The 53,761-nt window shown below is 67.0% G+C and carries 64 protein-coding genes (1 of these 64 cut by a window edge); 32 read left to right on the top strand and 32 right to left on the bottom strand.

The features are described from left to right. Positions 1-123 precede the first annotated feature (123 nt). From ACP7A3_RS03530 to ACP7A3_RS03545, 4 genes are read right to left on the bottom strand one after another with little or no spacing between them, the layout of a single operon-like run. Positions 124-1,155 carry a nucleotidyltransferase domain-containing protein gene (locus ACP7A3_RS03530; protein ID WP_426255312.1) on the bottom strand — a complete coding sequence of 344 codons (1,032 nt, stop codon included), beginning with the start codon at positions 1,153-1,155 and terminating at the stop codon, positions 124-126. Further along, a complete protein-coding gene (locus ACP7A3_RS03535) occupies positions 1,140-1,994 on the bottom strand; it encodes an HprK-related kinase A (protein ID WP_426255311.1) in 855 nt (284 codons plus the stop codon). The genes ACP7A3_RS03530 and ACP7A3_RS03535 overlap by 16 nt, the downstream gene beginning before the upstream one ends. After that, positions 1,991-2,272, bottom strand: a complete 282-nt coding sequence (locus tag ACP7A3_RS03540) for an HPr-rel-A system PqqD family peptide chaperone (RefSeq protein WP_426255310.1) — start codon at positions 2,270-2,272, stop codon at positions 1,991-1,993. Before ACP7A3_RS03540 ends, ACP7A3_RS03535 begins: the two co-directional genes overlap by 4 nt. A 4-nt stretch (positions 2,273-2,276) precedes the next feature. Next, a complete protein-coding gene (locus ACP7A3_RS03545; RefSeq protein ID WP_017979513.1) occupies positions 2,277-2,714 on the bottom strand; it encodes a hypothetical protein in 438 nt (145 codons plus the stop codon). Between the two features lie 166 nt (positions 2,715-2,880). Here ACP7A3_RS03545 and ACP7A3_RS03550 point away from each other — a divergent pair, with 166 nt between their 5' ends. From ACP7A3_RS03550 to ACP7A3_RS03590, 9 genes are all read left to right on the top strand, one after another. Further along, the gene (locus tag ACP7A3_RS03550) at positions 2,881-4,116 is read left to right on the top strand and encodes a sensor histidine kinase (protein WP_426255309.1); all 1,236 of its coding nucleotides are present in this window, start codon (positions 2,881-2,883) and stop codon (positions 4,114-4,116) included. A 296-nt stretch (positions 4,117-4,412) separates the two neighbouring features. Then, positions 4,413-5,483, top strand: coding sequence for a substrate-binding domain-containing protein (locus tag ACP7A3_RS03555; RefSeq protein WP_426255308.1), 1,071 nt, complete (start codon positions 4,413-4,415; stop codon positions 5,481-5,483). A gap of 169 nt (positions 5,484-5,652) precedes the next feature. Beyond that, positions 5,653-7,029 carry a phosphate ABC transporter permease subunit PstC gene (gene pstC / locus ACP7A3_RS03560; RefSeq protein WP_426255307.1) on the top strand — a complete coding sequence of 459 codons (1,377 nt, stop codon included), beginning with the start codon at positions 5,653-5,655 and terminating at the stop codon, positions 7,027-7,029. Further along, the gene (gene pstA, locus ACP7A3_RS03565; RefSeq protein WP_426255306.1) at positions 7,022-8,272 is read left to right on the top strand and encodes a phosphate ABC transporter permease PstA; all 1,251 of its coding nucleotides are present in this window, start codon (positions 7,022-7,024) and stop codon (positions 8,270-8,272) included. Before pstC ends, pstA begins: the two co-directional genes overlap by 8 nt. After that, positions 8,266-9,027, top strand: coding sequence for a phosphate ABC transporter ATP-binding protein PstB (gene pstB / locus ACP7A3_RS03570; RefSeq protein WP_221204744.1), 762 nt, complete (start codon positions 8,266-8,268; stop codon positions 9,025-9,027). The genes pstA and pstB overlap by 7 nt, the downstream gene beginning before the upstream one ends. Then, entirely contained in the window at positions 9,027-9,731 is a 705-nt protein-coding gene (phoU, locus tag ACP7A3_RS03575) for a phosphate signaling complex protein PhoU (protein WP_017979519.1), read from the top strand. Before pstB ends, phoU begins: the two co-directional genes overlap by 1 nt. Beyond that, a complete protein-coding gene (gene phoB / locus ACP7A3_RS03580; RefSeq protein WP_020486556.1) occupies positions 9,731-10,423 on the top strand; it encodes a phosphate regulon transcriptional regulator PhoB in 693 nt (230 codons plus the stop codon). The genes phoU and phoB overlap by 1 nt, the downstream gene beginning before the upstream one ends. A 110-nt stretch (positions 10,424-10,533) precedes the next feature. Next, the gene (locus ACP7A3_RS03585) at positions 10,534-10,956 is read left to right on the top strand and encodes a hypothetical protein (protein WP_017979521.1); all 423 of its coding nucleotides are present in this window, start codon (positions 10,534-10,536) and stop codon (positions 10,954-10,956) included. 100 nt (positions 10,957-11,056) lie between these two features. Beyond that, positions 11,057-11,962, top strand: a complete 906-nt coding sequence (locus ACP7A3_RS03590) for an SDR family NAD(P)-dependent oxidoreductase (protein WP_295564330.1) — start codon at positions 11,057-11,059, stop codon at positions 11,960-11,962. A 49-nt stretch (positions 11,963-12,011) separates the two neighbouring features. Here ACP7A3_RS03590 and ACP7A3_RS03595 read toward each other — a convergent pair whose 3' ends face one another. Continuing rightward, the gene (locus tag ACP7A3_RS03595) at positions 12,012-12,833 is read right to left on the bottom strand and encodes a ferredoxin--NADP reductase (protein WP_043060734.1); all 822 of its coding nucleotides are present in this window, start codon (positions 12,831-12,833) and stop codon (positions 12,012-12,014) included. A 137-nt stretch (positions 12,834-12,970) separates the two neighbouring features. Between ACP7A3_RS03595 and uvrB the strand changes: the two genes are divergently transcribed. Continuing rightward, complete coding sequence (uvrB, locus tag ACP7A3_RS03600; protein ID WP_426255305.1) at positions 12,971-15,166, top strand: excinuclease ABC subunit UvrB; 2,196 nt, start codon at positions 12,971-12,973, stop codon at positions 15,164-15,166. A gap of 98 nt (positions 15,167-15,264) precedes the next feature. Continuing rightward, complete coding sequence (locus tag ACP7A3_RS03605) at positions 15,265-16,749, top strand: PQQ-dependent sugar dehydrogenase (protein ID WP_426255304.1); 1,485 nt, start codon at positions 15,265-15,267, stop codon at positions 16,747-16,749. 15 nt (positions 16,750-16,764) lie between these two features. Here ACP7A3_RS03605 and ACP7A3_RS03610 read toward each other — a convergent pair whose 3' ends face one another. Beyond that, positions 16,765-17,142: a PRC-barrel domain-containing protein gene (locus tag ACP7A3_RS03610; protein WP_426255303.1), complete on the bottom strand. Its 378-nt coding sequence runs from the start codon at positions 17,140-17,142 to the stop codon at positions 16,765-16,767. Positions 17,143-17,245: 103 nt separating this feature from the next. Here ACP7A3_RS03610 and ACP7A3_RS03615 point away from each other — a divergent pair, with 103 nt between their 5' ends. Then, a complete protein-coding gene (locus ACP7A3_RS03615; RefSeq protein ID WP_426255302.1) occupies positions 17,246-17,788 on the top strand; it encodes a hypothetical protein in 543 nt (180 codons plus the stop codon). 365 nt (positions 17,789-18,153) lie between these two features. On the opposite strand, the gene ACP7A3_RS03620 is transcribed toward ACP7A3_RS03615, so the two are convergent. Both ACP7A3_RS03620 and ACP7A3_RS03625 read right to left on the bottom strand, forming a co-directional pair. Beyond that, the gene (locus ACP7A3_RS03620; RefSeq protein WP_426255301.1) at positions 18,154-18,645 is read right to left on the bottom strand and encodes a GNAT family N-acetyltransferase; all 492 of its coding nucleotides are present in this window, start codon (positions 18,643-18,645) and stop codon (positions 18,154-18,156) included. Further along, positions 18,642-19,076: a hemerythrin domain-containing protein gene (locus ACP7A3_RS03625; protein WP_426255300.1), complete on the bottom strand. Its 435-nt coding sequence runs from the start codon at positions 19,074-19,076 to the stop codon at positions 18,642-18,644. Before ACP7A3_RS03625 ends, ACP7A3_RS03620 begins: the two co-directional genes overlap by 4 nt. A 136-nt stretch (positions 19,077-19,212) precedes the next feature. On the opposite strand from ACP7A3_RS03625, the gene ACP7A3_RS03630 reads away from it, so the two are divergent. Genes ACP7A3_RS03630 through ACP7A3_RS03645 form a run of 4 tightly spaced genes read left to right on the top strand, consistent with a single transcriptional unit; the run spans position 19,213 to position 20,979 of the window. Further along, on the top strand, positions 19,213-19,449 hold the full coding sequence (locus tag ACP7A3_RS03630; protein ID WP_426255299.1) for a helix-turn-helix transcriptional regulator: 237 nt from the start codon (positions 19,213-19,215) through the stop codon (positions 19,447-19,449). Further along, entirely contained in the window at positions 19,449-19,961 is a 513-nt protein-coding gene (locus ACP7A3_RS03635; protein ID WP_331361573.1) for a hypothetical protein, read from the top strand. Before ACP7A3_RS03630 ends, ACP7A3_RS03635 begins: the two co-directional genes overlap by 1 nt. Further along, entirely contained in the window at positions 19,958-20,464 is a 507-nt protein-coding gene (locus tag ACP7A3_RS03640) for a hypothetical protein (RefSeq protein WP_426255298.1), read from the top strand. Before ACP7A3_RS03635 ends, ACP7A3_RS03640 begins: the two co-directional genes overlap by 4 nt. Beyond that, positions 20,461-20,979 carry a hypothetical protein gene (locus tag ACP7A3_RS03645; protein WP_426255297.1) on the top strand — a complete coding sequence of 173 codons (519 nt, stop codon included), beginning with the start codon at positions 20,461-20,463 and terminating at the stop codon, positions 20,977-20,979. The genes ACP7A3_RS03640 and ACP7A3_RS03645 overlap by 4 nt, the downstream gene beginning before the upstream one ends. Positions 20,980-21,127: 148 nt before the next feature. Here the strand turns inward: ACP7A3_RS03645 and ACP7A3_RS03650 are convergent, their stop codons facing one another. After that, on the bottom strand, positions 21,128-22,660 hold the full coding sequence (locus ACP7A3_RS03650; protein WP_426255296.1) for a fumarate hydratase: 1,533 nt from the start codon (positions 22,658-22,660) through the stop codon (positions 21,128-21,130). Positions 22,661-22,844: 184 nt separating this feature from the next. On the opposite strand from ACP7A3_RS03650, the gene ACP7A3_RS03655 reads away from it, so the two are divergent. The 4 genes from ACP7A3_RS03655 to ACP7A3_RS03670 all read left to right on the top strand — a co-directional run bounded on the left by ACP7A3_RS03655 (position 22,845) and on the right by ACP7A3_RS03670 (position 27,196). Beyond that, entirely contained in the window at positions 22,845-25,415 is a 2,571-nt protein-coding gene (locus tag ACP7A3_RS03655) for a putative bifunctional diguanylate cyclase/phosphodiesterase (RefSeq protein WP_426255295.1), read from the top strand. A gap of 103 nt (positions 25,416-25,518) precedes the next feature. Then, complete coding sequence (locus ACP7A3_RS03660; protein ID WP_426255294.1) at positions 25,519-26,256, top strand: prolyl hydroxylase family protein; 738 nt, start codon at positions 25,519-25,521, stop codon at positions 26,254-26,256. Between the two features lie 13 nt (positions 26,257-26,269). Beyond that, the gene (locus tag ACP7A3_RS03665; RefSeq protein WP_426255293.1) at positions 26,270-26,590 is read left to right on the top strand and encodes a hypothetical protein; all 321 of its coding nucleotides are present in this window, start codon (positions 26,270-26,272) and stop codon (positions 26,588-26,590) included. A gap of 78 nt (positions 26,591-26,668) precedes the next feature. Continuing rightward, positions 26,669-27,196 (top strand): AAA family ATPase, encoded by a 528-nt coding sequence (locus ACP7A3_RS03670; RefSeq protein ID WP_426255292.1) that lies wholly within the window; start codon positions 26,669-26,671, stop codon positions 27,194-27,196. Positions 27,197-27,251: 55 nt separating this feature from the next. Here the strand turns inward: ACP7A3_RS03670 and ACP7A3_RS03675 are convergent, their stop codons facing one another. Next, on the bottom strand, positions 27,252-28,163 hold the full coding sequence (locus ACP7A3_RS03675; protein ID WP_426255291.1) for a protein-L-isoaspartate(D-aspartate) O-methyltransferase: 912 nt from the start codon (positions 28,161-28,163) through the stop codon (positions 27,252-27,254). A gap of 413 nt (positions 28,164-28,576) precedes the next feature. Between ACP7A3_RS03675 and ACP7A3_RS03680 the strand changes: the two genes are divergently transcribed. Together ACP7A3_RS03680 and ACP7A3_RS03685 are read left to right on the top strand one after the other, a co-directional pair. After that, on the top strand, positions 28,577-30,487 hold the full coding sequence (locus ACP7A3_RS03680) for a ribonucleoside-diphosphate reductase subunit alpha (protein ID WP_017979541.1): 1,911 nt from the start codon (positions 28,577-28,579) through the stop codon (positions 30,485-30,487). A gap of 245 nt (positions 30,488-30,732) precedes the next feature. Then, complete coding sequence (locus ACP7A3_RS03685) at positions 30,733-31,149, top strand: endonuclease domain-containing protein (protein WP_426255290.1); 417 nt, start codon at positions 30,733-30,735, stop codon at positions 31,147-31,149. A gap of 74 nt (positions 31,150-31,223) precedes the next feature. On the opposite strand, the gene ACP7A3_RS03690 is transcribed toward ACP7A3_RS03685, so the two are convergent. Continuing rightward, on the bottom strand, positions 31,224-31,472 hold the full coding sequence (locus tag ACP7A3_RS03690) for a DUF2171 domain-containing protein (RefSeq protein ID WP_043060737.1): 249 nt from the start codon (positions 31,470-31,472) through the stop codon (positions 31,224-31,226). Between the two features lie 74 nt (positions 31,473-31,546). On the opposite strand from ACP7A3_RS03690, the gene ACP7A3_RS03695 reads away from it, so the two are divergent. The 4 genes from ACP7A3_RS03695 (at position 31,547) to ACP7A3_RS03710 (ending at position 33,873) form a co-directional block, all read left to right on the top strand. Next, a complete protein-coding gene (locus ACP7A3_RS03695; RefSeq protein WP_063685777.1) occupies positions 31,547-31,747 on the top strand; it encodes a hypothetical protein in 201 nt (66 codons plus the stop codon). Continuing rightward, complete coding sequence (locus ACP7A3_RS03700; protein ID WP_017979545.1) at positions 31,744-31,956, top strand: hypothetical protein; 213 nt, start codon at positions 31,744-31,746, stop codon at positions 31,954-31,956. Before ACP7A3_RS03695 ends, ACP7A3_RS03700 begins: the two co-directional genes overlap by 4 nt. A 5-nt stretch (positions 31,957-31,961) precedes the next feature. Next, complete coding sequence (locus ACP7A3_RS03705; RefSeq protein WP_017979546.1) at positions 31,962-33,023, top strand: ribonucleotide-diphosphate reductase subunit beta; 1,062 nt, start codon at positions 31,962-31,964, stop codon at positions 33,021-33,023. 73 nt (positions 33,024-33,096) lie between these two features. Further along, on the top strand, positions 33,097-33,873 hold the full coding sequence (locus ACP7A3_RS03710; protein ID WP_426255289.1) for a hypothetical protein: 777 nt from the start codon (positions 33,097-33,099) through the stop codon (positions 33,871-33,873). Positions 33,874-34,040: 167 nt separating this feature from the next. Here ACP7A3_RS03710 and ACP7A3_RS03715 read toward each other — a convergent pair whose 3' ends face one another. The 3 genes from ACP7A3_RS03715 to ACP7A3_RS03725 are packed head-to-tail and all read right to left on the bottom strand — an operon-like array spanning position 34,041 to position 34,963. After that, positions 34,041-34,328, bottom strand: coding sequence for a type II toxin-antitoxin system RelE/ParE family toxin (locus ACP7A3_RS03715; protein WP_426255288.1), 288 nt, complete (start codon positions 34,326-34,328; stop codon positions 34,041-34,043). Further along, positions 34,318-34,491: a hypothetical protein gene (locus ACP7A3_RS03720; protein ID WP_426255287.1), complete on the bottom strand. Its 174-nt coding sequence runs from the start codon at positions 34,489-34,491 to the stop codon at positions 34,318-34,320. Before ACP7A3_RS03720 ends, ACP7A3_RS03715 begins: the two co-directional genes overlap by 11 nt. Before the next feature lie 46 nt (positions 34,492-34,537). Continuing rightward, entirely contained in the window at positions 34,538-34,963 is a 426-nt protein-coding gene (locus ACP7A3_RS03725; RefSeq protein ID WP_017979548.1) for an ExbD/TolR family protein, read from the bottom strand. 119 nt (positions 34,964-35,082) lie between these two features. Here ACP7A3_RS03725 and ACP7A3_RS03730 point away from each other — a divergent pair, with 119 nt between their 5' ends. Both ACP7A3_RS03730 and ACP7A3_RS03735 read left to right on the top strand, forming a co-directional pair. Beyond that, complete coding sequence (locus ACP7A3_RS03730) at positions 35,083-35,283, top strand: hypothetical protein (protein WP_426255286.1); 201 nt, start codon at positions 35,083-35,085, stop codon at positions 35,281-35,283. Positions 35,284-35,459: 176 nt separating this feature from the next. Next, positions 35,460-36,107, top strand: coding sequence for a hypothetical protein (locus ACP7A3_RS03735; protein WP_426255285.1), 648 nt, complete (start codon positions 35,460-35,462; stop codon positions 36,105-36,107). A 48-nt stretch (positions 36,108-36,155) separates the two neighbouring features. Here the strand turns inward: ACP7A3_RS03735 and ACP7A3_RS03740 are convergent, their stop codons facing one another. The 6 genes from ACP7A3_RS03740 to glnE all read right to left on the bottom strand — a co-directional run bounded on the left by ACP7A3_RS03740 (position 36,156) and on the right by glnE (position 42,500). After that, a complete protein-coding gene (locus ACP7A3_RS03740) occupies positions 36,156-36,491 on the bottom strand; it encodes an HNH endonuclease (RefSeq protein WP_426255284.1) in 336 nt (111 codons plus the stop codon). Between the two features lie 115 nt (positions 36,492-36,606). Then, positions 36,607-37,275 (bottom strand): opacity protein, encoded by a 669-nt coding sequence (locus ACP7A3_RS03745; protein WP_426255283.1) that lies wholly within the window; start codon positions 37,273-37,275, stop codon positions 36,607-36,609. A 348-nt stretch (positions 37,276-37,623) separates the two neighbouring features. After that, positions 37,624-37,965, bottom strand: coding sequence for a hypothetical protein (locus ACP7A3_RS03750; protein ID WP_017979553.1), 342 nt, complete (start codon positions 37,963-37,965; stop codon positions 37,624-37,626). Between the two features lie 54 nt (positions 37,966-38,019). Beyond that, positions 38,020-39,288, bottom strand: coding sequence for a multidrug effflux MFS transporter (locus ACP7A3_RS03755; RefSeq protein ID WP_043060723.1), 1,269 nt, complete (start codon positions 39,286-39,288; stop codon positions 38,020-38,022). A 73-nt stretch (positions 39,289-39,361) separates the two neighbouring features. Continuing rightward, the gene (locus ACP7A3_RS03760) at positions 39,362-39,817 is read right to left on the bottom strand and encodes a peroxiredoxin (RefSeq protein WP_426255282.1); all 456 of its coding nucleotides are present in this window, start codon (positions 39,815-39,817) and stop codon (positions 39,362-39,364) included. Further along, on the bottom strand, positions 39,810-42,500 hold the full coding sequence (gene glnE / locus ACP7A3_RS03765; protein WP_426255281.1) for a bifunctional [glutamate--ammonia ligase]-adenylyl-L-tyrosine phosphorylase/[glutamate--ammonia-ligase] adenylyltransferase: 2,691 nt from the start codon (positions 42,498-42,500) through the stop codon (positions 39,810-39,812). The genes ACP7A3_RS03760 and glnE overlap by 8 nt, the downstream gene beginning before the upstream one ends. 73 nt (positions 42,501-42,573) lie before the next feature. Here glnE and ACP7A3_RS03770 point away from each other — a divergent pair, with 73 nt between their 5' ends. Next, positions 42,574-42,744, top strand: coding sequence for a hypothetical protein (locus ACP7A3_RS03770; RefSeq protein WP_426255280.1), 171 nt, complete (start codon positions 42,574-42,576; stop codon positions 42,742-42,744). Between the two features lie 22 nt (positions 42,745-42,766). Here ACP7A3_RS03770 and ACP7A3_RS03775 read toward each other — a convergent pair whose 3' ends face one another. From ACP7A3_RS03775 to ACP7A3_RS03785, 3 genes are all read right to left on the bottom strand, one after another. Beyond that, positions 42,767-43,423, bottom strand: a complete 657-nt coding sequence (locus tag ACP7A3_RS03775) for a sigma-70 family RNA polymerase sigma factor (protein ID WP_017979558.1) — start codon at positions 43,421-43,423, stop codon at positions 42,767-42,769. Positions 43,424-43,522: 99 nt separating this feature from the next. Then, on the bottom strand, positions 43,523-43,660 hold the full coding sequence (locus ACP7A3_RS03780) for a hypothetical protein (protein WP_024310409.1): 138 nt from the start codon (positions 43,658-43,660) through the stop codon (positions 43,523-43,525). A 95-nt stretch (positions 43,661-43,755) separates the two neighbouring features. Next, a complete protein-coding gene (locus tag ACP7A3_RS03785) occupies positions 43,756-44,565 on the bottom strand; it encodes a response regulator (protein WP_043060725.1) in 810 nt (269 codons plus the stop codon). A gap of 243 nt (positions 44,566-44,808) precedes the next feature. On the opposite strand from ACP7A3_RS03785, the gene ACP7A3_RS03790 reads away from it, so the two are divergent. The 3 genes from ACP7A3_RS03790 to ACP7A3_RS03800 all read left to right on the top strand — a co-directional run bounded on the left by ACP7A3_RS03790 (position 44,809) and on the right by ACP7A3_RS03800 (position 46,995). Continuing rightward, positions 44,809-44,979: a NepR family anti-sigma factor gene (locus tag ACP7A3_RS03790; RefSeq protein WP_017979561.1), complete on the top strand. Its 171-nt coding sequence runs from the start codon at positions 44,809-44,811 to the stop codon at positions 44,977-44,979. A 62-nt stretch (positions 44,980-45,041) separates the two neighbouring features. After that, positions 45,042-46,580 (top strand): sensor histidine kinase, encoded by a 1,539-nt coding sequence (locus ACP7A3_RS03795; RefSeq protein WP_426255349.1) that lies wholly within the window; start codon positions 45,042-45,044, stop codon positions 46,578-46,580. A gap of 280 nt (positions 46,581-46,860) precedes the next feature. Continuing rightward, positions 46,861-46,995 carry an entericidin A/B family lipoprotein gene (locus tag ACP7A3_RS03800; RefSeq protein WP_017979563.1) on the top strand — a complete coding sequence of 45 codons (135 nt, stop codon included), beginning with the start codon at positions 46,861-46,863 and terminating at the stop codon, positions 46,993-46,995. A gap of 66 nt (positions 46,996-47,061) precedes the next feature. Here ACP7A3_RS03800 and tatC read toward each other — a convergent pair whose 3' ends face one another. The 9 genes from tatC to ACP7A3_RS03845 all read right to left on the bottom strand — a co-directional run. Further along, positions 47,062-47,841 carry a twin-arginine translocase subunit TatC gene (gene tatC, locus ACP7A3_RS03805; protein ID WP_426255279.1) on the bottom strand — a complete coding sequence of 260 codons (780 nt, stop codon included), beginning with the start codon at positions 47,839-47,841 and terminating at the stop codon, positions 47,062-47,064. Then, the gene (gene tatB / locus ACP7A3_RS03810) at positions 47,838-48,245 is read right to left on the bottom strand and encodes a Sec-independent protein translocase protein TatB (protein WP_426255278.1); all 408 of its coding nucleotides are present in this window, start codon (positions 48,243-48,245) and stop codon (positions 47,838-47,840) included. The genes tatC and tatB overlap by 4 nt, the downstream gene beginning before the upstream one ends. A 29-nt stretch (positions 48,246-48,274) precedes the next feature. After that, positions 48,275-48,514, bottom strand: coding sequence for a Sec-independent protein translocase subunit TatA (locus ACP7A3_RS03815; RefSeq protein WP_063685790.1), 240 nt, complete (start codon positions 48,512-48,514; stop codon positions 48,275-48,277). A gap of 27 nt (positions 48,515-48,541) precedes the next feature. Then, entirely contained in the window at positions 48,542-49,120 is a 579-nt protein-coding gene (gene scpB / locus ACP7A3_RS03820) for an SMC-Scp complex subunit ScpB (protein ID WP_426255277.1), read from the bottom strand. Beyond that, positions 49,117-49,842: a segregation and condensation protein A gene (locus ACP7A3_RS03825; RefSeq protein ID WP_426255276.1), complete on the bottom strand. Its 726-nt coding sequence runs from the start codon at positions 49,840-49,842 to the stop codon at positions 49,117-49,119. The genes scpB and ACP7A3_RS03825 overlap by 4 nt, the downstream gene beginning before the upstream one ends. A gap of 10 nt (positions 49,843-49,852) precedes the next feature. After that, positions 49,853-50,854 (bottom strand): glycoside hydrolase family 3 N-terminal domain-containing protein, encoded by a 1,002-nt coding sequence (locus ACP7A3_RS03830; RefSeq protein ID WP_426255275.1) that lies wholly within the window; start codon positions 50,852-50,854, stop codon positions 49,853-49,855. A 59-nt stretch (positions 50,855-50,913) separates the two neighbouring features. Further along, positions 50,914-51,633 carry an SPOR domain-containing protein gene (locus tag ACP7A3_RS03835; RefSeq protein ID WP_426255274.1) on the bottom strand — a complete coding sequence of 240 codons (720 nt, stop codon included), beginning with the start codon at positions 51,631-51,633 and terminating at the stop codon, positions 50,914-50,916. Further along, positions 51,633-53,360, bottom strand: coding sequence for an arginine--tRNA ligase (gene argS / locus ACP7A3_RS03840; RefSeq protein ID WP_426255273.1), 1,728 nt, complete (start codon positions 53,358-53,360; stop codon positions 51,633-51,635). Before argS ends, ACP7A3_RS03835 begins: the two co-directional genes overlap by 1 nt. A gap of 267 nt (positions 53,361-53,627) precedes the next feature. After that, positions 53,628-53,761: the 3' portion of a DUF1501 domain-containing protein gene (locus tag ACP7A3_RS03845; RefSeq protein WP_426255272.1), read on the bottom strand. It continues 1,015 nt past the right edge of the window; 134 of the gene's 1,149 nt are visible here — the last part of the coding sequence; the start codon falls outside the window, past its right edge; the stop codon is at positions 53,628-53,630.

Here is a 53,761-nt window from a genome sequence, read left to right on the forward strand (position 1 = left end):
CCCCGTCACCCCGGACTGGTTCCGGGGTCCACTCTGCGGCGAGGGGGACGGCTTGAGGCTCGTACGTTGCCCCCGCGGCCCGGTGGACCCCGGACCAAGTCCGGGGTGACGCAGTGTGCCGGGCTAGGCTTTACCCTTACGCCACTTGATCCACAGATGCCGCGCCAGCATCGCGGGCGGCATGCGCAGCCAATGCGAGCGCACGTAGAACGCCAGCCGCGTCACCGGACGGATCGGTCGCCCCCAATCATCCCGCGCCAGCAGGCGACGGCGGAAGAGTCGGTCATTCCACCGCGGCGTCAGGCGAATACGACCCGAACTTTCGTACGCCCGAACCTGCGTCCCGAACAGCTGCTGCGACAGCCTCAACGCGCGCACCACCGCCTCGTGCAGACCATGGCGTGCCGCCTCTTCGACCAGCGGCAGGCCGAAGTCGGGATCGTCCTCCGCCGCCTCGCCATACAGGCAGTGGATATCCCACAGGTTGCGCAGGCCCCCCGCCAGATCGCCGTCAGCGAGCAGATGCGCCGCCGCTTGGACGATCATTGCCGCCGGCGACAGCACGGACAGCCCGTTACCAAGCGGCACCGCATCCGCGATCAGCGCCGCCGCGTCGGGCCGCACCCGCGCGGTCAGCGGCAGGATCGTATGGTGTACGTCGATCATCCGGTCGCGCTCCGCGTGGATCAGAGGCGGCAATTCATGCATCCAGCGCCGATAATAGGCGTCGTCATACGGATCGGGCTTCACCCATTCCCAGCCCGCCGCGATCAGCGCCGCCTCGACGGCATCCAGCGCCGCGCGCGGCACGAGGATATCGAGGTCGCCGATCGACCGCCCCTGCCCCGCCGCCAAGCCCGCTGCGACGAAGGCGGTCCCCTTCAGCAGCACGACCGGCACGCCGAGCGGCGCCAGCGCCCGCCGCGCCATCTCCGCCTCCCACAAGGCCGTGCGGCGCCCATTCTCGGCCGCGGCGCGCGCATCGCTCAGCAGCAGCGCGACGTCCTCGGGCAGTGGCAGGCCGTGCAGCCGCCACGCGAGCGTGCCCAGCAACTGTTCGGCGCGCGCCATGGTGACGAGGCCCGCCCAGTCGGTGTCGAGCGCCAGACTGGTCGGATCGGCGAGCGCGCGGGCGAGGATCAGAGCATCCGCCACAGCGCCTCCACCTGCTCCACCGCCGCCGCGCCGTCGGGATAGTCGATCGCCATCGCCGGCGTGTCGCACACCAGGCGGGTCAGTGCGTCGAATCCGGCCTCGCCCAGCATGACGTAATTGGTCGACGCCTGCGTCAGCCGCACGAACGCCTCAGATACGGCGACCGCACGCGTTTCCGCCGCAAAGCCGTGCCGCGGGAACAGCAGCAGGGCGGGCTGCGCCGGCTCGTCCATCGCGCCGACGCTCAGCGCATCGGGCACCATGTGGCGGATGTCCCCCTTGGGCGTGGCCGCCAGAAGTGGCCCCATTCGCGCGCTCGGCCAGGCCGCCATGGCCGCGGCGATCCCGTCGTTCTTCAGGCTGATCAGACGCGGAAAGGCGTGGACCAGCCCCGTCTCGGGATCGATCAGCGCGAATTCATCGCCCATGAAGCGCCAGCCGCGCGCGGCGAGCAATGTCGCCAGCGTCGATTTGCCCGCCCCGGATTCTCCCGTCATCAGCAGCGCCCGCCCATCGCGTTCGACGCACGAGGCATGGATCAGCAGATAGCGCCGGCAGCCCAGCGCCAGTTGCAGGTTCATCGCCATCTCGGCAGCGAGCAGCCCCTGCGCCAGCGGCAGCGGCGCGGCTTCGGGCAGCATATAATCGCCGCCGATCCGCACCGATGGCCGCACCCAGCGCCGCCATGGCCGCGTCGCCTCCAGCCGCACGGTGAAGTCGGGCAGGTTCGGCGAGGGGTAATAACGATACAGCTCTTCCAGCGCCGCGATCGGCGCGCGCCAGTCGCTGCCGATCCGAAAGCCGATCGGTCCGATCCGAACGCAGAAGACGTGCCTCATGCCGCCCCGATCGGCTCCGCTTCAACCAGCCCGGCCGCGACCAGCTCGTCGAGCCGCGCCGCCAGTGCATCGGAACCGCCATCGCCCAGCTCGAACGCCTCGCCGAGCCGGGCGAGCAGGCCGTCCCGATCGAGCGGTCTCGCAGCCAATACCTCGAGGATCTCGGGCGCGGGGCTGGCAAGAAGATGCGTGATCCCCGACGATCGGTGGAAGACCGCGACCAGCATATCCAGCTCGCGCCTCAGCAGCGTGTCGGGCGCCGCGGCGCGATAGCGCATCGGGTCAGCGCGGCATCTGCAACGAGGCGAAACAGGTAAAGCCGCCCTGCCCGCGCTGCAGCCGCCGGATATAGGCCATATAGGCGCGGCTGCTGTCGTAGGTCGTACCCGGCAACTGCCCGCCGGCGAGCGCGCGCTTCACCTCGTCGCCCTTGAATGGGCGACCCGGCGGCGCGAACGCGCCCTTGGTGCCCGCCGGCACGACATTGCCATATTGGTCGATATACTGGCCCGCCCGGCCCAGGTCGGGCACCGGGATCTCGCAAGTCATCACCGACGCCGCGCTCTGTGCCAGTGCCGGGCGGATCGAGACGACCGCACCCGCGGTCACCGCACCGAGCATCAGCACCCGGCGGCGCGTCGACACGCCCTCCGTCACCGGCGCAGCATCAGGCTGTCCGGCGGTCTGGTCCGCACCGTCGATCGGCGTTTCGTCGCTCATGACACCCCTGTTATCGCAAGCGTGCCTTTCATATTCGTAAGCCACTGGCAAGTATGGCGCGCGTACCGTGGCGGGACGGTCTGCCGCGGCGTTGGCGCCGCGCGCCCCGCAAATTGCGTCATGCGCCCCCTCCCGCAAGCGGTCATCCTCGGCTAGCGAGGACGCCATGCTAACCCGATTCGCCCGGCGGCTCAGCGGCGCGCTCGTCATCGCGCTCGGCACGGGCGTGGGCGTCTATGCGGTCGGCGGCAGCGTCGACGGCGCGGCGGTGACGGTGGTCGGCGCCATGGCCGCCGCGCTCGCCGCCATGGGCCGCGGCGATCAGGGACAGGCGGCCGCCCGCGCACGGGGGCCCGACGCCGATACCCTGCTCGGCGAGGTGCTCGACGTCATCGCCGAACCCGTCTTGCTCGTCCGCCGCGGCATCGTCACCTGCGCCAACGCCTCGGCCCGCTCCGTACTGGGCAAGCATATCGTCGGCGAGGACGTGCGCGTTGCCATCCGCCATCCCGCCGCCGCCGACCGCCTGGGCCCGACCGGCACGCTGCCTGGCCGCCCGGTCGAACTGGTCGGCGTCGGCGCACCCGACCAGCGCTGGGAGATGCGCACCGGCGAAACCACCGACGGCATGCGCATCGTCCATCTCGTCGACCAGAGCGGCAATTACGCCGCCGAAAAGATGCGCGTCGATTTCGTCGCCAACGCCAGTCATGAATTGCGCACCCCGCTCGCCTCGATCCTCGGCTTCATCGAAACGCTGAATGAGGAGGCCGGCGAAGACCCTGCCCTCCGCGCCCGCTTCCTGAAGGTGATGTTCGACGAAGCTCGGCGCATGCAGCGGCTGGTCGAAGACCTCATCTCGCTGTCCCGCATCGAGGCGGAGAAATACCGTCTGCCCGGCGAACGGCTGGACCTTGGCGAATTGCTGGAGGACGTCGCCGCAGAGATCGCCGCCGCGCGCAGCCCGCGCGCCGGCGACGTGTCGGTCACGATCGATCCCGGCCTGCCCGCGGTAACCGGCGACGAGGCACAGCTGTCACAGCTGTTCCACAACGTCATCGGCAATGCGATGAAATACGGCCGGGCGAATACGCCGGTGCGCGTGTCCTTGAGTCTTAACCGCTCGAAACTGGTCCAGCTCGTCGTCCGCGACGAAGGCGAGGGCATCGCGCCGCAGCACATCCCCAGACTCACCGAACGCTTCTACCGCGTCGATGCCGGCCGCAGCCGCAGCGTCGGCGGCACGGGGTTGGGCCTCGCGATCGTCAAGCATATCGTCGAACGCCACCGCGGCCGGCTGGATATCGCGAGCCGCGTCGGCATCGGCACCACGGTGACGATCGCGCTGCCGGCAGCGGAGATGGAGACGGCGGTCGCCACGCCGGCGGCGGCGAAGGCCTGACGCCGACCGGCCGGCTGCGAGTCGCGCGACGCGTCCCCCCCCACCCCGTCACCCCGGACTGGTTCCGGGGTCCACCGGGCCGCGGGGGCAGCGTGTGAGCCTCCTACCGTCCCCCTCGCCGCGGAGTGGACCCCGGAACCAGTCCGGGGTGACGGGGGAGGTGCGGCAGCCGCCTGCACATTAAAAGTGCCCTGACGGCCGCACCCGCCGCCCCACCCGCCACCCATGTCATCAAAAGGCAACAAAACCGTCACAGAGGCGGGTTGGGCGACGCGCGAGTCGCCCGCGGGGATCCGATGCGCTGTCTTCCTTCCGGCCGCTTGCTGGCCGGCTCTCTGCTGACGCTGGCGCTCTGCCTTGCAGGGTGCAAGGATCAGGCGAATGGCGGCGGCAGCGGCGCGCGTGATCAGATTGCCGTCGTCGGCTCGTCCACCGTCTATCCCTTCACCACCGCGGTGGCCGAGGCGTTCGTCGCGGACAATCCCGACGCACGATCGCCGGTGATCGAATCGACCGGCACGGGCGCCGGCATGAAGCTGTTCTGTGCCGGCATCGGTGCGGGACACCCCGATATCGAGGATGCCTCGCGCCGGATGAAGCGCAGCGAATATGCCGCCTGCGAGGCGCACGGCGTCGGGCCGGTGCTCGAAATCCAGATCGGCATCGACGGCATCGCCTTTGCGGAGGCCAAGAACGGGCCCGGCATGCGCCTGACCCCCGCCGATTTGTATCGTGCGCTCGCCGCGACGCCCTTCGGCAAGCCCAATCGCGCGAAGACGTGGCGCGACGTGAACCCGGCGCTGCCCGCGACGCCGATCCAGGTCTATGGCCCGCCCGCGACCAGCGGCACGCGCGATGCGCTCGCCGAACTGATCCTGACGCGCGGCTGCGACGCGATCGATCCACGCGCGCGCCTGCTGGCACGGAGCAAGCCCGACGCGCATCGCGCACTGTGCACGCGGGTGCGCGAGGATGGCGCCTATGTCGATGCGGGCGAGAACGACAATCTGATCGTCCAAAAACTCAGCGCCAACCCCGATGCGATCGGCGTGTTCGGTTACAGCTATCTCGAACACAATGCGGATACGGTGAACGGCGTCGCAATCGACGGCGTGCTGCCGACCTATGACGCGATCGCCGACGGCCGCTATCCGGGGTCGCGCCCGCTGTACCTCTACGTCAAGAAGGGGCATTTGCGCGCCATCCCCGGCCTCGACACGTTCCTGCGCCTGTACGCCGCGGCCTGGGGACCGGGCGGGCCGCTGGTCCGCCGCGGCCTGATCGCCGCGCCCGCTGCGGTGCGTGCGGCGTCGGCGGCGGTGATCGCGAACGAGACGCCGCTGAACCCGGCGGATTTGCCGTCGTGACGGTTGCCCACCTCACCCCGTCACCCCGGACTTGGTCCGGGGTCCACTTTGCGGCGAGGGGGCGGGCTGGAGGCTCCGGCGCTGCCCCCGCGGCCCGGTGGACCCCGGACCAAGTCCGGGGTGACGGAGTGCGTGTGGCCGGCGTCCCAAGCTCCACGCGAGCCGCAGCATGAGCGGCCTCGCCCTCGTCATCGTCGTCTTCGGCCTCGCGCTGATCGGCTGGCTCGCCGCGCGGATGCGGGCGGCGACGTTCCGCAAGCCGGGGGTCGCGCGCTTCACCGCTCTGCCCGTCCATTACGGCTATTTCGTCGCGCTCGCCGCTCTGGTGCCGCCGCTCCTGTTCCTGGCGGCGTGGAGCCTCACCTCGCCCGCGCTCGTCACCGATGCGGTGATCGCGACGCCCGCCGCCGCGACGCTGCCCCCGCCGGGCTTCGAGCGCGCCTCGATCCTGTCGGAAGCACGCGCTCTGGCGAGCGGGCGCAGCCATGTGCCGTTCCACGTGCTGTCGGTCCGCCTCGCCCCCGCCTATGCCGCCGCGCAGGCGCGCTACGACTGGATCGCCACCGCGTTGGCCTTGTGCCTCGCGATCGGCGGCGGCGCCTTCGCCTTCACGCGTGTCCGCCCCGATTTCGCCGCCCGCACGCAGGTGGAGCGCGTCGTGATGCTGCTGCTACTCTGCGCGTCGCTCATCGCGATCCTCACCACGGTCGGCATCGTCGCGTCGCTGCTGTACGAATCGGGGCGCTTCTTCGGCATCGTGCCGATCGGCCAGTTCCTGTTCGGCACGCATTGGTCGCCGCAGGTCATCCTGCCGGACGATCCCGGCGCCAGCCTGGGCGCGGTGCCCCTGTTCTGGGGTACGTTCTTCATCGGCGCGGTGATCGCGATGGCGGTCGCCGTCCCCTTCGGCCTGATGAGCGCCATCTACCTCACCCAATATGCGCATGCCGCGACGCGCCGCTGGATGAAGCCGGTGCTGGAGATGCTCGCGGGCGTCCCCACCGTCGTCTACGGCTATTTCGCTGCGCTCACCGTCGCGCCTGCGGTCCGCCAGCTGGGCCTTGCGCTCGGCATCGCGAACGCCTCGTCGGAAAGCGCGCTGGCGGCGGGCGTGGTGATGGGGATCATGATCATCCCCTTCGTATCGTCGATGGCCGACGATTCGATCGCCGCCGTCCCCGCCGCAATGCGCGACGGCAGCTTGGCGATGGGCGCCACGCAGTCGGAAACGATCCGCAAGGTGATCCTGCCCGCGGCCCTGCCCGGCGTCGTCGGCGGCATCCTGCTCGCCGTCTCCCGCGCGATCGGCGAAACGATGATCGTCGTCATGGCGGCGAGCGGCGTCGCGACGCTCACCGCCAATCCCTTCGCCAGCACCACCACCGTTACGAAGCAGATCGTCGACCTGCTGACCGGCGAGGCGGAGTTCGACAGCGCCAAGACGCTCGCCGCCTTCGCGCTCGGCCTCACCCTGTTCGTCATCACGCTGGCGCTCAACGTCGTCGCGCTGACCGTCGTGAAGCGGTATCGGGAGGCCTATGACTGATCCCCGCCCCCTCCGCGATCCCGCCGCGGTGAAGCGGCGGACGCAGCGTCGCTATGCCGCGGAACGTCGCTTCCGTCGGCTGGGCCTTGCCGCGGTCTGGCTGTCGGCGGGGTTCCTCGCCTTCCTGCTCGCGACGATGATCTGGCAGGGGGCGAGCGGCTTCCGCCAAACCCGCATCGCGCTGCCGATCGACCTCGCCGCCGCGCGCCTGCCGATCGCGCCGGCACAGCTGAAGGGCCGCGGCGCCAATCTCGCGCTCGCCGATGCGGGGCTCGAACAGGTGGTCGATGCCGCGGCGATCCATGCCTATGGTCCGCGCGGGACCGAGCTGTTGTCCGATGCCGCCTGGCTCACCGTGCGCGACGCGATCAAGCGCGATCCCGCACTGCTCGCTACCCGGACGACCTTCGCCCTCCCCACCGCGACCGACATCGACGTCGCCGCCAAGCATGACGGCACGCGCAGGGCCGAGGCGATCGTCGCCCGGCTGCAGGCACGCAGCGTGCTGTCCGAAGGGTGGGACATGCGCTTTCTCGCCGGCGCCGATGCGACCGATCCGGTGCGCGTCGGCATCTGGGGCGCGCTCAAGGGATCGCTGCTCACCATGGCGGTGACGCTGGGCCTCGCCTTCCCGATCGGCGTGCTGTCTGCGCTCTACCTTGAGGAATATGCGCCGCGGAACCGCTGGACCGACCTGATCGAGGTATCGATCAACAACCTCGCCGCCGTGCCCTCGATCATCTTCGGGCTGCTCGGCCTCGCGGTCTTCCTCAACACCTTCCACCTGCCGCGATCCGCGCCGCTGGTCGGCGGGCTGACGCTGGCGCTGATGACCATGCCGGTCATCGTCATCGCCGGTCGCAACGCGATCAAGGCGGTGCCGCCATCGATCCGCGACGCCGCCCTCGCGATCGGCGCGTCGCCGGTGCAGGTGGTGTTCGACCATGTGCTTCCCCTCGCGCTGCCCGGTATCCTGACCGGCACGATCATCGGCATGGCCCGCGCGCTGGGAGAGACCGCACCGCTGCTGATGATCGGCATGCGCGCCTTCATCGCCGCGCCGCCCTCGCGCCTGACCGATCCCGCCACCGTCCTGCCCGTGCAGATCTTCCTCTGGTCGGACGAGGTCGACCGCGGCTTCGTCGAAAAGACCAGCGCGGCGATCATCGTGCTGCTCGTCTTCCTGCTCGCGATGAACGGCCTCGCCATCTACCTCCGCAACCGTTTCGAGACCCGCTGGTGACCCCCAAGATTTCCGCTCGCGACGTCAGCGTCCGCTATGGCGACACGCAGGCGATCGACCATGTCTCGATCGACGTCGATTCGGATAACATCGTCGCCTTCATCGGCCCATCGGGCTGTGGCAAGTCGACCTTCCTGCGCACGCTCAACCGCATGAACGACACGGTCGCGAGCGCGCGCGTGACGGGCCAGATCCTGCTCGACGGCGAGGATATCTACGCCCCCGACATGGACGTCGTGCAGCTGCGCGCGCGCGTCGGCATGGTGTTCCAGAAGCCGAACCCCTTCCCCAAATCGATTTACGAAAACGTCGCTTATGGCCCGCGCATCCATGGCCTCGCGACCGCCCGCGCCGACTTGGACGATTTGGTCGAGGAATCTTTGCTCCGCGCCGGCCTATGGGATGAGGTGAAGGACCGTCTGTCCGACAGCGGCACCGCGCTGTCGGGCGGCCAGCAGCAGCGGCTGTGCATCGCCCGCGCCATCGCAGTCGAACCCGAAGTCATCCTGATGGACGAACCGTGCAGCGCGCTCGATCCCATCGCCACCGCGCGCATCGAGGAGCTGATCCACGAACTGCGCGGCCGCTACGCCATCGTCATCGTCACGCACAACATGCAGCAGGCCGCGCGCGTATCCCAACGCACCGCCTTCTTCCACCTCGGCCAGCTGGTCGAATGCGGCGCGACCAGCGACATCTTCACCAACCCGCGGGAGGAACGGACCCGCGACTATATCACCGGACGGTACGGCTAATGGTGGATCACACGGTCAAGGCATTCGACGCCGATATCGGCCAGCTGCGCGGCATGATCTCGCAGATGGGCGGGCTTGCCGAAGATGCCATCGCGCTCGCCATGCAGGCGCTCGCCCGCCCCGATCCCGAACTCGCCGCGCGCGTGCGCGCCGACGACAAGGCGATCGATGCGATCGAGGCGGAGGTGGAGCGGCTCGCGGTCCGGATCATCGCGCTGCGCGCGCCCATGGCGGTCGATCTGCGCGAGGTGGTGGCGGCGCTCAAGATCGCCGCCGTCGTCGAACGCATCGGCGATTACGCCAAGAATATCGCCAAGCGCGTGCCGATGATCGATGCCGACGGGGGCAGCCACCGCATCGAACCTTTGTCACTGCTCCCCTCGATGGCCCGCATGGCGAGCGACATGGTCCGGGCCGCGCTCGACGCTTTCGCGGCGCGTGATCCGGAAGCCGCGATCCGCGTCGTCGAAAGCGACGCCGCGCTCGACGATTTCTACGACAGCATCTTCCGCACGCTCGTCACCTACATGGTCGAGAACCCGCGCACGATCAGCCAGGTCGCCCACCTGTTGTTCGTCGCCAAGAACCTGGAGCGCGTCGGCGATCACGCCACCAACGTCGCCGAGATGGTCTATTTCGCCGCAACCGGAACCCAGATGGCCGATCGCGACCGCGACGGCGCTACGCACGAGGACATATTCTGATGGCACGCGCATCCATGCTGCTCGTCGAGGACGATGCCGCTCTCGCCGAATTGCTCATCTATCACTTCAAGCGTGAGGATTTCGACGTCGCCCATACGCCCGATGGCGAGGAAGCCTTGCTGCTCGCCAAGGAAAAGACGCCCGACATCGTGCTGCTCGACTGGATGGTCGAAGGGCTGTCGGGGATCGAGGTCTGCCGCCGCCTGCGCCGCATGACCGAAACGCAGAACGTGCCGATCATCATGCTGACCGCGCGGGGCGAGGAAGAGGATCGCATCCGCGGCCTGGAAACGGGCGCCGACGATTATGTCACCAAGCCCTTCTCGCCCCGCGAACTCGTCGCCCGCGTCAGCGCGGTGCTGCGTCGCGTCCGCCCCGCGCTCGCCGGCGAAGCGCTGACCTATGACGACATCGAGATGGACACGGTTGGCCATAAGGTCCGTCGTGGCGGCGAGGTCGTGCCGCTGGGCCCCACCGAATTCCGCCTGCTCAAGCACTTCCTGGAACACCCCGGTTGGGTGTTCAGCCGCGAACGCCTGCTCGACGCGGTATGGGGCCATGACAGCGATATCGAGAGCCGAACGGTCGACGTCCACATCCGCCGCCTGCGCAAAGCGATCAACATCGGCGACCGGCCCGATCTGATCCGCACCGTGCGCTCTGCGGGTTATTCCCTCGATTCAGGGACTTAATCGCAAAGAATCGAATCGGCGGCGAAACGAAGGAGAAAAGTCTGCGGTGGGACGTTGGGCCTCGGTGCTGACACCTGTCGGCGCATGAGGTTTCAAAGGAGATTCCCGCGATGAAGCTCATTCTGCTCGCCGCCACGGCGATGATCGCAGCGCCGGTGATGGCGCAGACCACGCCGGCCCCCGCGCCCGCCGACCAGACGATGACCCCGGCTCCGGCCGATCCCGCCGCAGCGCCCGCCGACGCGCAGACGCCGCCGCCGCCGCCCGCCGCCCCGGCACCGCAGGCGAGCATGCCGCCCGCTGAGACCACCGGCTCGCCCGCCGGCGGCTACGCGCCGACCGGCCCGGCCGTGACCGGCGGTACGCCGGGTTCGACGCTGCCCCCGGTCTTCCGTCAGGCGCCGACCCCGGATCAGGCCTTCCCGCCGCCCCCGGCGAAGGAAAGCTACCCGATCTGCAAGAAGGGCCAGTATGACGGCTGCATGCAGGCGAGCCAGGCCCCGCACAAGGCGAAGCGCCGCGCTCGTCGCTAAGCACGGCTGACCATCGGCGGGCGCGACATCCTGTGTTGCGCCCGTTCGAAGGTCCGGTATGGAAGGCGCTTCATTCCATCGTGGAAGGAGCGCCTTTTCCATGTCCAGTCCGATCCGCTTCGATGATCGCGTTGCCATCGTCACCGGAGCCGGCGGCGGCCTCGGTCGCCATTACGCCCTCGAACTCGCCAAGCGTGGAGCCAAGGTCGTCGTCAACGATCTCGGCGGCGCCCGCGACGGCACCGGCCATTCCGACGCGGCGCTCGCCGTGGTCGAGGAAATCCGCGCGGCTGGCGGCGAGGCGATGTCGAACGGCGGCAACGTCGCCGAATACGATCAGATGGTCGAGATGGTCGCCCGCGCCAAGGAAGCTTGGGGCGGCGTCCACGTCCTCATCAACAACGCCGGCGTCCTGCGCGACAAGACCTTCGCGAAGATGGAGCCCGCCGATTTCGAATTCGTGGTCCGCGTCCACCTGCTCGGCTCGGCCTTCGCCACCAAGGCGTGCTGGGAGACGTTCCGCGAACAGAATTACGGCCGCGTGCTGATGACCTCGTCATCCAGCGGACTGTTCGGCAATTTCGGCCAGGCCAATTACGGCGCCGCCAAGCTGGGCCTAGCCGGCCTCGCCAAGACATTGGGGATCGAGGGCGCGAAGAACGACATCCGCGTCAACACGATCGCCCCGACCGCCGGCACGCGCATGACCGAGGATCTGTTCCCCGCCGCCGCCTTCGAAGCCTTCGCGCCTGAAAAGGTCGCGCCCGGCGCGCTGTATCTGGTCAGCGAGAACGCGCCGAGCAACGTCATCCTGGGCGCCGGCGCCGGCGTCTTCCAGGCCTCCTATGTCACGCTGACGCCCGGTACGCTGCTGACCGGCGAAGCGCTCTCGCCCGAAGGCGTCGCCGATGCGTGGGACGCGATCGCCGACCGCCATGGCGAGATCGTGCCGAAGACCGGGGCCGAACAGGCGATGACGATCGGCAAGCTGCTCCAGGGCGGCTGAGCCGCCAGCCTGCGCGCCCCGCCGGCTCGGGCCGGCAGGGCGCCAGGGATCAGTCGACGAACGCGCGCTCGATCACATACGTCCCAGCCTTGGCGTTCGAGCCTTCCTCGAAGCCGATGCCGTCCAACATCGCCGCCGTTTCGCGGATCATCGCCATCGACCCGCACAGCATGATGCGGTCGGTTTCGGGATCGAGCTTCTTCGCGCCCTGCACCGGATCGCCGAACAGCGCCGCGCTCTCGATCAGGTCGCCGATGCGCCCCGTCGTGCGGAACGGCTCGCGCGTCACCGTCGGGATATAGTGGAACTGCGTCGCTGCTTCCTCCGACACCAACGGATCGTCGGCGAGGCGCGCCTGCAATTCGTCGTGATAGGCCAGGTCGCTGACCTGCCGCACCGAATGGACCAGGATCACCTGATCGAACATGCTGTACACGTCGGGATCGCGCGCCAGGCTGAGGAACGGCGCAAGGCCGGTGCCGGTCGAGAAGAAGAACAGCCGCTTGCCGCCAATCAACGCGTCGGTGACGAGCGTCCCCGTCGGCTTCTTCCCCATATACACTTCGTCGCCCGCCTCGATCAGCTGCAGCTTCGACGTCAGCGGCCCGTCCTCGACCTTGATCGACAGGAATTCCAGCTCCTCGGCATAATGCGGGCTGGCGATCGAATAGGCGCGCATGATCGGCTTGGCGCCCTCGCCGTCACCGGGCAGGCCGATCATCACGAACTCGCCCGAGCGGAAGCGGAAGCTCGCCGGGCGCTCGACCGCGAAGCTGAACAGCCGGTCGTTCCAGTGGCGCACCCACAGCACCTTGACGTTGGCGAACGCCTTGGTTTCGGGGATCGTCTTCGGCGTGCGGGTATCGGTCATCGCGGGCAGGACTTCGGGTTGTTCGAGAAGCGTTCGCAATATGAAGCACGCGCGCCACGGTCAACCGAAGCAAAGCTTGTCGGGACCCCGTCCGGACATTGCCGAGCCTTGCCCCCCACCCCATATCCGTTCCCGATATGGTCATCCAGATTCGCACCACCCTCGACGAGCCGGAAACCGGCCAGAGCTTCATCCCCCACCGCCCCGCGCGCCCCGACAAGGTGGAGGGCGGCCGCCCGTTCAAGCTGGTCAGCGAATATCAGCCGTCCGGCGACCAGCCGACCGCGATCGCCGAGCTGACCGCGACCGCGCGCGCGGGTGAGAAGGACCAGGTGCTGCTCGGCGTCACCGGTTCGGGCAAGACCTTCACCATGGCCAAGGTGATCGAGGAATTGCAGCGCCCTGCGCTGATCCTCGCCCCCAACAAGATCCTCGCGGCGCAGCTCTACGGCGAATTCAAAAGCTTCTTCCCCGAAAACGCCGTCGAATATTTCGTCAGCTATTATGATTACTACCAGCCCGAGGCGTATGTCCCCCGGTCGGATACGTATATCGAAAAGGAATCCTCGACCAACGAGTCGATCGACCGCATGCGCCATTCGGCGACGCGCTCGCTACTCGAACGCGACGACGTGATCATCGTCGCCTCGGTCTCGTGCCTCTACGGTATCGGCTCGGTCGAGACCTATTCGGCGATGATCTTCGACCTGAAAAAGGGCACGACCGTCGACCAGCGCGAGATCGTGCGCAAGCTCGTCGCGTTGCAGTACAAGCGCAACGACGCCGCCTTCCAGCGCGGCAATTTCCGCGTGAAGGGCGACACGCTCGAAATCTTCCCCTCGCACTATGAAGACAGCGCGTGGCGGATCAGCTTCTTCGGCGACGACATCGAAGAGATCACCGAATTCGATCCGCTGACCGGCAAGAAGGTCGCCTCGCTCAACAGCGTGCGCGTCTACGCCAACAGCCACTATGTCACCCCCGGCCCGACGCTCAAGCAGGCGGGCGAGGCGATCAAGCACGAGCTGTCCGAACGGCTGAAGGAGCTGATTGCGGAAGGCAAATTGCTCGAAGCCCAGCGCCTCGAACAGCGTACCAACTTCGACCTCGAAATGATCGCCGCGACCGGCAGCTGCGCCGGCATCGAAAATTACAGCCGCTTCCTCACCGGTCGCCTGCCCGGCGAACCGCCCCCCACCCTGTTCGAATATCTCCCCGAAAACGCCGTGCTGTTCGTCGACGAAAGCCACCAGACCGTGCCGCAAATCGGCGCGATGGCGCGCGGCGACCATCGTCGGAAGATCACGCTCGCCGAATATGGCTTCCGCCTGCCCTCGTGCATAGACAACCGCCCGCTACGCTTCAACGAATGGGACGCGATGCGCCCGCAGACGGTCAGCGTCTCGGCGACGCCCGGCAATTGGGAGATGGAGCAGACCGGCGGCGTCTTCGCCGAGCAGGTGATCCGCCCCACAGGCCTGATCGACCCGCCCGTCGAAATCCGCCCGGTCGAGGAACAGGTGCAGGACCTGATCCAGGAGTGCAAGGCGACCACCGCCAAGGGCTATCGCACGCTGGTGACGACGCTCACCAAGCGCATGTCCGAAGACCTCACCGAATATATGCACGAAGCGGGTATCAAGGTCCGCTACATGCATTCCGACGTCGAGACGCTGGAGCGTATCGAGCTGATCCGCGACCTGCGCCTCGGCGTCTACGACGTCCTCATCGGCATCAACCTGCTGCGCGAAGGCCTCGACATCCCCGAATGCGGGCTGGTCGCGATCCTCGACGCCGACAAGGAAGGGTTCCTGCGCTCCGAAACCTCACTGATACAAACGATCGGCCGCGCCGCGCGCAACGTCGATGGTCGTGTGATCCTCTACGCAGATCGCATCACCGGCTCGATGGAGCGGGCGATGAACGAGACGCAGCGCCGTCGCGAAAAGCAGGAAGCGTATAACGCCGAACACGGCATCACGCCGACGACGATCCGCCGCAACATCGGCGACATCATCGCGCACGTCAGCCAGGGCGATCAGGTCACCGTCCCCATCGACGAAGACCGCCCCCACATGGTCGGCCACAACCTGCGCGCCTATATCGAGGACCTCGAAAAGCAGATGCGTAAGGCTGCCGCCGACCTCGAATTCGAAACCGCCGGCCGCCTCCGCGACGAAATCCGCCAGCTCGAAAACGAAGAACTCGGCCTGCCCGCACACGAGCAGAAGGCCCCGATCATGGGCCGCAGCAACGAAGGCAAACCGGGGACGCGCAAAACGCGATATGGGAAGGAACAGAAGATGCGGATGGGAGGCCGACGGGGGCGGTAATCTCGCCGCCGCGGCGCTCCGCCAAAATTCTTTTCGAATTGTTCTAGGACGACAGCCTGCTCCGCCTTACAGTCGAAAGACTTAGGGGGAGTGTTTGCGTGACGGATCGTTGTTTGGCCGGCAATGCCGGCAAGAAGTCGTTGAAATTGCTTTTACGACTGTCGACGGCCGGCGTCGCCTTGGGACTGGCGGCATGCGGCGGCGGGAATGGCGGGGGCGGGACGACACCGATCGCTAATCATCCGCCGACGTTCACCTCGGTGACCACTGCCAGCGTCACCGAAAATTTCGCCGGGTCATTCTATCAGGCGGCAGCCACCGATCCCGATAACAATGCGATCACCTATTCGATCAGCGGCGGCAGCGATGCCGCACGCTTCGTCCTGGACGGCGATCGCCTGCGCTTTGCCGCCGCACCGAATTACGATCTGCCGACCGACAGCGACGAGGACAATGTCTATCTCGTCCAGATCACCGCCAGCGACGGTCAGGCCACGACGACGCTCGATCTGCGCGTAACGGTGACCAACGACCGCGAAGGCGTCGTGGTCCGCCGCATCGGCACCGGCTTCGATCGCCCGGTCGGGTTCGTCTCCATTCCTGGCGACACACGCGTCTTCGTGCCCGAACGCGGCGGGCGCATCTTCCTGTTCGATCCCACCAGCGGCACCAAGACGCTCTTTCTGACGGTCAATGTCTCGACCGCCGGCGAAGGCGGCCTCGCCGCGATCGCGCCTATGGCGGACTATGCGAAGTCGGGGCAGTTCGTCGTGCTGTACACCGCGAGCAACGGGGCGTTGATAGCGGCGATCGGCCAGCGGTCCGGCATCTTCGGGTCGCCGGCACTGACGTCCGAGACGGTGTTGTTTGCGGCCATGCCCGCCGGCGCAAGTGCCACGGGCACCGCCCAGCTCGCTGCGGACGGCAAGCTCTATATCGCCACCAGCGATGCCATCGGCGCCACCGATCCCGCCTTGGGCAGCCAGTCCGCGACGTCGACGTTCGGCAAACTGTATGTCGTCGAGCGCAACCCCGATCCCTTTGCCGGGGTCAGCCCGCAATATTTCCTCACCCGCCGCATCGCCAGCGGCCTCCGCTATCCGCGTGGCACCACGCTGCTGGATGGCCGTTTGCTGCTCGCCGATCGCGGCGGCGACAGCCGGCATGAGGTCGACCTGATCGACCCTACCGCCGGCAGCAATTTCGGCTGGCCCTATAAGGAAGGTACGGTCACCGTGCGCAGTGGCGCGCCGGCCGGCCTGGTCGATCCCGCGCTGGAATATCGCTTTGGGACGGGCCCCGGCATGGGCACCGGCATCGTCGGCGGGGTCGTCTATCGCGGCGCGATTGCCAGCCTGTCGGGCCAATATGTCTTTGCCGATCGCAGCGGCGGCATTTTCGCGACGAGTGCGGCGAAGCTGGGCGGCACGCTCGTCACCGCCAGCACGATCGAGCGGCGGCGGGCGGATTTCGCGCCGGACGTGGGGACGCTGAACGAACCCACGGCGGTCAACGCCGATGCCAGCGGCACCCTCTATATCGTCGATGCCGGTGGCGATATTTTCCGGGTGGATGCGGGCTGAGCGCCCGCATCCCGTTCACCCCGCCGCCAAATTCTCGCTGCCGACGCCGTAATAGCTCGCGACGCGATCGGCGTAGGCCTGGTCGAAGACCGGCGCGTTGTTGGACCAGCTCGGGCCGCCTTCCAGGATGCGGCGGTCGATGGTGATGACGTACAGGTCGCGGACCGGATCGAACTGCAACAGGCCGAACGGCACCGGGTAGAAGCTCTTGCCCATCCCCAGGAACCCGCCGAGGCTCAGCACGGCGTGCGTCGTGCGGCCCGATCCCTTGTGGACCATCAACGCATAGACCGCGCCCACCTGATCCCCGTCGCGGCTTTCGACCTTCAGCGAATGGGCGATATTGGCCTGCGCGAGCAGCTGGGTGGTGGCGGTCTGCGTGTCGGTGGACATCGAAAAGCTCCTGTTTCGTGCCGGGTGAACCGCCTTGTGGCCGCGCCGGTTCCATGTTCACGCGCCTTGAGCGCGCCTGCCGCTTCGCCCATAAGCCCCGCCCATGCGCCGTTTCGCCTTCAATCCTGCCCCCGGTCTCGCCATCGCCCTGCTCGCCGCGCTCGGCGCCTGCGTGCCCCAGCCGATCGCGCCGCCGGCCACGCCGACGCCCGCTCCGGTTCGCCCGCAGCCTGCGCCAGTCGCAGCGCCGCGCGGCAGCGACTGGCGCGACTGGCCGCTGACGCCGGGCACCTGGACCTATCGCCGCGATGCGCGCGGCAGCCTGGCGCTGTTCGGGATGGCGGGCAGCGACGCGTTGGTGACGCTGCGCTGCGACCTGTCGGGCCGTCAGATCTTCCTGTCGCGCGCCGGCAGCGTGCTCGCACCGGTGACGATCCGTACCACCAGCACCACGCGCGCCCTGGCGATGCGCCCGACCGGCGGCACACCGCCATATGTCGCGACCACGCTCGCGCCCAACGACAGCCTGCTCGACGCGATGGGCTTCAGCCGCGGACGGTTCGTGGTGGAGCAGCCCGGCAGCGGCACGTTGGTCCTGCCCGCCTGGGCGGAGATCGAGCGCGTGACCGAGGATTGCCGGCGCTAGCCCAAAGGCCCGGGGCCAAGGGGCGCGATGCTCGTGCAAAACGCGTTGCATTACAAGTCTTGCATGTGGCCGCGGCGATGCGCACATTGCCGGTGTGGCGGGGGTCCCCGGCACATGGCTATCACAAGCGAAAGGAGGTGATCCGATGTCTCATGGTTCAGCAGTGGGGTCGGTTCAGTTCGTTCGGGGGACTGGCTTCTAACACCCGATACGGCGGCACCGGGGGGTATCCTCCCCCAATCAACGATGCCGTCATGGGTTGAAGAGGCCTCATGGTCTCCCGGGCTGGAGCTCTCCGGCCGCTGACCATGTTTGGGGGGTGTCGGGTCGCCGGGAGGCGCCCGGCACCCTCTTCTCATTTCGGGCTACAGGAAGCGGTGCATTATCAAAGCATCGACCGGGCCCAGCCGAGGATGGTCGAACGCCTCGGGCACCCGCCCGACGATCGCAAAGCCCAGCGCCTGCCACAGGTTCGCCGCGACCGTGTTGCTGGCGAGCACGAAATTGAATTGCATCGCCCGAAAGCCCGCGGCCCGCGCCGCGTCGAACGAATGCTCCGCCATCGCCCGCGCGACGCCCTGCCCCCGCGCCGCTTCGGCCGTGACATAGCCCGCATTGGCGACATGCGCGCCGCCGCCCGCCTGATTGGCTTGAATGTAATAACTGCCTAGCAGCACGCCATCGCGCTCGGCCACGAACACGTGATGCGCCGCCGCGAACCAATGGTCCGCGATGGCCGCCGGGGTCATGTCGCGCGGCAGGGCATAGGCCTCGCCCAAGGCGATCACAGGCGCGAGCATCGCGACGGTGCCCGCCACGTCGTCGGGGTTTGCCGCGCGGATCGTCGGCGCCGTCACGCCGCTGTCCGGTGCGACGGGGTCTCCTCGATCAGCGTGTAGAGCATTGTCTCCTCCCCTCCGATCCGACGCAGCAGCTGCTGCAGGATCTGCCGCGTGGCGGCCCCGAAGGCAATCCAGTCGTCCGCGATCCGCTCCGCCGGCCAGGCCGCGATATAGGCGCGGTAGCGGTCGGCCAGCGCCCCCATCTCCGCCGCGAAACGCGTCGCGACCTCCGCCGCGCGCGGGTCCCGCCCTGCGCGCAACCGGGGATAGAGCAACGCATCCTCCTTCGCGAGGTGCGCCAGCAGCTTGCGGGTCAACAGCCAGCGCGCCTTTCCCAAACGCGACGGATCGCAATGCGGCGCCGCCACGCAGGCCAGCAGCGCTGCGGCCAGCTCGCGCAACTCGTCATGTTCGGCGGAGAGCGTCTTCCTGCTCAGCATGGCCATCCCCCACAGATTCGACGTAGTATCAAATACTAAGCCGCCTCGGTTTCCGCCGGGTAAATATGGGGCATTGTTACGTTCCATAGCGGCGCCAGAACGAATCGTTGTGTAAACACAACAGATCGTGCAGAATGGACGCATGCACAACCGCATCGCCCTGTTCCGGAACGACCGCAACGTGTCGCGGCGCGAGCTGGCGGAGGCGGTCGGCGTCAACCCGCAGACGATCGGCTATCTCGAACGCGGCGACTACAACCCCAGCCTCGAATTGGGCCTGAAGATCGCCGCCTATTTCGATTTGCCGGTCGAGATGATCTTCTCGCTCGCCCCCTTCCCCTCGCTCACCGACGCGCTGCGCCGGGCCGGAGACGCCTGATGGGCTATGACAGTCGCCGCTGGACCGGGCGCTATGCACCGGGAGAGATGCCGCCGGAGTTCGCCGGTGGCCGGCCCTATCGGCGTCGTTCTTTGCGATGGTGGCTGATGGCCGCCGTGGTCGTCAGCCTTGGCCTAGCTCTCGTCCAGTTCTGGGTGCCGGGCGACCAAAGAACCGGCCTGCCAATCGGATGGTTCGTCGTCATCGGCATCATGAACATGGGCTCGGGCCGCTCACCCTTCGCCAAGGGAGGCTGGATGCAAGACTCGTACGACGAGTTCGAACGCGCGGCCCTGATGCGCGCGACACAGCGCGCCTATTGGGTCGTCACATTGCTCGGCGCCGGTGCGTTCGGCTGGTGCGCACTCGCCACGTCCTATGGCTGGCCGATGCCGCACCGCTGGGGCGACTGGGCGGTCTGGGGCCTCGCGCTTGCCGCCACCGCCTCCAACCTGCCCACCCTGTTCGCCGAATGGGCGATCCCGTTTCCCGATTCCGAGGACGCCGCATGAGCTACCGCGACGGCTACGACATCCGCAAATGGCAGGCGCACGAAATCAAGCAGCGTCCGCGTCGATACTGGGTTCGCTGGGGCATGAGCGCTGGCCTCCTCTTCGTCCTCACGATTCCCGTCCTCGCGATGGTCGGCGCCTATGATCGCGGCACCGTGCTGCCGAACGTCATGCCGATGAGCATGCTGCTGCTCATCACCTCGCTCCAGTCCCCTTTCACGCGCGAGGCGTGGCTGAGTCCGGCCGGATTTGCGACCTTCGACGAGTTCGAACGTACCGCGCTGTCGGACGCGATGCGCCGCGCCTATCTCATCGACATCCTCGTCGTCAGCATGCTGTTCGTCTGGCTGATGCTCGCCAGCCGTCTCGGCTGGCCGATGCCGGCGACCACCAGCCAATGGGGCGCGATCGGCTATGCCACGGTGATGACCATGCTGACGCTCCCCGTCCTCTTCGCCGAATTCATGGTGCCGATGCCCGACCAGGAGGATGAATCGCTATGACCGACAAGACGCCCCTTCAGCGCCTCGACGCGCTCGTCGGCTGGACCGGCATTCCGGCGCTGTCGCAGCACCCACCCCGCCGTCGTCCCTTGCGCTGGCCCGCGACGATCGCGCTGGCCCTGGCCTTCGCCGGCATTGCCCTGTCGCTCAGCCGCGGCATGCAAACGCCGCTCGCGCTCGCCGGCTATGGCATCGAGATGCTGGGCTTCGCACTCGCCATGGTCGTCAAGATCGTAGGCCCGCTCAAACCCTATGGCGGCACCGAAAAGACTGACGAATGGGACCGTGCCGTCCGCGCCCGCGCCTATCTGTGGACCTTCGCCGTCTTCGCGATCACGACGATGCTCGCGCTGTTCGCGCTGATGGCCGGCCTCGCGCTCGACTGGCCCAAGCCTGCGCTGATGCAGGGCGCGGCACAGACGCTGTTCCTGCTCTTCACCATCCTAAACGCCACCCCCGCCGCCCAAGCGAGCTGGGCAGTCCGCTGGCAGCAGGACGACGATCAGGCGGGGTGAGCATTGCGATCGTAGCGAAGCACTCCACGGCGTCCTGGTCCGGCTCTGGATTGCTTCGCTACGCTCGCAATGACGAACGTGAAGTAGCGCGCCAGAACCGCACAAGCCCAGAGGCAGCGCTATCAGCCGTTTGGAGCCGGCGTCTGCATCACGCCGGCTGCAACAACCCTTCCTTCGCAATCTTGTCGCGCCACACCAGCGGGGCGAGCTGGTGGACGTTGTTGCCCTCGCTATCCACCGCGACGGTGACGGGGAAGTCGCTGACCTCGAATTCGTAGATCGCTTCCATCCCCAGATCCTCGAAGCCGACGACCTTGCTGCCCTTGATCGCGCGCGCGACCAGATAGGCGGCGCCACCGACCGCCATCAGATAGGCACTCTTCGCCTCGCGGATCGCATCGGTCGCGGCGGGGCCGCGCTCCGCCTTGCCGACGCAGGCGAGCAACCCCTGATCCAGCATCATGCGCATGAACTTGTCCATGCGGGTGGCCGTGGTGGGGCCGGCGGGACCGACGACCTCTTCACCGACCGGATCGACCGGGCCGACATAATAGATCACCCGGCCCCGGAACTCGACCGGCAGTTCCTCGCCCTTCGCCAGCATGTCGGCGATGCGCTTGTGCGCGGCGTCGCGACCCGTCAGCATCTTGCCGTTCAGCAGCAGCCGGTCGCCCTGCTTCCACGACTGCACCACCTCCGGCGTCAGCGTGTCGAGGTCGACGCGGATCGCGGCCTTGTCAGGCGTCCAGTTGACGTCGGGCCATTCCTCCAGCTTCGGCGCCTCCAGATAGGCCGGGCCGCTGCCGTTCAGCGTGAAATGCGCGTGGCGGGTCGCGGCGCAATTGGGGATCATCGCAACCGGCTTGCCCGCGGCATGGCACGGCGCGTCCTTGATCTTGACGTCGAGGATCGTGGAGAGGCCGCCCAGTCCCTGCGCGCCGATGCCCAGCGCATTGACCTTGTCGAAAATCTCGATGCGCAGCGCCTCGATATCGTTCTTCGGCCCGCGCGCCTTCAGCGGCCCCATGTCGATCGGCTCCATCAGCGCCTGCTTGGCGAGCAGCACGCAATGCTCCGCGGTGCCGCCGATGCCGATGCCCAGCATGCCCGGCGGGCACCAGCCCGCGCCCATCTGCGGCAGCATCTCGATCACCCAGTCGACGATCGAATCGCTGGGGTTCATCATCTTGAACTTCGACTTGTTCTCGCTGCCGCCGCCCTTGGCAGCGACGTCGACCGAGACGGTCGCACCCGGCACCATCTCGACATGCAGCACGCAGGGCGTGTTGTCGCGGGTGTTGCGGCGGGTGAAGGCGGGGTCGGCGAGCACGCTGGCGCGCAGCTTGTTTTCGGGGTGCAGGTACGCCCGGCGCACGCCCTCGTCGATCACCTCCTGCATCGATCGGCTGTTGTCGTCCAGGCGGCAGTCCATGCCCCATTTGACGAAGACGTTGACGATGCCGGTGTCCTGACAGATCGGGCGATGCCCCTCGGCGCACATGCGGCTGTTGGTCAGGATCTGCGCGATCGCATCCTTGGCGGCCGGGCTCTGTTCAGCCTCATAGGCGTCGCCCAGAGCGCGGATGTAATCCATCGGGTGATAGTAACTGATGAATTGCAAGGCGTCGGCGACGCTGTCGATCAGGTCGGCGGCGCGGATGGTCACGGGCAGGCTGGTCACGGGCGAAAGCTCCTTCGGGAAGCAGCCTTTACCCCCCGGCTGCGCCCCCGCCAAGCATCGCCGCGATACGGCCGCTTCGGGCCCCTTTGCAGGGATTTATCAAGGATCGGGGGGGTATTCGGGTCGTATGAATCGCATGACCCGACCTCAACCTCTCGATATGCGGGGACCGGACGCGTCGGCGATGACGATTCTGGGCGTGCGCTACGACAGCCCGGGCTATGTCGTCGTGTCGCTCGGGCAGCGGCTCGGCATGGTCGCGACGCTGTGGCCGCTGGCCTGTGCGTCGCTCGCCGCAATGTCCGTGCTGCTGGGCGTGGGCGCCCATGCGACGGGCCTCTCCCTGCCCTTCGTCATCGCCATCCTGCTGATGATCGCAAGCGCCAGCGTGCTGTGGTTCGCCGCGTTTGGGCAGCATAGCGATCGCTGGCCGGTGTTCCAGCGCGTGCGCGTCACCGGGGTCGCCGCGCTCTCCATCGGTGGCGCGCTGGCCGTGCTCGCCGCCGATCTGCCGCACGGGTCGTTCGCCATCGTCTGCTGGGTCAGCATCGCGGCGACGGTCGCGCTGGTCGCCCTCGCGCTCCAGCCGATCCGCATCGCCACGCTGTCGCTGGCGGTCGGCTTTTCGCTGATGCCCGCGGCGGCGGGTCATATCCTCGCCACGCTCGCCGCGCTCCCCTTCGTCATCGCCTTCGGCTTCGTGATCGTGCGCCTCGCCCGGATCGATGCGCGCACCGCTTATGATCACATGATCGACAGCGGCAACGGCCGCCTCGCGCTCAAGATGATCGCCGAATTCGAAGATCACGGCACCGGCTGGTTCTGGGAAAGCGACCGGCAGGGCCGGCTGACCTATCTGTCGCGCAAGGTCGCCGACGATCTGGTCCAGAACGGCCAGCCGCATCCGATCGGCCAGTTCCTCACCGACGTCTTCCGCATGGACGGCGCGGCGATCGGGACCGAGCGCACGCTCGCCTTCCATCTGTCGTCGCGCACCGCCTTTGCCGATTACATGATCTGCGGCGCGGGCGACGCGCCGGAGGTTGCCGAACGCTGGTGGTCGATGTCCGGCCGGCCGATGATCGACGATCTCGGCCGCTTCGGCGGCTTCATCGGTTCGGGCAGCGACCTGACCGAAAAGCGGCGTTCGGATGCCGAGATCACGCGCCTCGCCCTGTTCGACAGCCTGACCGGCCTCGCCAACCGTCAGCGCATGCGCCACAGCCTCGACAAGACACTGCAGCAGCAGGCGATCACGCACAGCCCCGCCGCGCTGTTCCTGATGGACCTCGACCGGTTCAAGGCGGTGAACGACACCTTGGGCCATCAGGCGGGCGACGAGCTGCTGAAACAGGTCGCGCAGCGCCTGCAACGGATCGTCGGCGATGCCGGCCTCGTCGGGCGCCTCGGCGGCGACGAATTCCAGGTCCTGCTGCCCGGCAACGACCGCCGCGACGCGCTCGCGCTTCTCGCCCGCGACCTGATCGCCGGTCTGTCGCAGCCCTATTTCGTCGCCGCCACGTCGGTGACGATCGGCTGTTCGATCGGCATCGCGATCGCGCCGCAGGACGGGAAGGATGCCGAGGCGCTGATCCGCAACGCCGACCTCGCGCTCTATGCCGCCAAGGCGGACGGGCGCGGCGTCCACCGTTTCTATTCCGACGACATGCTGGCCGGCGCGAAGAGCCGCAAGGCGCTCGAAGACGACATGCGCCTCGCGCTGACCGAGGGCGGCTTCGTCCTCCATTATCAGCCCGTCGTGTCGACCAAGGACGCGAAGATCGTCGGCTATGAAGCGCTGATCCGCTGGCACCATCCGGTACGCGGGCCGATCTCGCCAGCCGATTTCATCCCGGTTGCCGAGGAATGCGGACTGATCGAGCCCTTGGGCGAATGGGTGTTGCGCACCGCCTGCGCCGATGCCGCGCGCTGGCCGGGGGACGTGCGCGTCGCGGTCAACGTCTCGCCGATCCAGTTCGCCAACCCTGCCTTCCCCGCGCTCGTCACCTCCGCGCTCGCGCATAGCGGCCTGCCCGCGCGCCGCCTGGAATTGGAGATCACCGAAGGCGTGTTCCTCGCCGGCTCCGGCTCGACCGATGCGATGTTCAAGGCGCTGAAGGCGATCGGCGTCCGCCTGGCGCTGGACGATTTCGGCACCGGTTATTCCAGTCTCGGCTATCTGCGCACCGCGCCGTTCGACAAGATCAAGATCGACCAGAGTTTCGTGCGCGGCGCCGCCGCGCCGGGCAACCGCAACGCCGCGATCATCCGCGCGATCGTTTCGCTCGCCGAGACGCTGGGGATGGAGACGACCGCGGAGGGCGTCGAGATCCAGGACGAGATCGATCTGGTCCGCGATCTCGGCTGCAGCCACATCCAGGGCTATGTCTATGGCCGCGGCGTGCCTGCCGCCGACGTCATGGCGCAGCTCGGCGAAGCCGCGCCCGCCCACCCCGTCGGCCACCGCATCAGCCGTGCGCCGCGCACGCGCATGCTGCGCTCCGCCCGGATCGAGATCGGCCGCAAGCAGGGTGACGTACGCATCCGCAACATGTCGAGCAGCGGCGCGCTGATCGACGGCATCACTATCGATGGCGAAGCGGTGGGCGTCGATGTGATGCTTGAGGTGGCGGAGGACATGATGGTCGCCGCGCGCATCGCCTGGGCGCATGACGGCCGCGCCGGCGTCGCCTTCAACGAACGCATCGACCTCGACCGGCTCAGCACTCTACAGAACCGCCTGCGCCACGGCTGACCCGACGTCACAGTCCCGGCGTTAAACACGCATTTACCATCACCCGCTAACCCGGTTCGCACCCGCCGGCATTCCGCCGACCGGGTGGCAGGAACCGCCCTCGATGAGCATGCACGCGCCGATCGACATCACCACGCTCGGTCTCGACGAAGCCGCCATCCACGCTATGCGCTTCGCGGGCGGGGTCGAACTGCACAATCCCTATATCGACCTCGTCATGGCGCGCGGCTTCCTCAATGCCGACGAATGCGCGCTAATGTGTACGATGATCGATGCCAACCGCCAGCGGTCGCGCGTCGCCGATGGCGTGTCGCAGATGCGCACCAGCGAAACCTGCGCGTTCGACGTCGACGAACCGCTCATCCAGTTGCTCGACCTGCGCATCTCGCTGTTCCTCGGCGTCGGTCCGCAGTTCGGTGAGAGCGTGCAGGGCCAGCGCTACGCCGTCGGCCAGGAATTCCGCAGCCACGCCGATTATTTCAAATTGACCGATCCCGAAGATACCTCGCACCTGCTGCGCTGCGGCCAGCGCACCTGGACCGCGATGATCTACCTCAACGAGCCAGAGGCGGGCGGCGAGACCTATTTCCACCATCTCGACCACGATTTCGTGCCTGAAATGGGCACCATGTTGTGCTGGAACAACATCGACGCCGAAGGCAAACCCAACCCTTACACGGTCCATCAGGGCAAGCCGGTGATCGCCGGCACCAAGTACATCGTCACCAAGTGGTTCCGCGAGCGCCCCTGGAACAGCCCGCTGCCCACGCCGGCGCCGGTAGCGCCCCCCGCCGTCGACAGCTCGGTCCGCGCGATGCGCGCGCTGAAGGGTCGCCGCTGACACGGGCGCGCCGGTGCCGCTCGCCCTCCTCCTCGCCCAGCTCGCCACCGCGCCCGCCGCGCCGCCGCAACCCGACATAGAGGTCACCGGCCGCCACCTCTCGCGCCTGCGCCTGTCGCTCGACCTCGACGGCAGCGTGCTGAAGGCCTGCCGCATCACCGTCTCCAGCGGCGACGCGCTCATCGACGAGCAGGCCTGCCCCGCCGCCCGCACCTGCGTCGCACAGCGGCCGCGGACCAGCACCGCCCTGCTCGCCTGCATCGACCAGCGCATCGGCGCCGCCGTGCGGGCGCATGATGGCATGCCGGGCAGCACCAACGGCATGGGGCGTTAAGTCTCGATCCCCCTCCACCATCCGTTGTGAAGCCCCACCCGCAGGCATAGAGCATCCCGCGAGGAGCTATGCCGCGCCATGACGCTAACCGAGCTGGGCACACGCATCTGCATCATAGGGCCGTCGAACAGCGGCAAGTCGACGCTCGCGCAGGCCATCGCGAAGGCCCGGGGCTTGCAGGTGGTCCACCTCGATCAGCTCCACCACCTCCCGCACACCGACTGGGTGCCACGACCGCCAGCGGAGTTCGCGGCGCTCCATGATGCCGCGATCGCCGGCGACCGCTGGGTGATGGACGGCAATTACTCGCGGCTGCTCCCGCAACGGCTGCAACGCGCGACCGGCGTCATCCTGCTCGACGTTCCGACGACGACCAGCCTGTATCGATACGTCCGACGCTGCTGGTTCGAGCGCGACCGCCGCGGCGGGCTGGAAGGTGGTCGCGATAGCGTGAAATGGGACATGATCCGGCACATCACCATCGCCACCCGAGCCAACCGGACCCGCTACCGCACCCTGTTCGACGGCATCACCCTACCCAAGACACAGATCGCGTCCACCGCAGCGCTGACCGCCTTCTACCGCGCCAACGGCTTGCGGCGATAAGGTCGCAACCGTCATTTGACGGACGGCGGGGTCAGCGCAAACGGACGACGCCCTCTCAAAGCACCCCCACGACCGGCGCGCGGAAGCACAGCGGGATCGTCCGGTCCGTCAGCGCACGCGCTGCGAACGGGGGAACACGGCCGCCGGTGAAGGGGACGAACAGCGCCGGGCCCAGCCGGCAGCGGTCGAGCGTGCCGTCGGCGCGCTTGGTCATGCGCAGCAATTGCGTGCTCGTGTCGGACGGGCCGATCGGCATGAGGATGCGGCCGCCGACCTTCAGCTGGTCGACCAGCGGTTGCGGCACCGCGGTCGCGCTGGCGGCAACGACGATCCCGTCGAAGGGCGCCTGCTCCGGCCAGCCGAGGAAGCCGTCGCCCGCCCGCACGGTGACGGTGGCATAGCCCATCCGGCGCAACCGCGCGGCCGCCGTGCGGGCGAGCGGCGCGACGATCTCGACCGAGGCGACGCGCGCCGCGACCGCCGCGAGCACTGCCGCCTGATAGCCCGATCCCGTGCCGATATCGAGCACATGGGCGCTGCGATCCGCGGGCAGGTCCAGCGCCGCGGTCATCACCGCGACGACATAGGGATCGGAAATCGTCTGGCCGTGGCCGATGTCCTGCGGCAGGTCGACATAGGCCGCGGCGCGCCCTCTGCCGTCGACGAAGTCCTCACGCGGGATCGAGCCGATCGCCGCCAGCGCGCGCGCCAGGGCCGGCGTGTCCGCCGCCGGATCGTTGCTGCGAATGTCGGCACGGATGTCGGCGACCATCGCCGCGCGCTGCTTCGCCGGGGTCTGGTGCGCACGCGCCTTGGCCAGCACGGTCAGCATATCGACCCCCGCCACCGGCCGCTGCGCACAGCCGGCGAGCGTCAGGGCGGAAAGGACGAAGAGGAGGGACGAACGACGACGCATCGCCGCGGCTTCGACGGTATCCCGGGCCGCCGCAACGAAACTTTCGTTCATGTTTGGCGGACGCGACGACATGGGTTGAATCGCGTCCGAATTGGCCTCTTCGGCCGCTAAAAAAATTTTCATGCCGCCACTCGCCGCTTGCACTTTCCGGAAGCCGCGGAAGTCCACGCGTCGCGGCCCCTCGACCGACCCGCCGCGCCCCGTTCGCACCGGAACCGCACGGCTGTCGCGTCATTAAGCCTCTTGCCCGCGGCGACGCTTTGCCACAATTTGTGGGGGTTGCGTTCGGGGGTGAACCCAATCGCTGGTAGAGATCGATGGCGACATCCCTTGTCGGATTCGCCATAGGGCACAATGCGGCCGTGAACCGCGACCCCTTTTTGTTCTCACCATCGGGGCGCCCGGGTGATATGCTGCGCATGTCGCCCCGAGTCGAACATGTATGGAACAAGGGACGGTAATCGATGGATTTCAGGGACACGCAGGGTGAGGCCATGACCGATACGATCGACGCCACCGTCGCCGCCGAGGCGCCCGCCGCAGAGGCGAATGGCGGCAGCAAGGCGATCCACGCCCGCCCCTATCCCGTCGAGGTCGACCATAGCCGCGACGCACTGCTGACCGATTTCGGCAAGGAAACGCTGAACGATCGCTATCTGCTGCCGGGCGAAAGCTATCAGGACCTGTTCGTCCGCGTCGCCTCGGCCTATGCCGACGATGCCGCGCATGCGCAGCGCCTGTACGATTATATCAGCCGCTTGTGGTTCATGCCCGCGACGCCGGTGCTGTCGAACGGCGGCACGGGGCGCGGCCTGCCGATCAGCTGCTACCTCAATTCGGTGCCCGACAGCCTGAACGGCATCGTCGACACCTGGAACGAGAACGTCTGGCTCGCCTCGCGCGGCGGCGGCATCGGCACCTATTGGGGCAGCGTGCGCGGCATCGGCGAACCCGTCGGCCTCAACGGCAAGACCAGCGGCATCATCCCCTTCGTCCGCGTGATGGACAGCCTGACGCTCGCGATTTCGCAAGGGTCGCTGCGCCGCGGTTCGGCCGCCTGCTACCTCGACGTCAGCCACCCGGAAATCGAGGAATTCCTCGAAATCCGCAAACCCTCGGGCGACTTCAACCGCAAGGCGCTGAACCTGCACCACGGCGTGCTGCTGACCGACGCCTTCATGGAAGCGGTGCGCGACGGCCGCGAATGGAATCTGCTCAGCCCCAAGGACGGCACCGTCCGGGCGACGCTCGACGCGCGCTCGCTGTTCCAGAAGCTCGTCGAAACCCGCCTGCAGACGGGTGAGCCGTACATCGTCTTCGCCGATCACGTGAACAAGGCGATGCCCAAGCATCACCGCGACCTGGGCCTGAAGGTCTCGACGTCGAACCTGTGCTCGGAAATCACGCTGCCGACCGGCCGCGACCATCTCGGCAACGATCGCACCGCGGTCTGCTGCCTGTCGTCGCTCAACCTCGAAACGTGGGACGAGTGGAAGGACGACAAGGTCTTCATCGAAGACGTGATGCGCTTCCTCGACAACGTGCTGCAGGACTATATCGACCGCCACGAACCGGGCATGGAACGCGCCGCCTATAGCGCCGCGCGCGAACGCTCGGTGGGCTTGGGCGTCATGGGCTTCCACTCCTTCCTCCAGGCGCGCGGCCTGCCGTTCGAAGGCGCGATGGCGAAGAGCTGGAATCTGCGCATCTTCAAGCACATCAGCGCGCAGGTGAACCAGGCGTCGATGACGCTCGCCGCCGAGCGCGGGCCCTGCCCCGACGCCGCCGACGTCGGCGTGATGGAGCGGTTCAGCTGCAAGATGGCGATCGCGCCGACCGCGTCGATCAGCATCATCTGCGGCGGCACCAGCGCGTGCATCGAACCGATCCCGGCGAACATCTACACGCACAAGACGCTGTCGGGCAGCTTCTCGGTCAAGAACCCGTATCTGGAAAAGCTGCTCAAGGAAAAATCCAAGAACAGCGACGCGGTGTGGAACTCGATCCTCGAACACGGCGGCTCGGTCCAGCACCTCGACTTTCTGTCGGTGGAAGAGAAGGATTGCTACAAGACCAGCTTCGAAATCGACCAGCGCTGGCTGCTCGAACTCGCCGGCGACCGCACGCCCTATATCGACCAGGCGCAGTCGCTGAACCTGTTCATCCCGGCGGACGTCGAGAAGTGGGACCTCCTGATGCTCCACTTCCGCGCCTGGGAGCTCGGCATCAAGTCGCTCTACTATCTGCGCTCGAAGAGCGTGCAGCGCGCGGGCTTCGCCGGATCGGGCGGCGTGGAAGCGGACAACACCATCGCCGCGCCGAAGTTCGAAATCGGCGAGACGACGGACTATGACGAATGCCTGGCGTGTCAGTGAGGTGTGGGCGGCTTCGGATGGCGTAAGCCATTCGAAGACTCGCCACGGCGGGCAGCAGCGTCGGCATGAGCCGACGATGTCTGACGGCGTGGCGTAGCCGGCGAGGGGCCACCCTCACCCTCCCACCCGCTGACGCGGGCGGGCCCCTCCCTCTCCCGGGGGGAGAGGGGTGAGGTGCCGCCAATTCCCTCTCCCTCTGGGAGAGGGAGGGAGCGCCCGTCAGGGCGCGGAAGGGTGAGGGTGACATGCTATACAAAGACGCACCGTCCGGCACCGTCCAACGCGCTCGAGACCTACGCCGCAATGCCCCCGGGCCCGAACGCCACCTGCTCCGCGCGCTCCGCGACACCTATCCGCATCTGAAATGGCGCCATCAGGCGCCGCTGGGACCTTTCTACGCCGACATGCTGTGCTTTTCCGAAAAGCTGGTCATCGAGGTCGACGGCGATACCCACGCCGGCGCGGAAGGCTCAGACACGTCCCGCGCAGGTTTCATGGCCCGTGAAGGCTACAGAACGATCCGCGTCTCGAACACGGACGTGATGACAAATCTCGAAGGCGTGATCGAACACATCTCCTTCTCCCTCCGGGAGAAGGAAGGAGCGGCGCAGCCGCGGAAGGATGAGGGTCTTTCGCCCAAGAAAAAGGGCGGCACCGCATGAGCGGCACCACCCTCACCCTTCCGCCGCCTGACGGCGGCTCCCTCCCTCTCCCGCCGGGAGAGGGAGGCGGCCCATCACGCCTCTTCGAACATGTCCTGGGCGTTCTGCGCGGTGGCCGACAGGCGCACCGTGTCGCCTTCGATCTCGGCGACCAGGCCGGCCGGCAGGTAATGGTGCTTGGCGCCCTGCCCGTCTTCGGTGCTGGGGCTGTCGTTCTTGGTGAGCTTGATGCGCTCGCCCTCGACATGGTCGACGGTGCCGACGTGGACGCCGTCCGCGCCGATGACCTTCATATGTTCCTTGATGTTGCTGTGATCGTGCATCATGCGTCTCCTGGCTTGGGTTCGGCGATGAAACGACCCGTGTTCCAAATGGATGCATCGGAGGCGCAGCACTGATGCCGCGCGAGAGCCTCATCATGTTCGCCGTCGCCGCGGTGCTGGGCCTCGCCGGCCTATGGCTGCTGCTCCAGCTGCGAGCGCCCCAAGGCCCGGCGCGCGTCTACGTCTATCGCATGGCCGGCATCATGATGGTCGCCGGCGGCATCGTCCTCGGCTTTTCGGCCTATGCGATGTGGCAGTGGAGCGCGCAGCCATGATCGCCGCGATCGAACCGTGGATTCGCGTCGCGTTCGGTGCATGGCTAATCGTTCTCGGCTATCGCTGGGCGCGCCACCCGAACCGATTCGTCGGCCACGGCGTGATCCCCATCACCGTACCCCGCACGATCCGCGGCCTCGGCATCGTCGCGATCCTCGTCGGCGCGATGACCCTGGCCAGTTATTCTTCCAAGCTTATCCCGGAGTAACCCCCATGTCCCTCCTCCAAGCCTCCAAGCAGTACAAGCCGTTCGAATACCCCTGGGCGTTCGAATTCTGGAAGCGTCAGCAGCAGCTCCACTGGCTCCCCGAAGAGGTGCCGTTGGGCGAGGATTGCCGCGACTGGGCGCAGAAGCTGACCGATCACGAGCGCAACCTGCTGACGCAGATCTTCCGCTTCTTCACGCAGGCGGACGTCGAGGTGCAGGATTGCTACCACGAGAAATACGGCCGCGTGTTCAAGCCGACCGAGATCAAGATGATGCTGACCGCGTTCAGCAACATGGAGACGGTCCACATCGCCGCCTACAGCCACCTGCTCGACACGATCGGCATGCCCGAGAGCGAGTACGGCGCCTTCCTCGAATATGCCGAGATGAAGGAAAAGCATGATTACATGCAGAACTTCGGCGTCGACAGCGACGAGGATATCGCCCGCACGCTCGCCATGTTCGGCGGCTTCACCGAAGGCGTGCAGCTGTTCGCGTCATTCGCGATGCTGATGAACTTCCCGCGCTTCAACAAGATGAAGGGCATGGGCCAGATCGTCAGCTGGTCGGTGCGCGACGAATCGTTGCACTGCGAAGGCATCATCAAGATGTTCCACACCTTCGTGAAGGAACGTCAGTGCCTGACCAAGGCGGTGAAGGACGATATCGCCGACGTCTGCCAGACCACGATCCGGCTCGAGGACAATTTCATCGACCTCGCGTTCGAAATGGGCCCGGTCAACGGCATGACGCCCAAGGAGATCAAGAAGTACATCCGCTACATCGCGGACTGGCGGCTGGGCCAGCTCGGCCTGAAGCCGATCTACATGATCGACGAACACCCCCTGCCCTGGCTCGCCCCGCTGCTCAACGGCGTCGAGCACGCCAACTTCTTCGAAACCCGCGCGACCGAATATTCGAAGGCCGCGACTAAGGGCCAGTGGAACGACGTCTGGGACAGCTTCGACAAGCGCCAGAAGGCGAAGGCGGTCAAGCCGGCCAACGAGGACTTGGGGCTACTCGACGGCGGCGACATGTTCTCGCGCGCTGGGGTCGCGGCGGAGTGACGAAATAGGGCGATGTTTGCTTTTTAGATTTTGCTACCCCATGCTTCCAGAGTAATAGTTCGGGAGGCATGGGGTGGCTCTAGAAATCTGCTTTACGGGATCAGAGGCTAGACGACATCACATCGAAGCTAATGCCGGATTGGAATCGCTAGCGGGCCTAGCTCATGCCGCAACTTTGATCGCGCATTTTGCTGCAACCAATGTCGTCCGGCAACGGCAGCCTTACGACGATCGCCTTCGCTTCTTTTTTCAGGAAGCCCGCCCCGGAAGCTTAACTGCACTTCTAGCTCTTGGCGGGGATTTAGCGACCGGAGCTGCAGGTAACCTCGTTTATGACTTGGTGAAAGGCATATGGAAACGCGCTACCGGCACCGAAGGCGATCTACAGGCCGGGGATCATCTTTACCGAGGCGGCGATATAGACGCCTTGACGGAAGCCGTGTCGCCTTCGCTATTGCGTGGACATGCTTGGATTGGCGACCGAGACAAGAACATATCCATCAAAACCGGCCGACAGATTCTGCTCGACCTAAATTCAAATACGAAAGACTACCTTAAAAACGAGATATTTGAAGAAGGCACTAGTACGCAGGACGTTTCTGTAGCCGCGCTGAACGTTAACTCCAGACACGGCAGAGCATTCTTCTTTGATATTGGCCGAACCATACCTTTTAAGGTCGATCGCAACGCCAACCCCCGAACACTGCCTACTCTCGCCCGCTTTCTACGCGACTACGCCGAGCGGAATGGTGCCACAGTAAGCATACACTTCAAAAAGATTTTATACATAGATGGCCGTCTTAAGCGCGTCATTATATACGATTGCTATGGGGTTGATGGTGAAGATTGACCAACTCGCCCATGCTCATGTCGTGAAGTAAATCACCGGGCGATCACCTCAATCACGCCAAACCATAGCCACCCGCTTCACCTCGGCCAGCCACTTATCAAACCGCGCGTAGCGTGCCTGCGGATCAGAACGCATTACCTCGCCGCCTCGGACCGGCGTCCGGCCCCTTAAATTAGCGGCGGATATTTCCGCCGCGTATGCAGCACAGTCAGCACGTCAATCTCGCTTTCCGAGGCGATGGCATAGACGATCAAATACGGCAGGCCGACGACCGAGAACTCGCGCGTTCCGTCCACCTGACCGACACGACCCAGAAACGGAAACTGCCCGAACATCATCGCCGTCTGCGCGATCCGGCTGACCACTCGATCCGCTGCGGCGCGATCGTCTTCAGCGATCCAGTCGCGGATCGCCTGAAGGTCATCCTGCGCTTGCGGCGTGAAGTTAACCCTCAAGCGAGAGGTTTCGTAGCACCTGATCCACCGGGATCATCGCAGCGCGATCGCGGCTCTGCTCCAACCCCCGCTCGATCTTGGCGCGCTTCCACGCGTCATACCCGGCCTCGGTCACGACCGGTTCGGCGTCGAGTTTGTCGCGCTGATCGACCACGTATGCCATGCTAGAAAGATACCTCATCCGCAGCGGCAATGTAAGACCCGCTCCCTCACTCCACCATCGCCTCATTCCCCGCGAACCCCAGCCGCGTGATCCCGGCGCGCTTCACCTCGGCGAGCACCGCGTCGAACCGGGCGTAGCGCGCCTCCGGGTCGGTGCGCATCACCAGCAGCGCCTTGGGGTCGGCGTCCAGGGCCTTGAACCGCGCGGGCATGCCGGCATCGCTCAGGCCCACGCCATCCAGCGTCACCGTGCCGTCGCGCGCCAGCACCAGCGGGTGCGTCACCGTCTCGGACGGCGGCGCCTTGCCCTGCGGCAGGTCGATCGGGACTTTGTGCAGCACGGTCGGCAGCGTCAGGATCATCATCACCAGCAACACCAGCATCACGTCGATCAGCGGCGTGATGTTGAGGTCGGACAGCGGCGCGTCGAAGGCGGGGCCGGCCGGGGCGGAGAAGGCACGCTTGCGTGGCATCCTGACGTCTCCTTATCGATGTGATGGTAGAACATCACGATGCACGCCCGTCGTCAAGGGGCGGCGATTAACCCTCCCCCGCAACCATCCGGCAACACGGGCCGGGCCAGACTGGCGCGATGTTCCCCAACCCGCGCCTCTTCCGCAGTCGCTGGGCGGCGCTGCTCTGGGCGGGCGGCGTCCTGTGGTTCGCCTATGACGTCGCCGGATCGGCGCCCGCCGGCAACGGCGCCGCCGCCCCTGCGACCACGACCGATGGAACCGCTACGGGCGCCAATGCCGCCGACGTCGCCGCCGTCGCCAACCTGCTCGCCCCCTGATCGCGCGCACCGGGGCTGCGCCGCGGCGATCCGGCATGGCCTGTTGGATCGCACCGCTCCCGCCGCCCAGCCAAGCCGCTAATCGATCGCGGCTTTTCCTGCGTCCCACGACGCCCCCTGTCCTACACGCCCGATTGCGCGTAGCTGGATCGGCTCCTCGAACAGGAGCATCGTGTATGTCATCCTTCCCCGACGACGATCCCGCCCCCATCCCGCGCTCGCATGCGGACGACGACGCCTTCGACCCGCCGTCCTATCGCCGGCCCAAGCGCAAACCCCCGCCCCGCGCGCCGCGCGAGATCGTCGAGGATCGCCTGACCGTCGAGCTGCGCCGTCGCCACGACGGCTGGACCGCGGAACGCCAGCGCATCTTCCTCAACACGCTGGCCAACACCGGCCGCATCACCGAGGCGGCGGAGATGGCGGACATCACACCGCGCTCCGCCTATCGCCTGCGCAACCATCCGCAGGGCGCGGCCTTTGCCAAGGCGTGGGATGCCGCGATGATGCGGGCCAGCGGCCGATTGCTCAGCGTCGCGATGGAGCGCGCGATCAGCGGCACGCCGCAGGTCGTCTGGCGCGAAGGCCGCATCGCCGCCGAAACCTGCCGGCCGTCGGACCGGATGCTGATGTTCCTGCTGCGGCACCTCAACCCGGGGCTGTTCGATTCGCGCGATGCGGCGAACCTGCGGGCGCATCATCTCGCCGTCCGCGCGATGGGCTTCGGGCCGGCGATGGAGGCGATCACCGACACCGATGTCGAGGCGGACCTGATCGACATCGACGATTACCGCCCGCACCCGCCGCCCGACCATGAACCGTAAAACACGTGCGTCGGCGTGACTTTTGTGACTTTTCGAACCGTCCGCGGCTCAGCGTCGCCGCCGCACCGGCACCTGGAAATCGGCGGGTTTGTCGGCGATCCACGCCAGAAAGCGCGCGATGTCGGGATGCGCGCGCAGCACCGCGGGCTCGGCATAGTCGCGGGCCAGCTGCGCGTTGGGCAGCGTCGCATGGATGGTGCGATGGCAGATCGGATGGACCGGCGCGGTCACGCGGCCGCCTTCGGATTTGGGGACCAGATGGTGCCACTCCACCTTGGCGCCCAGCGGCCGCTCGCACAGCGCGCACGTCGCGGGCGCCGCGGTGCGGGCGGCCAGGGCCTGGGCGGCGGCCAGCCCCGCCTTGCGCTTCACGCGTCCGGTCATGGCCCGGATATAGGGACGCCCGCGCCCCGCCCCAATGCAAAGGGGGCGGACCTGCCCGCAGCAGATCCGCCCCCTCGCGTGTCAGTCGTCACCCGTTGCCGGGTGCGTCATGCACTTAGAAGTGCGCGACCACGCCGCCCATCGGACGGAAGCTGTGCGCGTTGTCGAAGGTCGACACTTCGAGACGCAGGCGCAGGCCCGAATTGCCGGTCAGGCCGCCCAGACCGATGTCCTTCGGGCCGACTTCGGTGCCGATGCCGTACACGGTCGCGTGATAGTCACGCTTCAGGTCGCCCTGCACGCCCGGTGCGAAGTTGTTGAAGTTGTTCCAGCGGTAGCCGACCTTGCCGTAGAACAGGCCGCTGTCGCCGGCGCGGAAGCCGAAGCGGCCGTACGCGCCATACTGCCAGTCGATGTCACCCGACACGCCCTTGGCGACCGCGCCCTCGGCGCCGACGAACACGGGGCCCAGCGGCACGTTGAAGCCGACGATGCCTTCGATCAGCGCGCCGTCCAGGTTATAGCCCTTGGGCTGCGCGGGGATGCCGGCGACGGTCTGACGATCGAACTGCTCCCAGCCGCCCATCACGGCGACATAGGGCTCGATACCGAAAGCGCGCGTGCCGTCCGGAGCCTTGGGCGCGGTGTCGGCCTGCGCGTCGACGGGGGCCGGCGCGGTCGCGTCGGTCGTCGCGGTCGTCGCGGTCGTCGACATGTCCTGCGCGAAGGCGGGGACGGCAAAAGACGCTGCCGCAACGGCGGCCGCGAGGGCGAGCTTACGCATGATGTGAATACCTTTATTGCCTCAACTCGGGCGGCGGGGACCGTGTCCGCTCGCCGCCCAGGCCCCTCCAAACACGGAGATTACGGCTTTGTTGCAGCGCGGGACGGCTTTTACCGGATCGGCCGGGAAACGTGACAAACTTGCCACAGTTCCTGTCCAGCCGATGAACGAAAGCGCGCAATTCCAAGGCAGATGCCCCACCAGCGCCGCAATTGGGGTGTGACGGAAATACCAAGGCGCCGGCAAATATACTAACGCAGGTGCGAAAGGATCGGGGCCAGACATGGCTACGGCGCCACCTTCCGGGCGGAAGGCAGCGCCGTCAGCGCATGGTGGAACGGGGGACGATCAGGGCCGCAGCGCGGCGTCGTCGGCATCGTCCAGCGTGTCGTCGTCGGTCGCGTCGGCGTCGAAATCGTCCTGCGCGTCGTCCTCGTCCATGTCGGCTTCGTCCATGGTCACGCTGGCATCGGTTTCGCCGACCTCTTCGGAATCCATGTCGACCTCGTCGATCGATTCGTCCTCGACATCGTCATCGCCCAGGTCGGGATTCAGATCGGTCAGGACCAGGCCGTCGCTGGGGCCGTTGCGCGTCGCCTCCAGGATTTCGGCGCGCTGGCTCTCGTCATAGCCTTCCTCGTCATAGCCGTCGTCGCCCGACCCGTGGCTCTGCACCTGATGTCCACCCATCGTATCTCTCCTGGATTACCCGGGTCGAACGGCGGGGATGCGGGCCGGGTTCCGTCAGGCGGGACGGAACAGGCGGAACCGCTCGGTGATCGCGACGACCAGCAGCGACATCAGGCCGCAGATCAGGAACCCCGCGGCCAGCGGCGCGGTGGTCCCGTTGAACGCCTGCCCGATGACAACGCCCACCACGGCGCCGACGGTGATGCTGGTGAACCCCTGCACGCTGGAGGCGGTGCCGGCGATCCCGCCCATATTCTCCATCGCCATCGACGAGAAGTTGGACGTGGCAAGGCCGAAGCACCCCATGGTCAGTGCCTGCAACACGACGAAGCCGACCAGCGTCTCATATCCGGCCAGCGCGATGGCGAGGTGGATCGCGCTCAGCACGACCAGCATCGTCACCGCGCTATGGCTGATCAGCCGCGTGCCCAGCCGCATCACCAGCCGCGCATTGGTCAGGTTCGCGCCCGCCATCAGCGTCGCGGTCACGGCGAACATCACCGCGAGCAGCTTGGGCCGGTCGAACGTATCGAACATGATCTGCTGCACCGAATTGAGATAGCCGTACAGCGCCCCCATCAGCGACGTCGACGCCAGCGTATACCCCAACGACAAACGGTCGCCGAGCGTCTGCTTCCACCCCGCCCAGATCCGCGACACCGACAGCGGCTGCCGCGCTTCGGGGCGCAGTGTCTCGGGCATGCGCACGAAGAACCACATCCAGATGCCGAGGCTGAGGCCCGCGACCACCCAGAAGATGCCGCGCCAATTGGCGAACAATAGCACCGTCTGCCCGAATGCCGGCGCCATGACCGGCACGACCATGAACACCATGAACGCGATCGACATCACCCGCGCCATCGGCCGGCCGTGATAGCAATCGCGCACGATCGCCACCGTCGCCACCCGCGTCGCCGCCACCATCGCGCCGCCGAACACCCGCGCCGCGAGCAGGAGCGTGAAGCTCGCCGACACCGCGCAGGCGATATTGGCGACCACATAGCCCCCGATCGCCCACAGCAGCACCGCCCGCCGCCCATAGCGATCGGCCAGCGGCCCATGCGCCAATTGCGCGATGCCGAAGCCCAGGATGAAGGCGGTGATGATGAACTGGCGCTGGTTCTCGGTCGCCACGCCCAGCGACCGGCCCATCGCCGGCAGCGCGGGGAGCATCGAGTCGATACCCAGCGCCGCCAGCGACATCAGCGCCGCCACCAGCGCGACGAATTCGACGAAGCCGATCGGGGCGCCCGCAGGCTCCGGGGCGACGATGGACGGGGCGCCGGCAACGGCCGGCGCGGTGGACAAGGTCTGACGGGTCACGATGGCTTCCCTGTAGGCGCAAGCGACGCGAACAGGAACCCGCTACGGCACCGATGGTGCCGCCTCGCCGGTGTCAAAGGGCGCGCACGGCCTCCAGCACGGCAGTGGCATGGCCCGGCACCTTCACCTTACGCCACGCCCGCACCAGCGTGCCGTCGGCGCCGAACAGGAAGGTCGCGCGCTCGATGCCCATATACGTCTTGCCGTAGAGCTTCTTCTCACCCCACACGCCGAAGGCCTCGCAGACGCTGCCGTCCTCGTCGCTGCCTAGGGTCACGGTCAGGCCATGCTTGGCGATGAACTTGGTATGCGCGGCCGGTGAATCCTTGCTGATCCCCATCACACTCGCCCCCGCGGCGGTGAAGTCCTCGGCCAACGCGGAGAAATCCTGTGCCTCCCGGGTGCAGCCGCTGGTGTCGTCCTTGGGGTAGAAATAGATGACGGCCGGCAGCGGCAGATCGGTCAGCCGGATCGTCTGGCCATCGGGGGTCGTCACGCTCACCGCCGGGATCGGCGCGCCGTCATCCATCGCATCCTCCTGTCATGCCGCGCCATGCGGCATCCACCTCCTGCCGCGTCGCCGCGAAGGCAGCAAGCACCGCCGGCCAGTCGGGCAGCCGCAACGCCCGCGCGATCAGCGCCTGCGTCGCGGGCGGCGGCTCCTGTGCATCCGGTGCGACCAGCCGCAGCGTCACGAGCAGCCGCGTCAGCAGATCGTGCGCGGTCAGCAGTCCATCGGGCAACGCCCCCGCCGCAGTCAGCGCAGGGATGGCAACGCGCAGATCGGGGTCGAAGCCGCTCCGCTGCAGCAGTTGCGCCAGATGCACGGTGAACTCCAGATCGACAAGCCCTCCCGGTAGCAGCTTCGCGTCGAGCGGCCCGGCGGGCGGCTTGTGCCGCGCCATGTCGGCACGCATCGCCGCCGCCTCTGCGGGCAGGTCCCGCTCGGGTCGCGCGCCCTCCAGCACCTCGGCGATCACCCCGGTGACGGCAGCACGGGCCGCGGGCGATCCGAACACCGGCCGCGCCCGCGTCAGCGCCATATGCTCCCACGTCCAGGCGTCCTCCCGCTGGTAGCGCGCGAAGGACTCGACCGACACCACCAGCGGCCCTTGCGTTCCCGACGGCCGCAGCCGCGTATCCACCGGATAGAGCGGCCCCGCCGCCGTCGGCACCGACAGCGCGGCCGTGATCCGCTGCGCCAGTCGGTTGTAATAGAGCGTCGCACCCAACGGCTTCGCGCCATCCGATTCCGCCGCAAAGTCGCCGGTGAACAGATAGACGAGATCGAGATCGCTGGCATGCGTCAACGCACCACCGCCCGTGCGACCGAAGGCGAGGATCACCAACTCGCTGTCCGGCACCCGGCCATGTGCCCGCGCGAATTCGGCGACCGTCCCCGCCGCCAGCACCTCGATCGCCGCCTCCGCCAGCCGCGCATAGCCGCCCGCCGCGTCGAGCGGGTCCGCCGCCCCCGCGACGATCTGCGCCCCCACGGCAAAACGCTTCTCGCCGACCAAGCGCCGAACGGTATCGAGCAGCGCCTGATAATCGCCCTCGTCCGCCGCCCCCATTTCGGTGGCCAGTTCGGCAACGCTGCCCAAGGGTTCGAACGCGCTCGCGTCGATCAACCAGTCGATCAGTTCCGGCCGGGTCGCGAGGGCGTCGGCGAGCGGCGCGGCATGGCTGAGGATCGTCGCGAGCAACGTCGCCAGCCCCGGCCGCGCCTCCAGCAAGCGCAGGATGTTGATCGCGCTCGACAGCCGCTCGAATAGGACATCGAGCCGCAGCAGGGCCGCGGCGGGGTCCGGCGCCCCGGCCAGCGCCGGCATCAGCACCGGCAGCACCGCCTCCAGCGCCGCCCGCGCCGCCGGGCTGCGCAGTGCGGGATAGCGCCCTGCCCGCCACCCTGCGATCCGCGCGGCGGCCTTGCTCGCCCCCTCGCCATCGGCCGCGAACCCCGCCGTCTCGAGCCAGTCGGCCAGCGCCTGTGGCTCGTGCGGCAGCCCCGCCGCCTGCTCGTCGTCGAGCGCATCATAGATACGCCCGGCGGTCGCCACCGGTTCGCGCAACAGCTCGACCAAGTCGGCCCCGTTGGCCAGCCCATGAAGCCGCGCCACCCCGTCCAGCGCCTCGCCGGTCGGCAGCGTGTGCGTCTGCCGATCGTCCACCATCTGAACACGATGCTCGATCGTGCGCAGCAAGGTATAGGATCGGGCGAGCGCGGCAGCCTCGTCCGCGCCGATCCAGCTGGCCCCGGCGAGTGCCGCCAAGGCATCGCGCGTCGCCGGTGCCCGCAGCGCAGGATCGCGCCCGCCATGGATCAGCTGATGGATCTGCGCGAAGAACTCCGCCTCGCGGATACCGCCCCGCCCCCGCTTCAGGTCGTAGCCGGGGCCGAAGCGCTGACCGCTCGCATAATGGTCGCGGATGCGCCGTGACAGGTCGCGGATTTCGCCGATCGCGCCAAAGTCCAACCCGCGCCGCCACACGAACGGTCGGATCGCATCGAGGAAATAGCTGCCTAGCGTCTTATCACCAGCCGCCACCCGGGCACGGATAAACGCCGCCCGCTCCCATGCCAGCGCCTGGCTTTCGTAATAGCCGATCGCCCCTTCGACCGGCAGCGCGATCGGCGTCGCTTCGGGCGATGGCCGCAGCCGCAGATCGACGCGCAGCACATAGCCGTCGCCATCCCGCGCCTGCAGCAACTCGACGACACGCTTGGCAATCCGCACCGCCGCCTCTTCCGGTTCCTCACGCGCCCGGTGCGGCAGCGTTCTGGGGTCGAACAGCAGGATGGGATCGATGTCGGATGAATAATTGAGTTCGCGACTGCCCTGCTTGCCCAGCGCGATCGCGACGAAGCCGCGCGGCTCCTCCCCCGGGGTACGCTCCGCGATCGCGGCACGGATCGCGCGATCGAGGGCTGCGTCGGCGAAATCCGTCAAGGCGTGCGTGACCGCGGTGAGATCGAGCGCCCCGGCGAGATCGCCGATCGCCACTGACAGCGCCAGCGCCCTCCGATCCAATCGCAATTGCCGTGCGACTGGCATATCCGCCTCGGCGCTGGTGAATCCCAGGTCGATCTGCCCCGCCGCCAGTCGCTCCGCCAGCACCGACTCACGGTCGAGCAACAGCGACAGGAACGGCGCATGTGACCGCGCACGCTGGATGGCATCGGTAAAATCGGGGCCAGAACCGGGGGGCATCGCGTCACATCCTCCGCGAACGACCGGTTTCGTTCGCACGCAACAATTCGCGTATCCGGCCGTTGGAACGATTATGAACGCCGATGCGCATCCCGTCGAGAAAAGCCGTCAGGGCGACTATGTCGTCCGGCGCCCGCGCTCGACCGACGCACTCGGCCACAGCCTGCGCGGCGCTTTCGGTAGCTCCGACATGCCCGATGACTTCGCGGTGCTATTGAAGCGGATCGATCGCGCGACGCATTGATTCCCGCCAGCGGCGGGCTGCATCAACGCCCGCGGCTGAGCTCGTCGACTTCGCCCATGATCGTATCGAGCGCCGTCTTGTTGACGTCCTGCTCGTGCTCACGGCGCGACGGCAGCGTGCCATCGTTCAGGATCGTCTCCAGTGCCACACGCCCACGCGCGACGCGGCTCTTGATGGTGCCGACCGCGACCTGACAGATTTCGGCGGCTTCTTCATAAGCGAAACCGCCTGCACCAACGAGGATCAACGCCTCGCGCTGCGGCTGCGGCAGGTGGAGCAAGGCACGCTGCATGTCGCCCAGTTCGACGTGACGATCCTGACTTGCCGGCGCCGCCAGAATGCGGTCCGCGACCAGATCGTCCCACTCGCCCTTGAAGCGCGCACGCCGCATCTGCGACAAATATAGATTGCGCAGGATGATAAAGGTCCAAGCGCGCATGTTCGTGCCCGCCTGGAAGCGCTGACGCGCCGCCCATGCCTTCAGCAGCGTTTCCTGCACGAGATCGTCGGCGAGATCGCGGCTGCCCGACAACGAGCGACCGAAGGCGCGCAGATGCGGGATGACCTGCGCCAGCTGTTTCTTGAACTCGGGATCCGACAGCGCAACGTGTTCGACCGGCTCGACCACCGCATCGTCGTCATCGTCATACTGGTCGTCACGCGTAGCGGGCTGGGTCATGCAAATCCGTTCGAAGCCGGGGACAACATCGCCGCCTGTCTGGCGAAAATAGGTGTCTCTTCCGGCAAATACCAGTCGTGCGGCCGAAAAGCCTTGCGGTCAGCGCAAGATCAGAAAGGCGAATATGGCGATGACGAGCACCAGCGAAATGCCGAGCACATAGCGGGCAACTCCCGGAGTCGCGCCCGCACGGGCCTCGGTTGCGGTGACATGCACTGGTTCGTTCGGATCAGCCATGATCATCAAACCCCCGAAACCCGTTTTGGGTCCGTAACTTTTCGTCAATGCCTCACGGGCGGGCGGGACAGCGCCCGACCCCGCCCGCTATGTCGTCACGCAACCGCCGTCGGCACCGTCGCCTCGTCGAAGAACAGCGCCTGACTGATCGCCGCCTTCACCGTCGACCGCTGGAACGGCTTGGTGATGAGGAACGTCGGCTCGGGCCGCTCGCCGGTCAGCAGGCGCTCGGGGAAGGCCGTGATGAAGATCACCGGCACCTCGAACTCGGCAAGGATGTCCTTCACCGCGTCGATGCCGGAGCTGTCGTCGGCCAGCTGGATGTCCGCCAGCACGAGACCGGGGCGATCCTCCATCGCCAGCGCGACGGCTTCGTCGCGGGTGACGGCGACACCGGTCACCTCATGGCCCAGATCACGCACGATCGTCTCGATATCCATCGCGATGATCGGCTCGTCCTCGATGATCAGCACGCGCGCACGCGTCTGCTTCTCGATCTCGGCCAGCGCCTCGGCGACCAGCGTTTCCACCTCGCTGGTGTCGACTTCGATCAGATAGGCGGCGTCCTCGGGCGAGAAGCCTTCCATCGCGGTCAGCAGCAGCGCCTGTCGCGACAGCGGCGTCATGCGAGCGAGGCGCGCGCGCGCCACCGCTTCGGTGCCCTCGGCGTCGCTCTGCGAGGTCTGCGCTTCACCATCGGCATTGGCCGACGCCCAGATGCCCTGGAACATGCGATACAGGCCAAGCCGCGGATCGACGTCCCGCGGAAACTGGTCCGGCGCCGCAACGATCGCCTCCAGCGTCGCACGGACATATTTGTCGCCTTGATTCTGACTGCCGGTCAGGGCCCGGCCGTAGCGCCGCAGGAAAGGAAGGTGCGGTGCGAGTTGCTGTCCAAGCGACATGGGTCGTGTTCACTCCCTGAGATACTGAACGGGCACCCCATCTGAGCGGGCCCCCGTACCTTTACAACGGTGTTTGTCGAAGAACCCACCCGCCCCCTCGGACCTGCGGAATTTTCGCGCTGCAATGGAACCAACGAACGCGACTTTGGTTTCATCGCCACTTGAACGGCCAGACCGCACCTGCAAAGCGGGGCTGTTCGTGTGGCGTCGACTGCCCGGGTTCAGCCGGGTCACCAGGGGGACATGTTGGATTTGCCCGGCAACAAGGACAAGAAGGCGTCTTCCAAGAAGTCTCCTGCCAAGGTTCAGAGCAAGGATCGCGACATGGGCGCGGCCCTGCGCTCGGCCTATCAAAAGACGATCGAGGAACAGGTGCCTGACGAAATGCTCGACCTGCTGAACAAGCTCGCCTAGCAGGGGGCATGGCCTCCCAACCCGACGCAGCCTCTTTACCGCGCCGTACGGCGATGGCCCCCATGTTCATGCTGTCGCGCCTGCCGACCGGCGCCAAGCTCTTCATTACGCTCAGCGTTGCGCTGCTGCTGCTCGCCTTGATTGCGATCGGCGCGACATTGCAGACCGGCCGGACCGCCGACGCCGAGGCGCGCGCCCGGCTGCGCATCGCCGCCAACGAAAGTGCGCGCAGTATCGCCATCGAGCTTGTCGGCGACATGACCGCATTGCGCGTCGCCGTCACCGCGCTGCAGGCCGACGCCGGTGACGCGCCCAGCTGCGCCCGTGCGCAGGGGGTGTTCGCGCAGCAATCGACGATCGGCACGCGCTTCTCGATCGTCGATCGCAATGGCCGATTGCTGTGCGGCGAGCCCTTCGACGCCAATGTCGCGCTCGATACCAGCACGCCGGTCGGCGCAGCAATTGTACCCGACCGCGGCCTAATCCTGTCACTGCCGGGCTTGCGCCATGGCCCCTCGGCGCGCGTCTTCTTCCCCAAAGCCTTTCTGACGCAACTTGCGGCCCCCGGCACGCGGGCCATGCCGCTCGCGAGCGCGCTGGTGCATGACGACGAAACGCTGACCCTCTCGCGCATTCCTGACCTGGGCGCGTTCGATCGGGTCGAGACGGTGCAGACCGATCTGGGCCTCGGCGGCTTGGCGTTGCGCACCAGCATCCGCAGCGCGCCCATTACCTCGTCCTTCCTCGTGGCGCTGATGCTGCCGCTACTGATGTGGGCCGCGGCGGCAGGTCTGTCGTGGTTCATCGTCGACCGGCTGCTGATCCGGCCGCTGCGCGTGCTCCGCGCGAGTGTCGCTGCCTACACGCCCGGTGAGGTCATCGATCCGGGCAAGCTCGGCCCCTTGCCCGCGCAGGAGATCCGCGAACTTGGCGACACCTTCCGCGCGATCAGCCGCACGGTCGCGCTGCACGAGGCCGGCCTGGCGGAGGCGGTAGTACGCCAGACCAAGCTGACGCGCGAAGTCCACCATCGCGTGAAGAATAATCTTCAGGTCATTTCCAGCCTGATCAACTTCCACGCCCGCGGCGCACCCAGCCCCGATGCGACGGCAGCCTATGCCTCGATCCAGCGCCGCGTCGATGCGCTCGCCGTCGTCCACCGCAACCATTTCGCCGAGATGGAGGACAATCGCGGCCTTAACCTGCGATCGGTGATCGGCGAACTCGCCTCCAATATCCGCGCGACCGCACCGGAAGGGGCCACCAGCCTGTCTATCGTGCTGGATGTCGATCCCTACCTTGTGAACCAGGACGTCGCCGTCGCCGTTGCCTTCCTCGTCACCGAGACGATCGAACTGGCGATGAACTGCGATGCCGCCGCCCAGGTCCGGGTCGCAGTCAAACCCGGCGAGGACGATAAAAAGGCTAAGCTGCGCGTCGTCTCGCGCGCTTTCGTGGAAAGCGAACGCCTGGAGACGTTGCTGTCGACCCGCTACGGCCGCGTGATCGAAGGTCTGTCGCGACAGCTGCGCGCGCCCCTGCATCACGATCCGATGACCGGCGCCTATGAAATCGCGATCGCCGTGATGGGCCGCGATTGACGGCTTATCGACGATAAAGATTCGTAAAAATTCGCCGGCGGACGTGGAACCGCGGTCCGTCGGCCGGGTTATGCACTGCGGATCGTGACCTTATGCCCCCCGCTCTCGCGATCCACGACATAGGCCCGGAAGCATCCACCCTCCCCCCCCCCCGGTGATGCTTTCGGGCCTTACTCATTTCCAGCCGGAAAACTTTTGTCCCCCTGCCCGCTCAGTTGCGGAGCCGGAACGAATGGCCCGACCGATCATTGTTCTCGGGCTATCACGTTCAGGAGGTTTTATGCGCAAGGTTCTCGGTTTTGCGGTCGTCGCGGGCGCGCTCATGGTCAGCGCATGCAACACGGTGGAAGGCGTCGGCAAGGACGTCAGCTCGGCGGGCCAGACGGTCGCCAAGACGGCCGACAAGTCCAAGTAAGCCTTCGGGCTCAGCCTCACCCGGCTGCGCAGGGCCTTCGCTCCTCGATGAGCGGAGGCCCTTTTGTTATACCTCGACGATGTCGGTGCCGGTATCCTTGCTGCGGCGACGCTCGGTGAACCAGATACCGATGATGGCAAGTTCGTAGAGCAGGATCAGCGGCACCGCGAGCAACACCTGGCTCATCAGGTCGGGCGGCGTCAGCACCGCCGCGATCGCCGTTGCCGCGACGATGGCATAGCGGCGCGCGCCGATCAGCTGCTTGCGCGTCACAATGCCTGCGCGCTCCAGCAGCATCAACAATACCGGCAACAGGAAGGCGAGACCGAAGGCGAACAGAAACTGCATCACGAACGACAGGTAGTTACCGATGCCCGGCAATGCCTCCTGCTGCACGCCGCCGATATTTCCCTGGAAACCCAGCAGGAAATGCAGCGCCATCGGGATCGCCATATAATAAGCGAGCGCCGCGCCGGCGATGAACAGCACTGGTGTCGCGAGCAGGAACGGCAGCAGCGCGCGCTTCTCCTTGCGGTACAGGCCCGGCGCGACGAACTGCCACAGCTGGTTGGCGATCACCGGAAAGGCGATCATCATTGCCGCGAAGAAGGCGACCTTCACCTTGACGAAGAACGCTTCGAATATCTGCGTGTAGATCAGCGTCTTCTGCCCCACGGCCAACAGCGGCTGGACGAGGAAGGCGAAGATATTCTCGGCAAAGAAATAGCTGACGCCGAAGGCCAGTACGATCGCGACGATGCAATAGAGCAGGCGACGGCGCAGTTCGATCAGGTGATCGAGCAGGGGCGCGCGGCTGGCATCGATCTCGTCTTCCACGTCGCTCATGACGGCGTAACGTCGGACTGCTGGGCGGGCTTATGCTCGGGCGCCGGGGCAACCACCGGCTTTTCCACCATAACCGGCTCTGCCTCGTCGTGCTGGACCTCATGCTGCCCGGCAGGCGTCGGCGCGGGCGAGACACCCGCGGCCGCATCGGATTCCACATCGGAGGTCATCGGATGCTCCGCCATGATCCGCGCATTTTCGGCGGCCCAGCGCTTTTCCATTTCGGCAAGCTCCGCCTCACGGACCATATTGTCGAAGCCCTGCCGGAATTGGCGCGAGACGCCGCGCGCCTTGCCGACCCAATAGCCGACGACGCGCATCGCCTTTGGCAGGTCCTTCGGCCCGATCACGACAAGCGCCACGATCGCGACCAGCAGGAACTCGCTCGAATCGATGTTGAACATGGACGCCGAATACTATCGGGCGACGCGGATCAACGCTGTTCGTCGCGGATGCGGTTACCGTCGCGATCGAACGCAGGATCGGCGGTCTTCTGCGCCTCGATACGCGCAGCAGGCTTGGTGGCCGCGTCGTCGTCTTCGGCCATGCCCTTCTTGAAGTTCTTCACGCCCTTGGCGACGTCGCCCATCAGGTTCGAGAACCGCCCGCCACCGAGCAGCAGGATCGCGACGACGGCGAGGACGAGCAGATGGATCGGGCTGAAGCTGCCCATGGCATATCTCCTAGAATGCCCAACTATCTAGTCGCTCTCATCGTCCTTTGCCACCTCCAAAGCTTCCTCCAGTGCAAGATCGACAGGGTCGAGCAAACCGGCGGCGCGCAGGTCGTCGATGCCCGGTAGATCACGCCGGCTGGAAAGCCCGAAATGCGCGAGGAAACCGGGCGTCGTCGCGAACATCAGCGGTCGCCCCGGCACCTCGCGGCGACCCGCGGGGCGCACCCAGCCCGCCTCCATCAGCACGTCGAGCGTGCCCTTGGCGGTCTGCACGCCGCGGATCGCCTCGATCTCGGCGCGCGTGACGGGCTCGTGATAGGCGATGATCGCCAGCGTCTCGGTCGCGGCGCGGCTGAGGCGGCGCACCTCGTCGCGGTCGCGGCGCAGCAGATGCGCAAGATCGGGCGCGGTCTGGAAATGCCAGCGTCCACCGCGGTGGACGAGCGTGATGCCCCGCCCCGCATAATCCTGCTCCAGCCGGGCCAACGCCGCGCGCACGTCGATGCCGCCGACATGCGCACGGATCGTGTCGATTCCCAATGGTTCGGCGGCGGCGAACAGCAACGCCTCCACCGCCCGCGCGCCATCGTCCGGTGGCGTCATGTCAGCGCCCGAACGTAGAGCGGTGCGAAGGCGGCCTGCTGGCGCAATTCGACGCGCCCCTGCTTGGCGAGCTCCAGCGCTGCGAGGAACGACGAGGCGAGCGCCGACTTGTGCAACCGCCCCGACCCTTCTGGCAGGAAGCTTTCGAGCATCGACCAGTCGAGCCGCTCGCCGACGAGGCGCGCCACGCGCTCCAGCGCCGCCTCCAGCGTCATCACCTCGCGATCGGCGACGACATGCATCACGGGCCGCGTTCGCGCGCTCACACGACCGTAGGCGGCGATCAGATCATAGATCTCCGCCTGCCATTGCGCGTGCCGGATCGTGCGCAGCCCTTCCGGCGCGGCACGCACGAAAACGTCACGGCCCAGCCGGTCGCGCGCCATCAGCCGCGCGCCCGCCTCGCGCATCGCCTGCAACCGTTCGAGGCGCAGTTGCAGCCGCAGCGCCAGTTCCTCGGGATCCGCTTCGTCCTCCGCCTGGCGCGGCAGGAGCAGCGCGGATTTCAGATACGCCAGCCATGCCGCCATCACGAGGTAATCCGCCGCGACCTCCAGCTGCACCGACTGCCGTTGGTGGATGTAGCGCAGATATTGCTCGACCAGCGCTAGGATCGAAATGCTGCGCAGATCGACCTTTTGCGATCGCGCCAGCGTCAGCAACAGGTCGAGCGGCCCTTCCCAGCCCTCGAGGTCGAGCGTCAGCTGTTCGGGTTGCGCCACCGATCCGCCGTCAGGCCAGCGCGAGGAAGGCGTCGCGTCGTGCGATCAGCTCCGCGAAATCGCCCTCGGGCGCGCCGACGCTCGCCATTGCCGTGTCCAGCCGCGCCCGTGCCGAGTCGCTGATCGACCCCAGCCGCCCGGCGATCTCGACCATCTCGTCCATCCGCGCCCAGCAGTCGAGGACGAGGTCGCACCCCGCGGCGATCGCGCCTGCCGCCTTTTCACCTGCGGTGCCCGACAGCGCCTTCATGTCGATATCGTCGGTCATGAGTAGTCCGTCGAAGCCGATCATCCCGCGGATCACATCGTGGACGATGGTCGGGGAGAGCGTCGCCGGGCGCTCGGCATCCCAGGCCTCAAACACGATGTGCGAAGTCATGCCCATCGGCGCATGGCGCAGGGTACGGAACGGTTCGAGGTCCGCCTCCAGCGCCTCCGCCGACGCGCTGACCGTAGGGAGTAGATGGTGGCTGTCCACCACCGCGCGGCCATGGCCCGGCATGTGCTTCACGACGCCGACGACCCCACCGGCGGCCAGCCCCTCCAGCATCGCACGACCCAAGGCGGCGACCTGCATCGGCTCGGAGCCATAGGTCCGGCAGCTGATCGCCTCGGTCGTATCGGGCTGCGCGATGTCGAGGATCGGTGCGCAATCGACGGTGATGCCGACCTCAGCCAGCATCAGGCCTAGCGCTTGCCCGTTGGCGCGCATCGCCTGGATCGCCGACATGGGCGCGGTGTCGTACAATTTGGCGAAGGCCGGCCCGGCAGGGAAGGCCGGCCATTCAGGCGGCCCCATGCGCGCGACACGACCGCCTTCCTGATCGATCAGGATCGGCAAGCGATCGTTGCCCGACAGCGCCCGCAACGAATCGGTCAGCGCCAGCACCTGTTCGCGGGTCGCGATGTTGCGTTTGAAGAGGATGTAGCCGGCGGGCTCCGCCTCGGTGAAAAAGGCGCGTTCGTCGGGGGAGAGCTCTAGGCCGGCGATGCCGAATATGACGGGCTTCATGCCGGACCAGTTAGCGCGGACGCCGCCAATATGCGAGCGCCGCGCCACCGCATAACGCCTCAGCTGGCGACGAAGCAGCTTTCGCCGGCGACGCGCAGACGGCCGCAGATGTCCGCCGCCTGGTTGGCGCTGCCCGCGTTGACGCGCAGGCGGTACAGCGTGCGGCCGCCGATCGCGACCGACTGGACCGACTTGCCGAGCGGCGCGAGATAGCTGAACCGCTTCGAAAAGCCCGTCCATGCCGTGTTCGCCGCCGCCTCGCTGGGATAGGCCCCGAGCTGGACCAGCGAGCCGCTGGCCGCCGGGCCCGCCGCCGCGCTACGCTGCGCGCTCACCGGCTGTGCCGCGACAAGGCGACCGCCCGAGGCCGGCACCTGCGCCACCGCATTGGCACCGCCCGCGCCGCTGGGCTTGGCGGTCGGCGCGACGCGATGGCCGTCGATCGGCTTCTCCGGCACCGCGCTCAAGTCGATCGAGCCGTTGCCCGCCTTGCCGGCGCTGGTCGCGATGGCGGCATTGCCCTCGCCCTTCACCTTCAGGCCGCCGGGATCGTCGGGCTTGACCTTATAATCACCCTCCTGTGCGACGATCAGATCGCCGTCGGGGGTGGCGCGGTTCTGAAGCTTGTAGATGCCGAAGATGATCGCGGCGAGTACGGCCAGGCCCAGTACGACCAATGCGAGCACCTTGCCGATCGGCGCGCCGCGCTCCTCGTCCGGCTCGACCGTTTCGAGCCAGGGCAGCCGCTCCTCGTCCCGCAGGTCCAGACCGTCCGTCATCACTTCATCTCCGAAACCGCGACAACACCCATGATGCTGAGGCCATTACGAATAATCTGTGCGATGGCGCTCGCCAAGGCGAGACGCGCACGCGTGGCATCATGATCCTCGACCACCAGGAAACGCCGCTCCGGACGGTCGTTGCCGACGTTCCACAGGGCATGGAACGAAGCAGCTAAGTCATACAGATAAAACGCAATTCTGTGCGGCTCGCGTGCCGTCGCGGCGGTTTCCACGATACGCGGGAATTGCGCCGCCAGCTTCACCAGCGCCAGCTCTTCCGTATCAAGCCGGGACAGGTCGGCACCCTCGGCCGCGATCCCCGCTTCCTCGGCGCGGCGATGGAGCGAGGCGACGCGGGCGTGGGCATATTGGACGTAGAAGACCGGATTGTCCTTCGACGCCTCGACCACCTTGGCGAAATCGAAGTCCATCTGCGCGTCTGACCGGCGGGTCAGCATCGTGAAGCGGACGACGTCCTTGCCGACTTCGCGCACGACATCGGCGAGAGTCACGAAATTGCCCGCGCGCTTCGACATCTTCACCGGCTCGCCGCCGCGCAGGAGCCGCACCATCTGGACGAGCTTGACGTCGAAGCGCGTCTTGCCTTCGGTCAGCGCGGCGACGGCGGCCTGGATGCGCTTGACGGTGCCGGCATGGTCGGCGCCCCAAATGTCGATCAGCTGGTCGGCCGACTGGCTCTTCTGAAAATGATAGGCGAGGTCGGCGCCGAAGTACGTCCACTGGCCGTTCGACTTCTTGATCGGGCGGTCCTGATCGTCGCCGAATTGCGTCGAGCGGAACAGCGGCAGCTCGACCGGCTCCCAATCCTCGGGCGTTTCGCCCTTGGGGGCTTCGAGCACGCCGTCGTAAACCAGGTCGTGATCGCGCAGCCATGCTTCTGCGGCTTCGGGCTTGCCCGCCGCCTGCAATTCCGCCTCCGACGAGAACAGGTCGTGGTGGATGCCGAGGAGGGCGAGATCGTCCTTGATCATGACGAGCATCGCCGCGACCGCGCGGGTGCGGAACAGCGCGAGCCATTCGCCTTCCGGCGCCGACGCATAGCGGTCGCCAAATTCGTCGGCGAGCGCCTTGCCGACCGGGACCAGATAGTCGCCCGGATAGAGGCCTTCGGGGATCGCGCCGACGTCTTCGCCCAGCGCCTCGCGGTAGCGCAGGTGCGCCGAGCGGGCGAGCACGTCGACCTGGCCGCCGGCGTCGTTGACGTAATATTCGCGGATCACATCGTGCCCGGCGAATTCCAGCAGGCTGGCGAGCGCATCGCCGACCACCGCGCCGCGGCAATGGCCCATGTGCATCGGGCCAGTCGGGTTGGCCGAGACATATTCGACGTTGACGCGCACGCCCTTGCCGCTGGTCGAGCGGCCGTAATCGTCGCCCGCCGCCGCGATCTGGGTCAGTTCATCGCGCCACGCCGCGTCGGTCAGGCGCAGGTTGATGAAGCCGGGGCCTGCGACGGTCGCTTCGGCCACTTCGTCCAGCGTACCAAGTTCGGTCGCCAGCGCTTCGGCGAGCGCACGGGGGTTGGTCTTTGCGGGCTTAGCGAGCACCATCGCGGCGTTGGTCGCGAGGTCGCCATGCGTCACGTCGCGCGGCGGCTCGACCGTCACGTTGCGGCGGTCGAGATCGGCGGGCAACGTGCCCGCGGCGACCAGGGTATCGAGGGCCGCGGCGACATGCGCGGCAAAGCGGGTGTAAAGCGTCATGAGCGTCCGTTCGGCGAAAGCGCCGCGCTCTACCGCAAGACGGGGGTGGGTTCAAATCGCCCGGACATAGACAACATGAACACCTTGGGCGAAACGATCCGGGGTTATCGTTTGCGGTTGCGAGACAGTGAGAACGAGCCGTGTGAGACCATAGCCTGCGCTCGGGTAACGGCGTGGGCGATGAAGCAGAAACTTGCCCTGCAGGACAGAGCCGCTCGATTAAACTTCGTACTCAGCGGGTTACGCCACACACCCTCCCACACTCGATCAAACGCGCAGCAATCCGCCGATCGCCGCGGTGCGCTGGCTTGCCGGGAAGAGCGCGGTCATCGCGCGGGAGGGATCGACGGCAAAATGGTCCGCCACCGCGCCGCCGATCAGCGCGTCGAGCTGCGTGGTCG

It is taken from the genome of Sphingomonas sp. DC5200-1, assembly GCF_049897245.1.
Classification (GTDB): Bacteria; Pseudomonadota; Alphaproteobacteria; order Sphingomonadales; family Sphingomonadaceae; genus Sphingomonas; species Sphingomonas aquatilis.

Bases quoted from the DNA above. Each gene is read 5' to 3' on its own strand.
- ACP7A3_RS03535 (WP_426255311.1), bottom strand. From the start codon at position 1,994: ATGAGGCACGTCTTCTGCGTTCGGATCGGACCGATCGGCTTTCGGATC.
- ACP7A3_RS03540 (WP_426255310.1), bottom strand. From the start codon at position 2,272: ATGCGCTATCGCGCCGCGGCGCCCGACACGCTGCTGAGGCGCGAGCTG.
- ACP7A3_RS03545 (WP_017979513.1), bottom strand. From the start codon at position 2,714: ATGAGCGACGAAACGCCGATCGACGGTGCGGACCAGACCGCCGGACAG.
- ACP7A3_RS03550 (WP_426255309.1), top strand. From the start codon at position 2,881: ATGCTAACCCGATTCGCCCGGCGGCTCAGCGGCGCGCTCGTCATCGCG.
- ACP7A3_RS03555 (WP_426255308.1), top strand. From the start codon at position 4,413: ATGCGCTGTCTTCCTTCCGGCCGCTTGCTGGCCGGCTCTCTGCTGACG.
- pstC (WP_426255307.1), top strand. From the start codon at position 5,653: ATGAGCGGCCTCGCCCTCGTCATCGTCGTCTTCGGCCTCGCGCTGATC.
- pstA (WP_426255306.1), top strand. From the start codon at position 7,022: ATGACTGATCCCCGCCCCCTCCGCGATCCCGCCGCGGTGAAGCGGCGG.
- phoU (WP_017979519.1), top strand. From the start codon at position 9,027: ATGGTGGATCACACGGTCAAGGCATTCGACGCCGATATCGGCCAGCTG.
- phoB (WP_020486556.1), top strand. From the start codon at position 9,731: ATGGCACGCGCATCCATGCTGCTCGTCGAGGACGATGCCGCTCTCGCC.
- ACP7A3_RS03585 (WP_017979521.1), top strand. From the start codon at position 10,534: ATGAAGCTCATTCTGCTCGCCGCCACGGCGATGATCGCAGCGCCGGTG.
- ACP7A3_RS03590 (WP_295564330.1), top strand. From the start codon at position 11,057: ATGTCCAGTCCGATCCGCTTCGATGATCGCGTTGCCATCGTCACCGGA.
- ACP7A3_RS03595 (WP_043060734.1), bottom strand. From the start codon at position 12,833: ATGACCGATACCCGCACGCCGAAGACGATCCCCGAAACCAAGGCGTTC.
- uvrB (WP_426255305.1), top strand. From the start codon at position 12,971: ATGGTCATCCAGATTCGCACCACCCTCGACGAGCCGGAAACCGGCCAG.
- ACP7A3_RS03610 (WP_426255303.1), bottom strand. From the start codon at position 17,142: ATGTCCACCGACACGCAGACCGCCACCACCCAGCTGCTCGCGCAGGCC.
- ACP7A3_RS03615 (WP_426255302.1), top strand. From the start codon at position 17,246: ATGCGCCGTTTCGCCTTCAATCCTGCCCCCGGTCTCGCCATCGCCCTG.
- ACP7A3_RS03625 (WP_426255300.1), bottom strand. From the start codon at position 19,076: ATGGCCATGCTGAGCAGGAAGACGCTCTCCGCCGAACATGACGAGTTG.
- ACP7A3_RS03630 (WP_426255299.1), top strand. From the start codon at position 19,213: ATGCACAACCGCATCGCCCTGTTCCGGAACGACCGCAACGTGTCGCGG.
- ACP7A3_RS03635 (WP_331361573.1), top strand. From the start codon at position 19,449: ATGGGCTATGACAGTCGCCGCTGGACCGGGCGCTATGCACCGGGAGAG.
- ACP7A3_RS03640 (WP_426255298.1), top strand. From the start codon at position 19,958: ATGAGCTACCGCGACGGCTACGACATCCGCAAATGGCAGGCGCACGAA.
- ACP7A3_RS03645 (WP_426255297.1), top strand. From the start codon at position 20,461: ATGACCGACAAGACGCCCCTTCAGCGCCTCGACGCGCTCGTCGGCTGG.
- ACP7A3_RS03655 (WP_426255295.1), top strand. From the start codon at position 22,845: ATGACGATTCTGGGCGTGCGCTACGACAGCCCGGGCTATGTCGTCGTG.
- ACP7A3_RS03660 (WP_426255294.1), top strand. From the start codon at position 25,519: ATGAGCATGCACGCGCCGATCGACATCACCACGCTCGGTCTCGACGAA.
- ACP7A3_RS03670 (WP_426255292.1), top strand. From the start codon at position 26,669: ATGACGCTAACCGAGCTGGGCACACGCATCTGCATCATAGGGCCGTCG.
- ACP7A3_RS03675 (WP_426255291.1), bottom strand. From the start codon at position 28,163: ATGAACGAAAGTTTCGTTGCGGCGGCCCGGGATACCGTCGAAGCCGCG.
- ACP7A3_RS03680 (WP_017979541.1), top strand. From the start codon at position 28,577: ATGGATTTCAGGGACACGCAGGGTGAGGCCATGACCGATACGATCGAC.
- ACP7A3_RS03685 (WP_426255290.1), top strand. From the start codon at position 30,733: ATGCTATACAAAGACGCACCGTCCGGCACCGTCCAACGCGCTCGAGAC.
- ACP7A3_RS03690 (WP_043060737.1), bottom strand. From the start codon at position 31,472: ATGCACGATCACAGCAACATCAAGGAACATATGAAGGTCATCGGCGCG.
- ACP7A3_RS03695 (WP_063685777.1), top strand. From the start codon at position 31,547: ATGCCGCGCGAGAGCCTCATCATGTTCGCCGTCGCCGCGGTGCTGGGC.
- ACP7A3_RS03700 (WP_017979545.1), top strand. From the start codon at position 31,744: ATGATCGCCGCGATCGAACCGTGGATTCGCGTCGCGTTCGGTGCATGG.
- ACP7A3_RS03705 (WP_017979546.1), top strand. From the start codon at position 31,962: ATGTCCCTCCTCCAAGCCTCCAAGCAGTACAAGCCGTTCGAATACCCC.
- ACP7A3_RS03720 (WP_426255287.1), bottom strand. From the start codon at position 34,491: ATGGCATACGTGGTCGATCAGCGCGACAAACTCGACGCCGAACCGGTC.
- ACP7A3_RS03725 (WP_017979548.1), bottom strand. From the start codon at position 34,963: ATGCCACGCAAGCGTGCCTTCTCCGCCCCGGCCGGCCCCGCCTTCGAC.
- ACP7A3_RS03730 (WP_426255286.1), top strand. From the start codon at position 35,083: ATGTTCCCCAACCCGCGCCTCTTCCGCAGTCGCTGGGCGGCGCTGCTC.
- ACP7A3_RS03735 (WP_426255285.1), top strand. From the start codon at position 35,460: ATGTCATCCTTCCCCGACGACGATCCCGCCCCCATCCCGCGCTCGCAT.
- ACP7A3_RS03740 (WP_426255284.1), bottom strand. From the start codon at position 36,491: ATGACCGGACGCGTGAAGCGCAAGGCGGGGCTGGCCGCCGCCCAGGCC.
- ACP7A3_RS03745 (WP_426255283.1), bottom strand. From the start codon at position 37,275: ATGCGTAAGCTCGCCCTCGCGGCCGCCGTTGCGGCAGCGTCTTTTGCC.
- ACP7A3_RS03750 (WP_017979553.1), bottom strand. From the start codon at position 37,965: ATGGGTGGACATCAGGTGCAGAGCCACGGGTCGGGCGACGACGGCTAT.
- ACP7A3_RS03760 (WP_426255282.1), bottom strand. From the start codon at position 39,817: ATGGATGACGGCGCGCCGATCCCGGCGGTGAGCGTGACGACCCCCGAT.
- glnE (WP_426255281.1), bottom strand. From the start codon at position 42,500: ATGCCCCCCGGTTCTGGCCCCGATTTTACCGATGCCATCCAGCGTGCG.
- ACP7A3_RS03770 (WP_426255280.1), top strand. From the start codon at position 42,574: ATGAACGCCGATGCGCATCCCGTCGAGAAAAGCCGTCAGGGCGACTAT.
- ACP7A3_RS03775 (WP_017979558.1), bottom strand. From the start codon at position 43,423: ATGACCCAGCCCGCTACGCGTGACGACCAGTATGACGATGACGACGAT.
- ACP7A3_RS03780 (WP_024310409.1), bottom strand. From the start codon at position 43,660: ATGGCTGATCCGAACGAACCAGTGCATGTCACCGCAACCGAGGCCCGT.
- ACP7A3_RS03785 (WP_043060725.1), bottom strand. From the start codon at position 44,565: ATGTCGCTTGGACAGCAACTCGCACCGCACCTTCCTTTCCTGCGGCGC.
- ACP7A3_RS03790 (WP_017979561.1), top strand. From the start codon at position 44,809: ATGTTGGATTTGCCCGGCAACAAGGACAAGAAGGCGTCTTCCAAGAAG.
- ACP7A3_RS03795 (WP_426255349.1), top strand. From the start codon at position 45,042: ATGTTCATGCTGTCGCGCCTGCCGACCGGCGCCAAGCTCTTCATTACG.
- ACP7A3_RS03800 (WP_017979563.1), top strand. From the start codon at position 46,861: ATGCGCAAGGTTCTCGGTTTTGCGGTCGTCGCGGGCGCGCTCATGGTC.
- tatC (WP_426255279.1), bottom strand. From the start codon at position 47,841: ATGAGCGACGTGGAAGACGAGATCGATGCCAGCCGCGCGCCCCTGCTC.
- tatB (WP_426255278.1), bottom strand. From the start codon at position 48,245: ATGTTCAACATCGATTCGAGCGAGTTCCTGCTGGTCGCGATCGTGGCG.
- ACP7A3_RS03815 (WP_063685790.1), bottom strand. From the start codon at position 48,514: ATGGGCAGCTTCAGCCCGATCCATCTGCTCGTCCTCGCCGTCGTCGCG.
- scpB (WP_426255277.1), bottom strand. From the start codon at position 49,120: ATGACGCCACCGGACGATGGCGCGCGGGCGGTGGAGGCGTTGCTGTTC.
- ACP7A3_RS03830 (WP_426255275.1), bottom strand. From the start codon at position 50,854: ATGAAGCCCGTCATATTCGGCATCGCCGGCCTAGAGCTCTCCCCCGAC.
- ACP7A3_RS03835 (WP_426255274.1), bottom strand. From the start codon at position 51,633: ATGACGGACGGTCTGGACCTGCGGGACGAGGAGCGGCTGCCCTGGCTC.
- argS (WP_426255273.1), bottom strand. From the start codon at position 53,360: ATGACGCTTTACACCCGCTTTGCCGCGCATGTCGCCGCGGCCCTCGAT.